Raw genomic sequence first — 57,671 nt, forward strand, 5'->3', positions numbered from 1 at the left:
AATAATAAACGCTCAACCCAACATCTCCTGCATTCAGACAACCCTTCAATCCAAGGCCACAATTATCAATCGACAATTGACAATAAGCCCTATTCCATCTGTACCCATTCATCCAAAATCTTTTCCTTTGGTTTTACTAATACTGTTTTTAGTCCCCTGAAACGTTCTTTTACACGCAGGGCCATGGCAATCGGTATCTCGTAGTCTTTTGGAAAAGATCCTGAAAACACCACATTCCAGTCAAAGTCATATTCTTCATGCGTGAGTAATTCCTTATCATCTGCTGTTGGTGGCTCACTCATAATGAAGGTCACGCTTTCCTTTTTCTCCTTCTGAGGCTTTTTGAGTTTACTATTAGCCCTGGCATCAGCCTCTTTAACCAGCATGGGTATACATAACTCAAAATCTGCTGCACTTATCGCCATGCAGCGGAGGGAGTCTAAAAAGCTGTATATCCTGCGTAACACTTCTTCATCGCCTATCCGTTCATGGGCAAAGGCAATACCTTTTTTCCTGCAAACATTGGCAAGGCTCCTTCGCTTATAACCAGGCAGCACATAACGGTACACCAGTGACCATAGGGTATTGCCTCTTCCAAAGCGATTGGAACTGGCCCTGGAGCCTGCAAAGGCATCATCCTTGTAGAAGCGTTTGGTATCCACACCTGGCTTTTCCCTTGCCAGGTAATCACCTTCTTCCTGGTAGAAGTTAATACCGTCAACGGTGCCTATTGCCTTAATGGAGCTTATTTGTCTTGGCATAAGATATCGGATTTAGAAAAGCAAAATACTAAAATAATTAGTATTGTAAAAGCCCTCCCGGTGCAATATTTATCCACAGTCATCCCTATGCGCTTCCAGGATTCAGCCATAGCTACAGCATAGCAACGGTATAGCAACTCCCTATCTACAGTATGGATACTCCGTGCGGGTACGGAGTATGGTGGGCTTAGGTAGGGCGTTGCCAGGGCTTTGATAGGGAGTAGCTATAAGGTACGTAGGAAGGAAACAGGTAGAACTAAGATTGACAGGATTGGGAGGATTAGTCGGGAGTCGGGAGTCTGCAGTCTGGAGTCGAGCCCGTTCAGGATGGAGAACCTTTATGTGGTTCAGGCATATTGTTCCTATTAAAAGGAAAAGGATATTTGCTAATAATATATAATAAGATTTTTGTTGAAACATGGAACAACGAGCAGAGCAGCAAGTGCCAGGACCATTACAATCTATAGCAGGAGGTACCGTTTTCCCGGTATTATTAAGCATCAGCTTTTCGCATTTGTTGAATGATACCATACAGTCACTGATACCTTCCATCTATCCACTGGTAAAAGCTTCGTTTCATTTGAGTTTTAGCCAGGTAGGCCTTATCACATTGACATTTCAATTAGCGGCATCCCTTCTTCAGCCTTTTGTAGGTTATTATACAGATAAAAAACCGCAGCCGTTTTCACTGGCTGCAGGAATGAGCTTTACATTGGCCGGGTTAATCCTTTTATCATTGGCACAAAGCTTTCCCTGGCTGCTGGTTTCCGTTGCCATGATTGGGATAGGTTCTTCGGTATTTCACCCCGAAGCTTCCAAAGTAGCGTATATGGCTTCAGGTGGCCGGCGGGGACTGGCACAATCCATCTTCCAGGTGGGTGGAAATGCCGGAAGTTCAATGGGACCGCTGCTGGCTGCACTTATTGTAGTACGTTATGGACAATCCAATATTGCCTGGTTTTCTATACTGGCGCTTTTGGCCATTATGATTCTGGTCAGGATCGGCAAGTGGTACCAACAGAATATGCACCGGATCAGGCCAAGGTCTCAGGCAGCCATGACGGCCTACCATCCTGGTATACCACGCAAAACTGTTGGAATTTCTATCATGATCCTTTTGATACTGATATTTTCCAAATATTTCTACCTGGCCTGTATGAGTTCCTATTTCACCTTTTTCCTGATAGATAAATTACATCTTTCCATCCAAAGCTCACAGGTACACCTTTTTTTCTTTTTATTTTCCACTGCTGCCGGCACCTTCCTTGGGGGTCCCCTGGGCGACCGCTTTGGACGTAAGTATGTAATCTGGTTCTCTATCCTGGGGGTAGCACCCTTCACCATACTGCTCCCCTATATGGACCTGTTTTGGACCACCTTATTTTCTATTTGCATTGGCTTCATTCTTTCATCTGCCTTTTCAGCCATCCTCGTATATGCCCAGGAATTATTGCCAGGCAAAATAGGCATGGTCTCAGGACTGTTTTTTGGATTTGCCTTTGGAATGGGTGGACTTGGATCTGCACTATTGGGCGCATTGGCAGACCATACCAGCATTCATTATATATTTCACGTCTGCGGATTTTTGCCTTTAATAGGTTTACTGACAGGTTTCCTTCCTGATCTTAAAAAGAAGAAGTTCCAGGTTGCTCCATAGCATACAATCTATTGCCCTTACTTTTACGGCTCTTTAATAAAACCCTTATGCGTAAAACCCTTATCGTACTCTTGTTCATATCAGCCCGGGCTATTGCACAGAATGACGAGCCGTCCCAATTTGTAAACCCTTTGATAGGCACACAGAAAATGGGACATACCTATCCCGGGGCCACTGTTCCTTTTGGCTCCGTACAATTAAGCCCCGACACAGACACCATTGCCATGTTCTCCAATGGGAAGTATAATCCTGACATGTACAAATACTGCGCTGGATATAATTATGATGACAAGACAATAGTAGGATTTTCGCATACGCATTTCAGTGGCACGGGACACTCCGATTTGGGTGATTTTCTCATTATGCCTACCACCGGAGCTTTACAATTGAATCCCGGCACAAAAGATCACCCTGAAAATGGGTTCCGTTCAGTTTTTTCGCACAGCACGGAGGTGGCAAAACCCGATTATTATAAAGTGCGCCTGGAGGATCATGGTATCCTGGCTGAACTTACTACTACTACAAGGGTTGGCTTTCATAAATACACTTTTCCTAAATCAGACAGTGCCCACATTATCCTGGACCTGATGCATGGCATCTATAATTATGATGACAAGAATACCTGGACCTTCCTCAGGATCGAGAACGATACACTGGTGACGGGGTACAGGCAAACTTCCGGCTGGGCGCGCACCCGTACGGTATATTTTGCATTAAGTTTTTCCAAACCATTTACCAGTTATGGAAATAAGAACTTCAGGAACCCGCAGTACAGCGGATTCTGGAGGCGCTTTAACCAGTCACGCAATTTCCCCGAAATTGCAGGCGAGCAAATAAGAGCCTATTTTGATTTTACAACAAGCGAGGGTGAGGCTATCATGCTCAAGTTTGCCCTGTCGCCTGTTAGTACAGCCAATGCTCTTGAAAATTTAAGAACCGAAACACCCGGATGGAATTTTGAAGAAGTGTATCATAAAGGAAATGACCAATGGAACAAAGAACTGAATAAAATAGCAATCACAACCAAAGACCCAAATGAGAAGATAAACTTTTATACTGCTTTGTACCATGCCTTTATCAGTCCAACAGTTTACATGGATGTTGACGGCAGCTATAAAGGTCTTGATCAGAACGTTCACCAGGCTGATGGCTTTACCAACTATACTACTTTTTCCCTGTGGGATACCTACAGGGCACTGCATCCTTTATTTACCATAGTGCAGCCAAAACGGAACAACGATATGGTGGGTTCGATGCTGGCCCATTATGATCAAAGTGCGGAAGGCATGTTGCCTGTCTGGAGTCATTATGCCAATGAGAACTGGTGCATGAGCGGGTATCACAGTGTGGCTGTTATTGCGGATGCTATTATTAAGGGTGATACGGGTATCAATGCAAGGAAAGCATTGGATGCTTGTGTGCAATCGGCACATAAAGGATTTTATGATGGCCTGGACTACTATATGAAACTGGGCTATGTACCAGAAGATAAAAAAGGCGGCACCTCTGTTTCCACTACACTTGAATATGCATTTGATGACTGGTGCATTGCCCAACTGGCGAAGAAGCTGAGCGATCAGAAAGTCTATGAGGAATTCAACAAAAGATCACAAAACTGGCGTAATGTTTATGACAGCTCCATTGGCTTTATGCGTCCCCGACTGAGTGATGGAAGTTTCCGTAAGAATTTTGATGTGCTCTCCACCAATAACCAGGGCTTTATTGAGGGTAATGCCTGGAACTTCAGCCTTTTTGTTCCACAAGATCCCGCAGGCATGATCAAAAGCATGGGTGGCAATCAAAAATTTGTATCCCACCTGGATTCCCTTTTCACCATGCACCTCCCCGATCATTTCTTTGAAGAAACAGAAGACATTACCCGCGAAGGGATCATTGGTGGTTACGTGCACGGTAATGAACCATCGCACCATGTTGCCTATCTCTACAATTATACCAACCAGCCATGGAAGACACAGGAAAGGATCCGGATGATATTAAAAAAACAATACGGAGCCACACCCGACGGATTGGGTGGCAATGATGATTGTGGCCAGATGAGTGCCTGGTATATATTTTCATCCATAGGATTCTACCCGGTTACGCCAGCCTCAGGTGAATACCAGTTGGGTAGTCCTTCAGTAGATAAAGCAGTTATTCAATTGGAAAATGGAAACAGCCTTACTATTGAAGCCCGGAATCAATCTGATAAAAATGTCTATGTACAAAAAGCAGTATTAAATGGGGTGGAATTGAAAAGATTGTATATCACCCAGGAAGATATTCTGAAAGGCGGAACACTGCAGTTTTTTATGGGCGCAAAACCAAATAAGAAAAGAGTATTTTAAATGATAAGGTATCGCCGGATTTTTGCATGAAGTTTGTTTTAGTTCTCTAAAATAAATGGTTATGATACGTAAGCTTAAATCCGGTGAGTATCGCCTCTATTCACGCAAGTTGGACCCAAAAACGCATAAACGCAGGAACCTGGGAACCTTTGATTCGCTGGAGGCTGCCAAAAAGCATGAAAGGGAAGTGCAATATTTTAAGAAGCATTAAATTATGTCTCACACCGGGCTTTTGATCTCTGTGCTGATGATGTGAAGTTCGGAGTTTCCCACATTTTGCAAAGAATGAGGGGCCAGGGCGGAGATCCATAAACCAGAAAATGGGGCTGGCGTTTTAGGCAGTGTTCTCGAATCAAGCACAACATTTCCCTGGGCATCATATCGAATAAAGTCAGACCAGCTTATAACATATAGCGCTGCAGGAAAACGATGTGTATGTACATGGGTAGTTTCGCCAGGTAATATGCAGGTATCTAAAATTCGAACATGCTCATTTTCAAATAACAATTTATGATGCAGTGGGTCTGCAGTTAATGCATCCAGTTCCTCCGGGAAGGGCCAGGGCGTTTTATTTTCTTCTTGCTTGATTGAAATATTAGTATCCATATATCTAACTTGTTGAATCGGTGTGTAGTTTTTCCTGTAATTCCTTATGCACTTTCCTTCCAGTTTTCACAATTATATCCACGACCTGTTCTATATCTTCTTTAGAGGTTCTGAAATTGACAATACAGGCACGCAGGCAGTACTTATTTTGAATGACCGCATTCGATAAAAACACTTCACCACCCTTTTGTAATGCATTCAACAAGGATTCATTCAAACGATTCAGATAGTCCTCCCTGTTTTCAACATCTTTACTATCAACAGGCACGTACCTGAAAGTGGCAATGCTTAAATTTTGTGTCACCGCTTCCAGTTCATTATGTGCTTCAGCCAGGTCATACATGAGCCTCGAAAGTGCAATATCTTCCCTGATCATTTGTTCATAACCTTTTCTTCCGACCTGTTGCAATGCCATCCACACTTTCAATGCCCGGAAGCCTCTTGAATTCTGAAAACCGTATTCATAAAAGTTATGCGTTCTTTCCTCTGTGGAAGAAAAGTTGTAATACACAGGATGTGAACTATAGGTTTCAACCAGGTGATTGGGATCTTTCACCAATGTGCAACCAGCTTCCAGTGGACTATACAACCATTTATGCGGATCCAGCGCAATGGAATCTGCACTGTCTGTTCCCCTGAACATTTCTTTCAGTTCAGGTAATACCGCTGCAGGGATACCGTAAGCGCCATCTATATGAAACCAGAGATCATAGGCTTTACTTATAGAAGCAATAGCCTGCAGATCATCAACAGCACCCGTGCTTACATCGCCGGCATTGCCTATGACCATGATGGGTTTATAGCCCTGCTGCAGATCGTGCTGTATCATAGATTCAAGCACATCTACCTTCATTTTGTTATCAGCTCCTATTTCCACCCAGTGGATCGATTTAGAACCCATTCCAAACAACACTGCAGCTTTTTCAATCCAAGTATGCGTGGCCCTAGAACAATAGACCACTAATTTATCTGCAGCTGAAATTCCTTCTTCTTTAATATTCTTTGGAGCCTTAACGGTTCGGGCCGCCACAAAGGCGGTGAAATTGGCCATATTACCACCACTCACCAAAATACCTCCATAACCGGATGGCACACCAATAAATTCTGAAAGCCATTGAATAGTCTGCAACTCGATTTGGGTCGCCATAGGACTTAAAACCTGTGCGCCCACATTGGGATTTACGGTTGCAGCCAGCAGGTCCGCCAGGGCTCCAATTGGTGCAGGCGAGGAAGTGATATATCCAAAGAATTTAGGATGCCCGTTCAACAGCGAATGATCCAGTAATAATGCTGAGGCCATTGCAATAATATCAGCCGTCGATGCACCCTCGGAAGGAAGCGATGCCTGTCCCAACAATGCCTGCAATTGTCTTGATGATTCACCAGTAGTTACCGGCTTCTGTTGTATAGTATCATAAAACGCTGCTATAGTATCTATCAACCGATGACCGGCTGTTTTGAATTCCTCTTTATTGATCTCAATGGGAGCAGTGCGTTTATTAGTCATGAACGAAAATTTAAAACTTAGAGCTCACGGAACCAAACATCTTATAAAGGATCAATAACACTTATACTTTTTTACACGTAGACTGGCATACATGAGATGATGCTCACGCAATACTAATAAGCACTAATTAAACCTTCCACTACCTTCAATTTTCCTGTAAGGCTTTGTAAAGAAATCGTTCACTGTGGTATTGAATTGATCCTTATAAAATATAGGTGTCGAATGTCCTGAGTTGGGTATGATCCATAAATAGGATTTCGGAATTGATTCTGCTATCAACATAGTGTGTTTGGGCAATAAAACATCATGGTCACCACCAATGACCAGTGTAGGGCATTGGATAGCATGCAATTGCTCTGTGCTGATATGTGGTTCATAGGATAATAAATGAGCCAGCTTTCTTGCATTTTTTATAGCCGGAGTCTGTTGCATTTTAGCCAAGGTATCATTATACTGGATGGCCCAGTTATACACAAATGGATCAACAGCACTGGTATCAGGCCAAAGGTTGGCACCTGTTACCGCTAACTTTTTCACCTTGTCAGGATGACGCATGGCCAATAACAGCCCATTGATACCACCATCACTCCAGCCAATAACATACGTGGAATCCAGGTGCAAGGAATCCAGTAGCGCATTCAGGTCGTCAGCCATCATTTCATAGCTCAAAGAATCACTGGCATCTACCGACTTTCCCTGGGCTCTGCTATCGGCAAGGATCACTTTATAGCGTTTGGAAAAATAAGGGATCTGGTAAAGAAAGTTATTAATGGACCCACCATTTCCATGAATGATGAGAAGCGGCACCCCCTTTCCATATACCTCATAATACATATTGAATCCACGGGTCTTCACAAACTTTCCGACCTTCTTATTCTTCCCATATATTGTAGTATCAAAAGGCGAAACTGCCGGTTGCTGTGCAGAAGCGTACAATCCCATTAAAGAGACAAGGAATAAAAAAAGAATGCGGTTGGCTTTATTCATTCTTTTAAGTTACTCCAATTGGAAAAAAGAAAAGCCGGAAAATTCCGGATCCTCACAACTGTTTAATCATCAGTACAGTTTTACCTTATACCGGAACCGGCCCTTGTAATATTCCTGCATTTTCACCACTTCCCTTGTTTGATCCGTTATCCAAAAAGTTGCATAGCTGCCGGGCGCATAATCTATACGCAACAACCAACAGGGCACCTGGGGACCACCGGGTAATACAATGTTTTCCTTACCCGTTACCGTAAGCTGATAGTAATCAGCCTTCCTTGTTCCCGGTTCATAAAATGCAATGGCAAATTGCTGTCCCTGCTTTTTAAAAGGCAGCAAAGGCAATATCTCAAGGTCCATAGGGAATTCAAAAGCCGGGTGATCAAGGAACACTTTAAAAGAACTATCCGCAGCCGTGCGTTGAACTTCTACAGGAACAGTGACTATATTATTGGTAAAAGCAAAAGATACTGAAGGCCGTCTCTGGTATTCGGCTTTATGGGTTAAAGGGTGTAAAGTGGTTCGTTCACCTGTGGCCACCACATGTGCTATCAAACTGTCCTTTCTGAACCAATCCCATTCAAATTGATAGATCGCCTGGCCTTGTGCCGCAGTAGAGAAATGAATGGACCTGTCCCATATATCCGCGCTTGATATACGCCTGCCCAGGCTGTCTTCAAAATACACAGCATAGGAAGTCTTCCCCTCCTTCATGATATTGGTATTCAAAGTATGGTTAGCCGTGTTAATTGTATCTACCTGTGCGTTCCCTGCTACATATACCAGTAATGCGAAAACAAATAAACAATATGACTTCATTATTTCTTTTTTCCGCAAAACTAAGTGTACACCCATACTGGCAGCTACCACTTATGTAATTACAATGCTGTTAAATAACAGTCCTGGCTAGCCGTTTTTAGTAAGAGGCGAATTGAAACAAGAGATTTAACCATTACACGCTACCTCCTAAACTCTAAACTATTTAAGATTTCTCCAGGTATCGTCATAAAAAAAGCCATCTCCTGGGGAGATGGCTTGATACTATATAACCAAATGATCAGAATGCCTTTTTTGACAACGTACTTTCAATATATTCTGCCAGCTCGGATTGACCATTGGCAGTTTTTTGTTTTTGAACGTTACGCAGCAACCCTTCCACAAAACCAGAAACCTGGTCACGGAAAGATTCCGGCACTTGCGCTACTAAGTTAAGGATATCATCAACACCTCTTTTAAAAGTAGCCGGAGACTTCACCTTGCCCAGGAAATCAGCAAGGGGCCTGATGGCTTCAAACTTGCCCTGGCCCAATGGCATATCTTCAAAATTCTTGAGTATCATTTCTGCGGAACTTTCATCACCATATTTGATCAATATTTTGGTGATAGCACTTCCCAGTTTGCCCTTAGCTGGTTGTGTCATCAGGCGCTTAGCTTCAGAGAAAGCTGTAACACTATCAATCTTCGCTAAAGCCTCAAGGCTATTGCCCGATACACTATAGGAGGAATCATTAAGGGATGCCTGGAAAAGACTTTTATAATTAGCAGATCTCAAATCTCCTAATTTGGAAATAGCAGCGGCTCTTACCGGGCGGCTTTTATCTTTTTGGGCAATCTCTGCCAATAACTTTTCAGCCATGGTACGCACCTGCTCCTTCTGCATATCCAGCTTGCTGATGGCATAGCTGCGCAATCCTGCAAAAGGATCCTTCATACCCATTTCCAATATCTGGGCGGCTGTTCTTTCAGCTGCATTTTTTGCAGCCATGTCAATAGCTTCTCTCCTGTCAATATAGTTGCCGGCATGAGCATACTGGAAAGCATATTCATCAAGCGATTTATTTTCTGTGCGTTGGGCAACCAGTATTTTGTCGGCATCAAAATTCACCCACTGTGGTTGAACAGCAGAAGCGAAAGCAAATGTATCTGCCTTATCCTTTATCCAAACCATATAACGTGTGGGCTTATTTCCATTCCATACATCTACACTTACCGGAAGTGTAAATAAATTATTGCTGTCCTGTGTTTGCTGCACCACCATGCGCACCTGCTTCGCTGTAGCATCGTAGTTAGTTGCCACATTAAGCTTCGGATGCCCACTGCCATAATACCACTGGTTAAAGAACCAGTTCAGGTCCTTACCAGTTACTTCTTCAAAAGCTAAACGCAGTTGTTGCGCTTCCCCGTTCTTGTATTTATTGGTGTTCAGGTAAAGATTTAATGATTTGAAGAAAGCGCTGTCGCCCACATAATTACGCAGCATTTGCAAAATGCCTCCTCCTTTATTATAACTAACACCATCAAATACATCTTCCTGGTTGTTGTAATGAAAACGCACTAAATTCTTCTTTTCATTATTGCCATTGTAGTATCCCTGCAACGATCCATAACGCTCTGCATATGCTGCGTCCTTGCCATATTTGAATTCATTCCACAACTGCGATCCCAGTGTAGCAAAAGATTCATTCAGGGTAATATTGCTCCAGCTTTCTGTGGTCACATAATCACCAAACCACTGGTGGAATAATTCATGGGCGATAACCTCTTCCCAACGGTTGCCATCAGTAAGCTCACGGGCGTCCTGCTGTGCCGATTCCTGGTGTAAAGTGGCCGTTGTATTTTCCATGGCACCACTCACATATTCGCGGCCAACGATCTGGGAATATTTCACCCATGGATAGTCCACACCTGTCAGGCGAGAGAACAAAGCGATCATCTCAGGCGTCAAACCAAATATCTTGCGGGCTACAGGAGCATATTCCTTTTCTACGTAGTAACTAACTTCCTTATCCTTGTATTTATCTTTTATCACCGCATAGTCGCCTACACCCATAAAGAACAGGTAGGGCGAATGAGGCTGGTCCATTTTCCAGTCATCTGTGCGGGTGCCATCGCTGTTGGTCTTCTGGCTAACGAGTTTACCATTGCTCAGTGTCACATATTTTGCCGGCACGGTCATGATGATCTCGTCTGTGGTCTTTTGATTGGGCTTATCTATAGTAGGTACCCATACAGATGTTGCTTCAGTTTCTCCCTGTGTCCAGATCTGTGTAGGTTTATCTTTTTCTTTACCCAATGGATTAATGAAGTAGAGTCCCTTGGCATCTGTGATGGCTGAACTTCCCTTGCCTGTAAATTCATTAGGCTTTGCAGTGTAATCAATATAGACAGTGTATGGCTCACCGCCTTTATACATCTTGTCAAGCTTTATATTCAGTACCCATCCGTTGTACGTGAATTTTAAAGGGCTGTTCTTTGTGCCTTTTACTATTGCAACAGACTTAATGTCCATTGCCTTGGCGTCCAGCGCCAGTGAATCGGTTGCATAGAAATGAGGCTTCAGTGTGATCCATACCTTGCCGTTCAATTGTGATTTGGAATAATCAAAATGAGCATCCAGTTTGGTATGAACCAGGTCATTGATCTTTTCAGGCGTTGCCCGGTATTCCTTCGAAACCTCTTTAGGCGCCTCCTGTGAAAAAGCCAATGAAAAACTTAAAAAACAAAAACTTAGCAGGGCATATCGTTTCATGATACAATTTTAGTGTCGCAAATCTAAGGTTTATGGTTGGCCATGCCTGCATTTTTGATAAGTGGCGCCTGCCGGATTTGAAAGGTTTTAACAAAAGCAATCCGGGTCAGGATATTACCTGGAATCTCCTGGACTACTATTCAATGACTATTTCTTTTCACCAAGGGAGAACCAATTGCCTGAATCGTCAAGAAACAGAGCCTCATAACCATAAAACTCTTTGGTGGGCGGCTTTTTAAAAACAACCCCTTTTGCCTGCAGTTCTTCATAGGTTGCCTTCAGGTCATCACATTCAAAAACACCGAAGCCAAAAGTCCCTTTCTTTACCAATTCACGCATTTGAGCTGCAGCATCCCCCTTGAACATCATACCTTCATCAATGGCCATAAGCGTTATCTCCAGGTCGGGCTGGCCTGGGGGACAAACAGTCAGCCAACGCATTCCCGGGCCCATGGAAGCATCCGTATGCACTTTGAATCCAAGCTTATTCACATAAAAATCATAAGCGCTATCCTGGTTCAGCACAAAAATGCTTACGTGATTCATTCTTGTGATCATATTAATTGGTTTAAAGTTGAAACTGCAAATTGGGATACTTACCAGGCTTTCACTTCTTCAAAATTGCTATTCTTCCAACCTTTCTGCTCTGCAAAACAACCTGGAATAAAATGTAGAGGGTCCTGCTTTATGGCTTTGCCCCTTTCCATCATTTGCCTGCGGTATAAGGAAGGGTTTTGACCAGTTCTTCTTTTGAACAGTGAAGTAAAGGAGCCGAGGCTTTCAAAGCCTACAGTAAAACAGGCATCGCGAACGGTTTCACCTGCACGCAACAAGTCCTTTGCTTTTTCAATACGCAGGCTGGTGCGGTATTGGTGAGGCGTCTGACCATAAATAGAATTGAAAAGCCTGATAAAATGAAATTTGGAGAACAAAGCTTCATCTGCAATATTATCCAGGTCAATTGCCTCAGCATAATGACTGTCAATAAAAATCTTTGCCTGAACGATCCTTTTGTATAGATACATCCCCGGGTACATTACCTGGTATTTATTTTAATTTTCAAATACACTTTATGAAGTTACAATTTTGAATAAAGGATTCTGACCTAACAATTCATAGTTAAATACATCATCCTGTGGTGCGGGAACAACCAGGGATAGCAAGCCTTTTACTCCTGCCAATTAATAATCCTTAATAATTCCTTCACTTTTTCCGGCTTCAGCTTTGCTGAAGAGGGCGCACTGAACTATGAAAAATACCACCACCTTATTACTGCTCCTGGCTGTTATGGCCTTTGCCTGCAGTTCACCTATCAAGGGCATTTTTGGAAAAAAGACACCCCACGAACAATACGCTGAAAAACTGGATGACAGGGACCTTGATAAAACAACTGAAGGCCGCCAATGGCTGGCAGCTTCTCAAAAAGCCCTTTCCAACCCACTCTCCATTGAACTTCCTTACAGGCAACAGGGCTATTTTCATGGTGATAAGCCCCGGGCATTGGGCCTGCAGTTTACGGCTCATGCCGGTGAGCGCATTAGCTTTACGCTTACACCTAAAGATCCCTCGCTTGTGGTTTATGCTGACCTTTTTAAAACCGGCACCCAAACAGGCGCCATACTTTCTGCCGATACTGCCAGCACCCAATTCAGTTTTGACATTGAAGAAAACGGAAATTATATAGTCAGGCTGCAACCCGAATTATTCCGCAGTGGCGAATACAATCTATCCATTTCCATCAATCCTTCCCTGGGATTTCCCGTCACGGATGTTAAAGCCCGCGTTGAAAGCATCTGGGGAGACAGGCGTGATGGCGGCAGGCGAAAACATGAGGGCATTGATATTTTCGCCAAAAAAGGCTCCCCGGCCATAGTTGCTGCTGATGGTGTTGTGACAGGCGTAAAAGAAGGAGGATTAGGCGGTAAGTCCGTATGGATGAAGGCCAACGACAAGAATTATTATCTCTATTATGCCCACCTTGACAAACAACTAGTGGAACAAGGCCAGGTGGTTAAAAAAGGGGATATACTGGGATTGGTAGGAAATACCGGCAATGCCAGGCATACGCCCTCGCATCTCCATTTCGGCATTTACACTTCCAATGGGCCCATTAATCCTTTGCCTTTTGTAAACAAAGAGATACAGTCTGCACCCGACCTGGCATACAGGTCTTTGTTGGGATATTTAAAGGTGATTAAGATGGACAAAGCCAGTGATGGTAGCATTTTAATAGCAAATACATTACTGGTGCCTCTAGGCCTACAGGCTAAGGGATATATTGCCGAACTTCCGGATGGCCAACAGGTGGTTGTGCCTTTGAATGTGGTGCAGCTTATTAAAGGTCCCGTAAGATCTTCTAATGCTATTGCCCGTTCCAAAGATGTTGGATCAAAAAGATCTTGACGATTGTCGCTACCATCTAAACCTACTTGCAATGAAATACCTGCCTGAATATCGATCTTTAAAAAGACTGCATATAATCATTGCTCTTAGACCTAAAGAACCAGCAATTAAAAACAAAAAACCAGAAACCATGTTTATTGCCCATATGCCTGTTATTTGTTTTTAACCGGCAGATCTTTGTACCCAATCAATTCTATGCCTTTCTTTTTGATATACGCTTTTACCTTTTTGCTCGTAAAAAGGTCTGTTACTCCCTGCCTGTCCATAGACACTTTTTCATAGCCAATATGATACACTGCCTTTAATTCCTCGTTATCAAATCCGGGATGATCTATGAACCAATAGGTTTTACCTGGCTGTAGTTTTTCTAATCCTTTCAGGAAGCTTGCTATCTTTTCTTCACTGGTGCCCGAAGGACCATCATACCCTGTATAGGCCACTGCATTTTCCTCAAGGTCTATATCAATCTTATATTCTTTGGCCAGCTTACGGGTCATGGCAGCTACCTCAGGGGATAGTTCTGTGCACCACATATGCGAAGACACATGGCTGATGCGCGGTATAAGTTTTAAAGCCAGTTCTATCTGGGCGCGAAACTCCTTTTCAATATCCCTGATGTCCCATTTGTTTTCTTTCAATGATTGGCCTGGGTAATTTTTATTAGGATTCACCATAGGAAAGAAATACCCATTACTGTCTTTAATGGAAGCCGCACCAGTCAATGGGCGCCACTTGATATTCTCCCATTCGCTGGTGATAGCCAGGTGCACACCCACATCCACACCGGGATTTTCTCTTAAAAGCTTCACCGCTTCTGGAAACCATGGTGATGGAACAATAACCTCAATAGATCTTTCTATGCCTTCCTTATACGATTTGATCAGTGCCTCATTCCCTGAATGCGTATAACCCATATCATCACCTCTAACCAACAGGCGAATTTTATTTGGTTGCGCACTAACCATAAAGGCTATTGATAAAAAAACAGTAGCAAATAGTAATCTTTTCATGAAACGGAATTAACTGGTATTAATACTTATCATTTGGTGCATGGCCATTGAAAAAAGCCTGTAATGCTGCCTTATAGCAAGATACGGGATCTATGTGTCAGTAAGGATGATCTTAATAAAGACTGCATTAAGTAATAATCAAATTAATTTTGATGAAACAAACCAACCATATGGCAGAAAACTGGACAAGCAAATGGGATGATAGATATCGGGACAAGGAATTTGCTTATGGTGAACAACCTAATGAGTACTTGAAAGAACAACTGGAAAGACTAGCACCGGGAAAAATTCTTTTCCCGGCTGAAGGCGAAGGACGAAATGCTGTTTTTGCCGCTCAACTCGGCTGGTCTGTCTCGGCATATGACATCAGCATTGAAGGTCAAAAGAAAGCACTGCAACTCGCCCAAAAAAAGAATGTATCAATTGACTATCAAATTGGAGAATTAGAATCCTTACACTATCATGAAGAACAATTTGACGCCATTGCATTGATCTATGCACATTTTCCGGCTGCTATCAAATCAGCCACTCACAGGTCGCTTGATACATATTTGCGCAAAGGCGGAACCATAATTTTTGAGGCGTTCAGTAAAAATCATATTGACTATATAGCGAAAAATGAAAATGTTGGAGGACCAAGAGACATAGCATCCTTATTTTCTGTTGAAGAAATCAAATCTGATTTTGTGAACTATGATTTTATAGAATTGAAAGAAACTGAAATTTCTCTCAATGAAGGAATGTACCATAACGGGCAAGCCTCTGTGATCAGGTTCCTGGGCCGGAAGCTATAAGGGGTAAACTTCAGGTTTACGCAATTCGAAATAAAAGTTTGACTGCTGTGAAAAAAAAATAATTCCACCTAAAGAACAAAAAACAATAAACCATAAACAAGAAACGGTCTAAAATAGTTTTTCAATCACCAGGTTCACCACTTCAAACAGAATCAGTATGATCACTATCCACTCCAGCATGCTGCTGTAGCGATGCTGCATCAATGTCCTGAATAATTCCAGGTTGTCTTTGATAATGCTTAAACCTTCATGAATGGTTCGCACCCGTACCTGCAGATCGAATGTCCGCTTCAACTCCCCATCTATCCTGTTCAGGCTTTCATTTTCCCATGTCTCCGGCGGCGAATCAAACACATAGATATTCTCGGCTATGCGGTTACGTAGCAGCAATGTTTTACCAATAAACACTTTCAGGTATTTACCTGATAATCCCAGTCGTCCTTTATTCACCAGCGTTTGTGTATGTGTATTGGTCTCAGCCAGCAATTTACTGGTTTGCTCTTCGTAATAATCCAGGGCCACAGATTGAGATACATTCATCATCACCAACCGCAGCACTTCAATATTGGCCGACGGGATCTCAATCTGGTTGAAGCCCACCTTCACTTCTCTTGCTTCTGTCTGCACCAGGAATTCATCGGTCAGGCTGTTCTCGAAAAGATTTTTGCAATAAGGATAGATGAGTTTCAGAAAGGACTCTATTTCCCTGACCCCATAATTTAAAAAACAAACAGCTCCATACTTAAACACATATACATACTGTTCTGTGCCCGTCCTGTAAAACAATTCTGATTGATCATGGTACACCAGTTCACCGGTGAACCCGGTACTGAACCGTTTTACATCAATTGAATCGGCAACCTGGTATGAAACCACTTTTTGCAACATGGCCGGAGTTTCCTCCATTAAAATTAACCAATCTTAACCAGCCGCATTCAACGGTCATGTATAATTGTAAGGTAGTGGTAGTGATTTGTACTAAGCAATAACTACAGTTTGTTCTGCATCCAAATATTGACGGGTTGTCCTCACCGTAGAATAAAAATAATCCAGGGCGGCTAAAAAGCTTTTTTGCACTTGTTCTGCTTTTACCTTTTCTCCCTGAATCTCCAGGTCCCTGGTTGCACAGGCATCCCCTATTACCGTACAATCAAACCCAAGGTCCTTTGCAGCCCTGGTAGTTGCATCTACGCACATATGCGTCATCATGCCACAAATTACCAGTCCTGTTACATCCAATGCTTTTAAATATTCCAATAATTCAGTTTCCCTGAAACTGTTTGGGTAATGCTTGATGATGACCTTTTCAGTTTCCAGTGGTTGCACAAGATCATGAATGGCGGCACCCATTGTGCCGGGCAGGAAAAAAGTAGCACCAGGTCTGGATGCCAAATGCTGTATATGTATCACAGGCCGATCCATTGCCCGGAAGCTTTCAATCAACAGCTTTGCATTTGCAGCAGCTGTTTCAGCACCGTTCAATGTCATTGTTCCCCCGTCGAAATAATCGTTTTGAATATCTATGATCAGTAAGGCTGTTTTCATTGTAGTAAGAATGTTCTGTTTAGTGAAGCTTTATAGTTCACCGCAAATTTAATAGTGAAAAAATATGTTGGAGATGACAATGAAAACAATTTGGACTCAAAAATTGCAGGCACTATTTTAAGGATTAGTATGCCCATTTTTATTGACACCAATTTTAAGCACCAGGTTCCATGAGACTTCCTTCACTGATAAAGGATCACCCCAGGCTGGCGAAAGCTTTGAGATAAAGTCTTCGGTTGGATCATAATGGTTGGTATTTATAAACCTTTGAACAGCCGACCAGGTACAGAGGTATTCCCTGAAATCATATAGGGTCATTTCTTTTTTAGATTGAAATGCCGGTGCCTGTATTTCCGGAAAGGGGAAAGGAATTGTTTTGTATCCAGCTTCAGCGTACCTGTTTTCAGCGATCCAGTAATCATCCAGCTCCACATCATGAAAATGATGAATGAACGGGTCGATCTCCGGAGATATAGATGGCGGCACATAGGCCCAGGCCGCGATGATACCACCTGGCTTTAATATTCTTTTCACTTCAGGGTAGAATTGATCAAAATCGAACCAGTGCAAGGCATTGGCAATAGTTACCAGGTCTGCAGAGGAATCCAACAGGGAAGTTTGCTCTGCTTTCTCCACCCTGTATTCCACATTGTCCTGTATAAAGGCATAATTGATTTGCTCACTGCTTGGATCTGTGCCAATTACTTTTTTAAAATGTGCAGCTAAGCCTATGGCTGCCTGCCCGTTTCCTGTTCCACAATCCCAGGCTAGTTCATGGCTTGTTGCCAGTGATGATAAGAAACTATAAAGCTCCTGAGGATACCCGGGACGGTATTTGGAATAAATATTCGCCTGCTTTGAAAAATGATCCTTGAATTGCATAAATTTTTCTTGCGTTTAAAAGGGGTTGACATCTATTGCACAAAGGAATGAAGCGGGGATCCGATGACGACTATTTAGTCAGCTCTTTCAATAGATCCTCAAGATCCAATGGTTTGGTGAACATGTCTAAAGAACCATCGGGTTTGACTGGCCATTGTTCCTTTGGCCTGTCCCAATACAATTCCACGCCGTTCTTATCCGGGTCATCAAGGTAGAGTGCTTCCGACACACCATGATCTGAAGCGCCGATCAGGGGATAGCGATGCTGGTGCAGCCGTTGTAATATCGCAGCCAGGTCTTTCCGTGAAGGATACAATATGGCAGTATGAAACAAACCAGGTGAATTTCCTGGTGCAGGAGGAGCATCCTTACTATACCAGGTATTCAGGCCAATATGGTGGTGATAACCTCCGGCGGAAATGAAAGCTGCATCTTTACCGTAGGTAGTGGTCAGCTCAAAGCCTAAAATCCCACAGTAAAAGTCCAGCGATCGTTGCAGGTTTGAAACTTTCAGGTGCACGTGCCCGATGCGGGTTTGCCCCGGAATGGTATAATCGGGATGTATGTCCATATGATAAAGGTAAGACCTGTAAAAAAATCACACTCTCAGTGCCCCGCGAAATCCCCTGGCTGCATAATAAGAAGATGCGCCATTATGGTAAATAAAGACATGATCATAACGGAAATCAGCAAAGATGGCACCACCGAGTTTCCTGATCGCCGAAGGTGTTTGTATCCAGCTGGAAGTTTTCATATCAAACTTTCCCAATTGCTGCAACTCCCGGTACTGTGCCTCGGTTAACAGTTCAATACCCATGGCAGCGGCCATCTCTACCGCGCTATTTTCAGGTTTAAATTCTTTTCTTGAATCCAGTGCTTCCCTGTCGTAACACAGACTTCGCCTGCCTTTGGGACTTTCTGCAGCACAATCATAAAAAAGGTATTCGCCGGTTCTTTTATCCTGTCCTACCACATCAGGCTCACCACCCGATGCTTCCATTTCCTGGAGCGACCATAGCTTTTCACTATTAGCATCCAGCCTGGCCTGCACATCCGCCCATTCAATACCCTTATGCCGGTTCATGTGTTTCTCAAAACGGCTTTTCAATACCTTTAAAAGCTCAGCGCCTTCTTTTTCAGATATGTTCTTTTTACTGGCCATGATTATGGTTTTTATCTGTATTGCTTATACTCTTGCTATCCTGCTTTACAACTACATCATTCTGCAAGGTTGTAAAAGTTGAAATTATGCAGTGAAATATGGCAATAGTGAAGCATCATAAAGTTAATGATCACTTTATTTCAAAAACCCTGCTTGCATAATACCATTATTTCACAATAGTCCTTTTTGCTATTTATTCCGTTCGTAAACTTTTAACCGGGTTGGCAATAGCAGCCTTGATAGATTGAAAACTCACAGTCATTAATGAAATGATTATGATGGCGATGAATGGTAAGGCCAGGTAGGTCCAATGAATGGAAGTACGGAAAGCATAACCCTGTAACCATTTCGACACACTGATCACTGCAATAGGAGTTGCTACCAGGAAGGCTATCAGCACCAGCAGTGCAAACTCCCGGTACAACAACCTGAGTATATCAGTTACAGAAGCTCCCAAAACTTTCCTAATCCCTATTTCCTTGGTTCGTTGCAGGGTAGTAAAAGAGGCCAATCCAAATAAGCCCATACATGCCACTAAAATGGCCAGCAAAGTAAATAGCAGGAAGGTCTGGCCAAAACGTTGATCTGCCTTATACTGCTGATCAAAATGATCATCGAGGAAGAAATAATCAAAGGTGTTGCCGGGGAAAAATTCCTGCCACAGGGATTTAATTGCTGCAATGGATTGTGAAGAACTCTGAACCGTAGTTTTTATGGAAGTATACCCCGAAACATCTGGTATAAGCCGGAGGATCAGCGGTTCATACGCTTCACGTAAAGATTGCTGGTGAAAGTCTTCAACTACTCCACTGATCGTATATTGTTCCCCCCAGAAATCTATTCTTTTACCTATAGCTTCCTCAGGTTGATGAAATCCTAATAATGCCACGGCACTCCTGTTGTAGATCACATTATGGGCATCATCCCCATAATCTTTTGAAAAAGCACGCCCGGCGATCAGCTTCAATCCATATATCTTTAAAAAATCATAATCCACCCCAATTACCCTGTATTGTTTTTGTGTTGACTCATCGGCTCCTACCAGTTTGATGCCTCCTGCATTCCAATCCACCGGCTCCCCGGGAATACTTGTAGAAACCGTTGCATTTGTAATTCCTGTTTGACTGACCAGTCGCTGTTTGAAAGCTGCCATTCGCTGCATATAGGTAGAATCCCGTCCCACCAATGGTTTATTGATCACAAGCGTTTGGTCAATATTGATGCCCAGGGATTGCTTGCGCATGAACTGGATCTGCTTATATACCACCAGGGTACCTATCAATAAAAAAAGTGAAGCGGCGAACTGAAATACTACCAGGGACTTTCGTAACACATTACCTGATGTGGTGCTCACCATTTTACCTTTTAATACCATGATAGATTTAAAACCAGATAGAACAAATGCCGGGTACAAACCTGAAAGGAAAACACCAATACAGTATAAACCTATTAATCCCAGCCAAAAATCCCCTTTAAGAAATAAGGAGAAAGAAAGATCCTGTCCCGATAGTGCATTAAACCCGGGAATGCTTACCACAACAATTATTATAGAAAGTATAACTGCAGCGGCATTCAGTAAAGCAGATTCAGACAGGAATTGAAAGATCAGTTGCTTCCTGCTGGAACCAATAGCCTTACGTATGCCCACTTCCTTGGCCCTGTTGATGGCCCTGGCAGTGGCCAGGTTGATGTAATTGACCCAGGCGATGATGACAATAAAAAAAGCGATCGCCAATAAAAGGTACACCGTTTTGCCATCCCCATTGGGCGCAGGTTCGCCCATATAATTGGAATAAAGGTGAATGTCTTTTAATGGTTGCAATGTATACGTAACAGTTGCATTATATTTTTTCAGGTCAGCACCTACCGCCTTTTCTACGATCTGCGGAAACTTTGATTGTACCACCGAGGGATCAGCACCATGACGAAGCAATAAATAGGTCAGGCATCCATCCCATAACCAGGCGGTCTCCGGGTTGTTTTCAGGCCCCATCATTTTAATATAGCTGGAATAGGAAAGCAGTATGTCAGGGCGTACCTGTGTATTCACAGGCGCATCTTTATACACTGAAGTAACGGTATAATTTTGCTCCTTGTTTACACGGAATGTTTTGCCAATGACATCCGTAGTGCCGAAAATATTTTTTGCTGTCGTTTCTGAAACTGCTGCAGTAAAAGGCTCCTGCAAAGCGGTTGCTGCCTGGCCTGATATAAGTGGAAACGTAAAAACTTTAAAAAAAGAAGCACTGGCGAAAAATGGCTTTTCAATTTTTAATGGCTGGTTACCCAATTCTGTCAGCAGCGGACCGCGGCCAACCAGTTTTACATAATCTTCAATTTCAGGTATGGCATCCTTAAATGAATTCCCCGCAGCATAAGCGCCCCCAGCCCATCGGGTACTTAAAATCCCTTTGTCATACCTGTCCTGCTGCACCCTGTAGATACGGTCCTTTTGCACCTGGAAGTTTTCATAACTTAATTCGAAGGAAACGTATTGCAAAATCAACAGGCAGGAAGCCATACCGATAGCCAGGCCAAGTATATTAATACCTGCATATCCCCTCTGGCGAATAGCATTTCGCCAGGCCATTTTAAAATAGTTCTGAAGCATAGTAAAGATGTTTCTTATAAGTAAGATTAATAGCCTTTGCCGGTATTACCACGAACAGTTTCGTAATTGGCAAATATTAATGATGACTGGTAAAGTAATTAGGCTTTAAGTAAGGGGAAATGCTTCCTTACCATCAGTAACTATCATCACTGAAAAGGAAAGGCCTTAAATAGAAAAGATGCTACAGGAAATCAATTATTCCGTAACGTTTTAATCGTTTACCACCTTCCTGCGATACTTTGCTACAATTGTCAGTTTGATCAGCAGTTTTTATAAATGATCATTTGGTCGTTTTGGCGCCCATTTGCTGCCCCAGCTTTTCATATTGTAAATCGTCCGGTTCCCACAGCTCTATTTTATTGTTTTCCACATCAAGGATATGTACAAACTTTCCATATTCGAATGTTTGTATGGTGTCTGTCAATACTACATTCTCCTTTTTTAATTGTGTCACCAGAGCTTCCAGGTTATCAACCCTGTAATTGATCATAAACTCTTTGGTGGAGGGGGCAAAATATTTGGTTGTTTCTGCAAATGGGCTCCATTGGGTAAATCCTTTCTTAGTGGTATCGGCCCCTTGTCGCCATTCAAACACTGCCCCATATGGGTTTGTATTGAGGCCAAGATGGATTTTGTACCATTCCCGAACCTTCTTTGGATCCTTGCACTTGAAAAATACACCACCAATACCTGTTACCCTCTTTAATTCCGCACTATCATTTTTGGTTGTTGTGATTGACTTGAATGCATATCCAAGACAAAAAGTTGAAACAAGTACCAGGATAGATAATAGCCTCTTTTTCATTGTCATCAGTGTTTAGTTACCAAAGGTCTGTTATGTAAAATAGGTTAAAGTATTATACGCTGCATGATCATCAGCCCGGAACTACCCAATAAATGTACAAAGATGCCAACAGGTTAAAATGATTTAAGGGTTCAAGAAAATGCTAAGCCATACTAACCCTTTAGTCCTGGGCACATTGGTGCAACACTTTGTCCCTGATATTCATGAACGGCCTTTCTACTAATTTATGTAACAGCCAGGCACCGGTCAAAACAATCAAAACACAAGATATAAACATCAAATTTCCTTCCCTGTCAACATCAAGCTTTATCAATTGCCCCTGTGTGATGTGAATAATAAATTTATGAATAAGGTAAACTCCATAGGATAAAGAAGCAATGGTAGTTGTCACTCCCGACCTGTAATTATATAATAAACTGCCTGGGCTGAGGGCACCTAATACCAAAACTCCATAACCTATACTTACAACTGGAAATCCAAATATGGAAGCCGCAAAACTTTGCTCTTCTAAGCATAAAAAATAAGCGCCTGCCAAAATCATGCAACCCAAAAGCAATAACATATTACCATACCTCAAAACCCGCTTGCCCAGTGCAGGCATAAATTGCAATAAAGCCGCTATTGCTACACCCACCAATAGTCCGTCAAGGCGGCAAAAGGTCGGGTAATAGATCCATTTATACCATAAAACTCCAAAATCCCCGCTTTCGGAATGGGGCTGCAATACTACCTGGTAACAATAAAGACGGACCAGGAACCCTGACAGGAATAAGGCTATGAGAAACCAGTACCCCTTCTTTATTGCATTGAAGTAAATAAGGCCTGACAATAGCAGGGGCAATACCATGTAGAATTGTTCTTCAATGCATAGTGACCAGGCATGTGAAAATGTTCCCTGTGTCCGCAGGTCAAGCCCCAGGTTTTGTGTAAAGCTCATGTATTTCCATAACGGCGCCAGGGCTTCACGTTCGTGTACATATGGAAATAAAAAATAGATGCTTACGACAACCAGGTAGGGAGGAATAATTCTAAAAAAACGCCTGATAAAGAATTGTTGTAATGAAATGCTTTTGTACAATGAAATTCGTGTAAAAAGTTGCGAAGCTATCAGGTAACCACTCAATACAAAAAACAGGTCAACACCCGTCCAGCCAAATTTGCCAAATGTAGTCGTCCATTCAGGATGGTAGAAAATACTGTAATGGTAAATAAATACAAAACAGATAGCCAAGGCCCGCAGATGGTCTAAACCATAAAGTTTGTTTTTAGATCCCGAAGGCAAAACAGCAGTTAATTGGTTTTTCAAATTGGTAATAGATTTTATTGCCAGGGGCTAACCAGCATCAACCAGCGAAACTATTTATTGTTGACACTTGTAAATATAACGACCCTAAACATATTGTTTAACGTTAGGCAATTATCAACTGAACCTGCTTATGCCATTCATAATAAAAGTCAGCAGTAACTTTTCACATTCCCTAACCCTGAGATAATAATTTTTCCAGGACTTTTACAAAAGAATACGAATACTAATTGATTATAAAGGTTTGAATGGTAATCAAATAAGTCCATTTAGCAGTAATTATCCGGCAGCACGCCTTTTAGAATAAGTATTTGAACCGGTATAAGTCAATCTTTTCTTTCTATCCACAAGGCCACTTATTGTAATCAGGTCTCATTTTTGTGGCTTTATCTGCAAAGAACTATTATGAGAAGAAACCAATCCGGTAGGCAACTGCTGTATGTAATTATTTTCACTTTGCTTGCCAATGTTACTGCTTTTCACCTACATGCTCAAAGCGTAAAAAAAACAACTTATGATGTGACTTTGCAGGGCAGTTCTAACATACACGACTGGACAATGAAATCAAGTGGCAGCGGACCGGAAGCAAACGTGACCCAAAATAGTACCACACGGTTAATAGAAAGCATTCAGCCCCTGACTTTCAACCTTACGGTAAAAAGCCTTAAAAGCAAGGAAAATTTACTAAATACAAGGGCATATAAAGCGCTTAATTCCGATAAATATCCAACCATCAGTTACCACCTAACCCATGCCAAAGCAACAGGGAATCAACTTACCCTCACAGGTCAACTGACCATTGCCGGTACTACAAAGGACATGACATTAACAGGAACCCAGCAGAAGAATGCCGATGGTACTGTTACGTTCAGCGGGGCAAAAAAATTTAAGATGTCCGAGTTTAAAATCCCACCCCCCAAATACATGATGGGTGTGATGAAAGTTTATGATGATGTAACGGTTAATTATTCTGTTCGCTTTTGACTTCTCTACACTTATAAACAATACGGATATGAAAAGATCTACACTCCTGATCGCGCTCCTGGTGGCGTTGATGCCTATTTTGGTAAAGGCTCAGAACGAGGACAGGGAATTTTACCTGCGCCCATCCTACTGGCGACCCTATGATCAACGGGGCATTAATATATTTGAGACAACCAAGGTGCCGGACTCTATTCCATTTGAAGGACAACGTGTAAGGCTGGGAGCCGGATTTACCCAGCAGTTTCAAAACCTTAAGCATGAAAACTCAGCATTGAATAATGGGGGAACAACCGTCCAAACGGCAGGTCCCACCAAATTGTATCCCTTGCAGTCTGGATTTATGACGGCAATGGCTAACCTGTTTCTGGATATTCAATTGTCTGATGGCATCCGCCTAAACGTGACCACCTATTTGTCAACCCGGCACCATAATGAAGCCTGGGTAAAAGGCGGATACATTCAGTTTGACAAGCTGCCATTCAAAGGGCAGTTCTGGACAAACCTTATGAAGATTGCTACGATCAAAGTTGGCCATATGGAGATCAATTACGGCGATCAGCATTTCCGCCGGAGCGATGGTGGACAGACCCTGTATAATCCATTCATGGACAATTATATTGCTGATGCTTTTGCCACAGAGATAGGTGGAGAAGTTTATTTACAGAAAAATGGCTTGTTCGGCATGGTAGGCTTAACCAATGGCATGATCAAAGGAAACATAGATACTGTTTACACAACTGAACAGGACCCGAACACCCGGAGAGATCCATCCGTTTATGTGAAAGCTGGGGTGGACAAACAACTGGCTGATAAATTACGGGTGCGTGTATCAGGTAGTTTTTACCACAACTCCAGCAATGCCGGCAGTGGCTTAACGCTTTATGGCGGGGATCGTTCAGGTTCCAATTATCAGAATGTAATGGAAAGATGGGTGACAGGCGCCGGTACGGCATCCGCGGCAGCCCAGGCTTCTACAGCCATTGCTTTCTCAGGGCGTTTAAATCCCGGTTTCTCGAAAAAAGTTGATGCTATGATGCTGAACGGATTCCTGAAAGCCGGGGGCCTGGAACTGTTTGGTACATATGAACATGCATCTGGCCGTACCAGGACTGAAACCAGTACCAGGAAAATGAATCAATGGGCAGGTGACCTGGTTTACCGCTTTGGAAAGGCCGAAAACTTTTATGTGGGCTTTCGCTATAACACCCTGAAAACAAGGTTGCAAAACTTCGCGAATGATATCACTGTTGACCGCATAGCAGGTGCAGCGGGTTGGTTTTTGACACGCAATGTTTTGCTGAAAGCTGAATATGTAGATCAGAAATACAAAGACTTCCCTGTAAACGATTACCGCAATGGTGGTAAGTTCAACGGTGTTGTTGTTGAAGCAGTTGTTGGCTTCTAGCCTGCAAGGAAAAGGCAATACAAAAAGAGCGGGTGTGACCTGCTCTTTTTGTATCATTCCATTGTAAACAATAGGATCAAGGTAGTACCAGCAAAATTCAAACGATCATTGGTCATTTAATCCCTTACCATTAAGAATGGCTTCAATAGATTTTTCAACCCTTGCTTCGCGGGTCTTCGTTTGCTTGGGTGCTGAAAAATGAAGAAGGTATGCCCTTTGCCTTCCCGGGGTCAAGGCTTTGAAAGCAGCTTTCAATTTAGGAAGTTCATCCAGCTTATTTTGAAACTCAACAGGGATGGCGTATTGTTCGGTTTTTTTCAAAGGCACTTTCAGGCCAGCTTTTTCAACCTCAATGGCTTCATAGATATAGGCTTTCAGGATGGATTCATTCTTCTTTATTTCCTGTACATTGGTGAACCGCACCTGCCGTGCTGCCTGTACATTTTTGGACTGCTGTACCAGGATACCATGGGTATCTTTTAATAATGCACCCTTGAAAAATAAGACGGCACAATATTCCTTAAAATCATGAATCAAAACAATGTTCGTGTTTTGAAAAGTGTAACAGGGCACACCCCATTTTAATTCTTCTGCCAGGCCACATTTCAAAATGATCTTTCTTAATTGTTCCAGTTCCTGCTGCCATTTATTAGCCCTGGCAAAATAAAAATCGACCTTAGGATTCATTGTATTCATCTATTGACATTATTTGATAAACTTTCCCTGGTAAATAGAACTGTATATAATACATAAGATTCTCATTTCAGGTATCCTGTTCCTTATCAAGTTCAGGTGTAGCCACAACCCTTGAAACGAAATGGATAGTTCCTTTTGTTTTATAAACTTTTGTCGCCAAAACGATTCCAACTACTATTCCAATAAGCAAAACTACAATCGCAAAAAGAAATCTTACTGTTGTTGGATGTGAAAAATATATCAATGCGGAAATTAATACTGCAGCAAGAAAGGGAGAAGCAAAAATTTGCAACCACCCTATAAATTCAAATACATAGTCAAACAAAGAATATTTATGAGCTTCACCTTGATACCTAATTACTTTACGATGCATTTGATAAATTTTCATTTATAATTCTCTAGAGGCCTTATACAAACCAGCGCCAAATAGACTTCAAATCTAACCATGAAAATTTCCATCTCTTGGTGTATCTGCCCGTACGTTTTTTCGGAAGGCAACACCCTCCCTTACTCTATCCCGCCCTTTCAGGGCTGGTACATCATGCCTAAATTAAAAACTGTTTTTATTATTTCATAACCCGTTAGTACCTACATAACAAGATGCTATTCCAAAGGCACTCCTGCTTTAAAAAACCTGATCAAAAGGAAAAATTTGTTCCCAGCTATCAATGCCCTACCTGAGAGGTACTAAAAGCCAACCAAAGGAGACGATATACTGAGGATGTCCCGAAGACATCTATGGAATATCCTTGCTTTTGGTTGGCATTTACATTACCCTGAGAAGAGCACCTGGATGTTGGTGATTGAAAGGAATGTTGATAGGAATAGAATGTATGATTAGCTTTCCGGGATACCGGTAAAAAGGGCTGGGCAACTTTAGTAGCCAGATCTTAAGGCGACTACAGAAAATATTAAATCTTAGATAGTAAATCGGTCACAGGTAGATCCCGAATTTTATGGAGGCTTCAGGATTCAACAAGGAAGGCTTAAATATTTTATTGTCTACAGCTACATTTTTGTCGCCACCTATCTTGATGTGTAAACCTGCCCAGGGACTGACATAAAGCTTTTTAGAAAGTTTATAATTATAGCCTATACTCCCGTTGAGCAACCAGTCCTTGTAATGGGCAGTATTGATCTTTTGGTCAGTTTGAATGCTATTTCTCCAATACACCAATCCTGCTCCGGCCCACCAACCCTTCCATTCCGTTTTTGGAAAATAATCGAGGAGTAAAGCAAAGGCTTTTACTTTATTATTGGTGAACCCATCCTTGATGATGAAATCCGGCTTATTGACCTTAGCCGTTACCAGCCGCGCCCGAACATGGTCTTTTCCCGCCCATATGCCTGCGAAATAACCGCCTGTGATGTAAGGCAACACATCCTGCTCTATGCCAACATTGATCTTGTGAGAAGGATCCTGCTGACCAAATAGGTTCAGGGATAAAAAGCTAAATATCAGGAAGAGTAAATGCTTGTACATACCTTGTTTAAAGCAAATATTGCCCTTCAATTGTACTCATTGGCTGACATGCATCACTTGCGTTCATGATGTTTTACAGAACTGGGCTAACTAGTTGGTTTTAAGGATTCACCAGGATAATAAACCAACAGGTATTTAAATTATCCCGATACCCTTTTCAAAATACTATTTCAAAAATATATTTGTAATTGAAAATCCGGGGCCATGCATAAAAATATTTTACTGTTCCTTCTTTGCAGTGTTTTTCTTTTTGCCTGTTCTAAAGATTCTTCCAACAATGAACAAACCAATGGAAATAATTTAAACACCTGGACATTCAAAGAGGGAACTACCGTTTATAATGGATCACTACTCCTGGGCGGAGCTTTGTTAAATACCCACCTTCAGTCCAATAAAAGCTATACATTCAGCATGATTGGCCCTGAAAAAACTTCTGGTTTTTTGTTCAACCTCACTCTTTCCCTGCTTGATCTGAACTTTACCCAGAAACAATATAAGTCAGGCATAGATGGTAATGATTACCTGAATGCATTCTACTATATGGAGTCGCCTGCCAGTGTTGACAATATTTATAAATCTTCCAACCTTGATCCTGGCCCTGTCATGAACTATACCGTCACAGCCTATGATGCCAGTAAGGATATAGTTACCATTGAATTCAGCGGGCAGGCACAACGTGCTGATGGATCCCTGGTTGCTATTACCAATGGAAAAGTAACGGCCCAGGTTCAACGCTGATCAACAGGTGTATAAAAACGATCAAAAATTGTACGAACCTGGAAACAGATCGTTCAGGTTATTAATATTTCCCTGTAAAAACAATTAATACGGACCTTTAATGCATTAAAAAACCAACACTAACGTGACAGGTGTGGAGGTATAGGTCTTACTCATCAACCGGGAAATAATATTATGGGACCGGAACTTACATTAAAGGTTCAGCATATCCTGCTTATCATAGGTATGGGATTGTTATTTGGTCTGTTGTATAACTTCCTGTACTATCCTCACACATTCACTGAATACTTCGAGGCGGGCAGCATAAGCCTTTTAATTGGATTGATGGTGGGCATTCTTGAGGAGTTTGTTTTTAAAAAATTATTCCAGTCCATCCGTTTTCTTTTTGTTTTGCTCATCCGCACGCTTATCTATTCACTGCTGACAAGTGTGATACTGAGTTTTGTGCTATCCTTTGAAACTGCCTCTGTTGAAAACATCAGCTACATGGGTGCAGTAAAGGAATACCTGGCCGGACCCTTATTTGAAAGAGATTTTCTTTTCAGCTTTTCCTTTATCCTATTGATGCTGTTTATTACGGAGATCATTTTATTGATCGGGAGAGCCAATTTTCTTCGGCTCATACTGGGACTATACCACCAGCCCCGGGAAATATCCCGGATATTCATGTTCCTGGATCTGAAAGGTTCTACCACTATCGCAGAAAAGTTGTCCAACAAAACATTCAGCGCTTTTATCAGGGATTATTTTTTTGATATCTCGGATGCCATCATGATGTTCAAGGGAGAAATATACCAATATGCAGGTGACGGGGTAATTGTGGTATGGCCGCTGGGAAGTAATAATGACAACTGCATTCGAAGCTTTTATAAAATGGTGGAGATCATAGAAAGGAAAAGAAAAACATACCTGGTGAAGTATGGAGTGGTACCTCAATTTAAAGCGGGAATTCATACCGGCAAGGTAATAGTGACCTCTGTGGGCAAATTAAAAAAAGAGATTGTTTATCATGGTGATGTATTGAACACTACCTCCAGGATTGAGGGTAAATGCAATGAATTGAACCAGGACCTGCTGGTATCGGGGGATATGCTAAGTTGCATTAAGCATGTAGATAACCTGGTAGTGGAAGAAAAAGGAGAAATAGAATTAAAAGGGAAAAGGAATAAACTGCTATTATACGGGATCAAGCTGGTTAGTCAGCATAGGCAAGCCCCAATAGCGTCAGAAATGTTATAACTAATACATTGAGCACCTGGTCTTCTTGGTATATCAACATAACCTGAACATTTACAAAAAACTTTAGCTTTAGAAGCAGGAAGGATTAACCATTTCCTAAACCCTATTGGTGAGGTCATATTTTCATTGTGTAATTAATGGATTCTCTTATGAAGCGACGTGATTTTTTACATGTTACTGTTGGTGCTGCTATACTTTCCCCACTGGTGGGCTCAGCCACTGGTCATGCTGCTGCTCCTATCGATCCGCCTCCCCCACTTATTCCTACACCGGTAGGTGAAGCGGGTAAATGGTTTATGAATGAACCTACCAGGATCGGTTGGTTTACCTTACGGTATAGCGATGCATTGAAACCTGCAGCCAGGTTTGTGGAGGAAGTTGCGGATGCCAAAATGAACCTGCTTTGCCTGACAGTTGGCGGTAGTTTTGCTTTTTATCCATCAGCCATTCCTTTTCATGAATGGGCTCCCGGCATTTCCCCATCAAACGATTTTCTAGGAAAGATTGCCAGCGCATCAAAATCAAGAAACATACGACTGGTCGCCCGCTTTGATTTTAGCAAGCAATCAGCCGAATCGGTAAAGGCCAATCCGGGCTGGTTTTTTACACTGGCAGATGGTACGCATCCTGTAGATGCATCGGGGAGAACACCACCCTGCATCAATGGTGATTTTTTTCGCAAGCAGGCAGTGTTGATCATGAAGGAAGTAGTGAGCCGTTACAACCCTGCCCTGGTGTACCTGAATAATTTCGGCAATAACCTTGGAGGTCAAAATTTACCGGATCCATGCCAGTGTGCCAACTGCAGGAAAAAATTTCTTCAGAAAACGGGCAAGCATCTTCCCCAAATCATGACTGATGAAGTGCGGATATTTCTCAGGCATTGTACCTATGAAACCGGCAGCATTTTCTTTGATGAATTAATGAAATTATCTCCTCAAACAATCTTTATCAATGCCGATACGACTCCCACACATGGATGGCATAGCGAAACCAGGATGGTAATAGCTCCCTCACGCCTGTGGCTGTATATCACCAGTGAAGCAGTGAACCGGCAGCGAACTTCCTATCCTGCTTCAGTTACCTGTAACAATGTTACCAGCTATTCCTCCAATTCATCGCGACTGGTGTTAATGCCGGCGCATGAAACGCGCATGCGGTTGTTCCAGGCAATGGCGCATGGTTCTCCTCCCACCTATGTAGCAACCGGGACCTTGCAACAGGATGATCAGCGTGACCTTGAAGCGGCCAGGCAGGTGTTTCAATGGCATGCAAGAAACGAAGATATCTTTGGCAACACCATTAACCCGGCAAAGGTGTTGATCCTTGCAAAACCAGAGTCCGCCACCAGGGGCCGCGATATTGTAATGCAACAATCACTACGCGGTATCTACCGCATACTTACTGAAAACCACATACCTGTAGTAGTTTCAGAAACTATTGAAACAATTACCCAACAGCCAGGACGGTTTGACCTGGTGATCGTAACCCCTGGCGCACCTGTACAAGGGCTCGAAAAATTTGTAAGTATGGGAGGCAGGGTATTATATATTGGAGAAGAACCAGCATTTGCTATTCCTGCTTCTGTTCGGGTACACGACCTTACTAATGTGTCGTATGTAGAAGTCAAAGACCAGCATTTATTTCCTTCGTTGAAAGGTCTGACCTATTTGATGGCAACATCCATGTGCCCCTACATGGTGATTGATATATTTAGTAAAGCAGAAGTAAAAACGATGCGTTTTATTGAATACCCTGAAGAAAATGGAACAAGCCTGAGCTTTGTACCACCTATGATTGAAAATCCGGCAGAGGTTTCTCAAACCGATTTGAAGCACACGGAAATCCCGGCAGTGCTTCTCCGCGATCATGGTACTGGTCGCATCGCCTACCTGCCCTGGGACCTGGGCGCATTGTATGACCGCATGTCGATACCTTCTCATGCGAATCTATTGACAGACCTGGTTGACCATTTATTACCTGCAGGCAGGCAATTGCAAAGCGACGCGCACAGTTCTGTGGAAATGGTCCTTGCCTACCAGCAAAGTACAGGAAGACATTTATTGCACCTGATCAACCTTTCCGGCCAGACACAGAATAATTATATGGATGCTATTGCAATGGGGCCTATCCATATTTCAATCATTGGAAAATTCAAATCTGCGAAAGCAAGGGAAGGTAATACAGGATTACCTGTATCCTACAATAATGGCCGTTCAGCATTTACACTACCCCTTCTTAAAGAATATGAGGTTGTCGTCCTGGAATAATTGCTTTGGAAGGTTTTTCAATAGAGGTTATAGGTTATTGGCAATTAAACCACATTCGCCTTGGCTATCTGGTTGATCATGCCCTTGAATATAAAACCATGGAATGGCCATACAGCATACCAATACAACCTTCCCCACAGACCCAGAGGCCTGAAGGTCGCTATCTGTTCCAGTGTATTATCACAGATCCGGAATTCCAGCCAGGCTTCCCCGGGCAACTTCATCTCTGCATACAGCAACAAACGCTTTTGCTCCTTGCTGGCCAGCAGCACCCGCCAGAAATCCAATGAATCACCTGCCCGGATCAAAGTGGGGCTTCTTCGTCCCCTTCTCAATCCCACTCCGCCAACCATTTTATCCAGCAAGCCGCGTATGCCCCACAACCAATTACCATAATACCAGCCTGTACTCCCTCCTATAGCCCAAATCTTATTAATAGCACTGTCAGGATTTGTGAGGGACACTTTGCGGACATCTTTAAAACAACCATTCACCGGCACTTCGATGTATTGCGCCAGGCCTTTGTTGAGAACATTGCTGCTAAGTGCATCCTTCCAGCTTGATACCACTTCATTCTGTTCTATCTTGTCAAAAGCCATTGCAATGGCTTTTTTATAAGGGATCAACGCTATACCCAGCAATTCCGACAGATTATTGGGCCTGCACACCACTTCCACCTTCATGCTATCAACAAGATTCTTGGCTAACACAAAGGAAGTGGATGTAACAAAATACAACCAATAGGACGATAGCCTTGGCGTCATTACCGGTACTACATACACCCGTCGCTTCAGTCTCCTTACTTCTGCAAACTGTAACAACATTTGCTTATAGGACAGGATGTCCGGCCCACCTATGTCATAACTCTGTTTATATGTTTCTTTTCTACCCAATACGCCTGCCAGGAACTCTATCACATTACGGATGGCGATGGGCTGGCATTTGGTATTCAGCCAACGGGGGGCGATCATGACGGGGAGCTTTTCCACCAGGTCCCTGATGATTTCGAAAGAAGCGCTGCCTGAACCCACAATGATCCCTGCCCGCAAAGTGGTAAGGGGAATGCTTCCGGATGACAGGATGTTTTCCACATTCTGCCTGGAGCGCAGGTGTTTGGACAATTGCTTTTCGTTGACAATGCCGCTCAGGTAAATGATCTGCCTGGCATTGGTGCCACCTATGCCCTGGATAAAGTTTTCCGCCGCCTGTGCTTCCATAGCTGTAAAATCGCCGGTGGTTGTTGACATGGAATGTATCAGGTAATACGCCACCTCTATATCCTTGGGAATATTTTCCAGCGTTTCAGGCTTTAGGAAATCCACTTCAATGACCGAAAGTTTGGAAGAAGGATAAGAATCCATGTTAAAACGGCTCTTATCCCTTAAGCAACAGATTACCTCATGCCCCTGCTCGAGCAATACCGGCAGTAAACGTTGCGCTATATAACCAGTGGCCCCTGTTAAAAGAATCCTCATGATCCTAACTGTTTTTCTTAGCTAATAAAGCCGGGCGAAAGCTTGAATACCCCGCCAGTTATAAGTTAAACAATTAATCCATAGCATTGGTTGATTCCTTTAAACCTCCACTACGAATCCCGCGATATACAGCAAAACCAGGCAATCAAAAAGGACGTGAAAAGGATAAGAAATTAAACAGTCCTATTTATCTTTAAATCACCGGTACGCATTTCCAGGTTGAACTAACCAAAATGACTAGACGAAGCCTCCCATTGTGACCTACAGAAGCAAGTGGGTGAGCGATGGTTAACGCAACTACTAATCAAAAAGATCTGTAATAACATGTCAATTGCCACTGAAGCCAGATCCATAAAATGGATAAAGCCAATGAAACTGTTATTTAGCATCAGCTTGCTGCTATTATTTCAAAAGATGATGGCACAGGACTGCAGTTGTGCCGCTCAATTGAACTTTGTGACTAATTATTTTGAACAAAACAATCCTGCATTCCAGAAGATCAAAAATGACCCTGCCAGCTATACCCGTTATAAAGCCGATCTAAAACAGCTACGAAACCTTGCCAATAAAGAAAAGGATACAGATCTCTGCATCCGCATATTGGATAAATATGTGACTTTATTAAAAGACCACCACAGCGGCATTGGATTTAACCTGAACCGAAAGGACCTTGGAGATTCTAGCAGGGTAGCAGCGTTTAAAAGTTCTTCAGCTTACCGTAAGTTCAAAAAAATCCAGGTGGATACTACAGCTTTATATAAAAGGCTCGGCAAAAAAGACATTACTGCTATTGAAGGCATATACAGTGATGGACGATCCATTGTTTTTGGCATAATGCAAAAAGAAAAAAATCCCAATCAATACATCGGGGTGGTATTGAAAACCAATAAGCTCCTGGATGCTGGTCATATATTGCTGGAGTTGACGAGACAACGGGATAGTAGTTTTGATGTGTACTATAACATTGGCCTGCTCGGTTTTAATTTTCAACGGATTATTAAAAACATGAGGATTGAGCATGGACAAATACCTTTCCTTGGCTTTTCAAAAGGATCTGTTCCTGCATCCCTGGGTAAAAATTATGAGTTCAAAGAATTAAATGACAGTACCAATTACCTCCGGTTATTATCATTTGATGCGCGCCTCACCCGGGAACTTGATTCATTCTATCGTTCCATCGACCAGGTCATCAGGAGCAAGCCTTATTTGATCATAGACATCAGGAATAATGGTGGTGGCAGCGAATCATCTTATTTCAACCTATTGCCCTATGCCTACACCAGGCCTTTGCATATTGATACGGCCTCCGTGTGGGTAACTCCCGAAAATATCAAACGTTATGAAGAAGCGACCACAGGAGATTATAAGGATTTGGTTGCACGTATGAAAAAAGCAGTTCCCTACAGATTTATTCCCCAGGCTGAAACTGCACAATACACCTGGGCAATGGACAGCGTGACGGTGTATCCTAATAAAATTGCCTTACTATTCAACAGAGGTACAGCGAGTGCAGGAGAAGGCATGATCCAGTATTTCATTCAAAGTGATAAAGTAATGACTATTGGTGAAAACTCAGGTGGTTATATCGGGTATGGTAATGTTATGAATGCGCCTGTTCCCTGCGGAAAATTTACAGTACAATCTACAACAACGCGCTACCTGCAAAAGTCAAAGTATGAATTTGTGGGCATCGCACCTATGTATAGGGTGAAGCAATCAGATGATTGGATTTCGTTTGCGCAAGAAGTATTAAGTCGCGAGTCAGGAGTCAGGAGTAAATAAGTTTGTAATTTGTAGTTTGTAGTTTGACAAGCCATCGATCCCAACTTTACTTGTCATAAAATTATACGGGTAAAATAGGTTTGACCTTTAATTATCATTACTTCTGGCGGGTCGCATTTGCTATTGTTAATTCCCTCTTATTCTATACTCCATTCTGATTATATTTAAGGAACATGAAGCCGGAACTAACAAGCACAAAACCACATTACGCCATCCTGGATGGCCTTCGGGGCGTGGCCGCCCTCATGGTAGTGGCCTTTCATATTTTTGAAGCCAATGCCACGAGCCACCTTGACCAGGTCATCAACCATGGTTACCTGGCGGTAGATTTTTTCTTTTTGCTTTCAGGCTTTGTCATTGGTTATGCCTACGATGACCGCTGGTATAAAATGTCTACCAAAGAATTTTTACTGCGCCGGCTGGTGCGGCTGCAGCCTATGGTCATCATGGGAATGATCGTTGGAGCCATAGGTTTTTATTTCCAGGATTCCATTTTGTGGCCAAATATTCATGATGTACCAGCATGGAAAACTTTACTGGTAATGTGCATTGGTTTCACTATGATACCATTGCCCTTATCTATGGATATCAGGGGATGGACCGAGATGTACCCATTGAACGGCCCTGCATGGTCCCTGTTCTATGAATATATGGTCAATATACTTTACGGTATAGGGTTGAGAAAGCTATCCAATAAAGCATTGGGTGTGTTGGTGGTCCTGGCGGCAGCTGCCCTTGTACATTTTGCTGTAACAATTCCCGGCGGGGATGTGATCGGTGGCTGGTCGCTGGAGCCTGTCCAGATGCGCACAGGTATTACCAGGGTGCTGTTTCCATTTTTTGCAGGACTGTTATTATCCCGCACCGTTCAACTTTCAAAGATCAAAAATGCATTTCTCTTGTGCAGCTTGTTGGTCATCACTGTACTATCCATACCAAGGATCGGGGGGAGTGAACATTTATGGATGAACGGACTGTATGATTCTTTAAGCATCGTTTTGATTTTTCCATTGATCGTGTATTTGGGTGCCAGCGGTGAAGTAAAAGGAAAGTACGGTTCCCTGATCTGCAAGTTCTTTGGGGATATTTCTTATCCATTATACATTACGCATTATCCCCTCATTTACATCTACACTGCCTGGGTAGCCAGCCATAAAGTTCCTTTAAGTGAGGCCTGGCCAACAGGCATAATCGTTTTTCTTTCTTCCATAACATTGAGCTATGCCTGCCTGAAGCTATACGATGAACCAGTAAGAAAATGGCTGACAAGGAAACTACTGGTAAAAAGCACTAAACTGGCAGCTGTACAACTAAATCCCCAAATATGATTTACAGGTCATAAAATTCTATTTGACCTCTTGCCCTAATGATAGCTTGACTATCTTGTGGTAGCATTATTTAATTAACCATACAACTGATTTTACAATGAATAACCCGATCTATCCCTGCCTTTGGTTTGATGGTAAGGCAAAAGAAGCCGCTGAATTCTATTGTTCCGTTTTCAAAGATTCAAAAATTATTACTGACACACCCATGGTTGTACAATTTGAATTGAAGGGATCAAGGTTTATGGGATTGAACGGCGGTCCTCATTTTAAATTTAATGAAGCAGTATCACTTGTTGTTAACTGTGAAAACCAGGAAGAGATAGATTACTATTGGGAAAAACTAACGGGAGATGGCGGACAGGAAAGCATGTGTGGCTGGCTAAAAGATAAGTATGGCCTTTCCTGGCAGATCGTTCCTTCTAACCTGGGTAAACTAATGACAGACCCTGCCAGGGCGCAACGCGTGATGCCGGTACTCATGCAAATGAAAAAACTGGATATCCGCAAACTGGAAGAAGCGTGATGCTATTAAACCCGGGCCTTCACCAGCTTCCTGGAATGGGCTTTGAACAAACCCTGGTTTAACAAAAGGACAAGGGGGATAAGCAGGTAACAAATACCGGCCAGCCATTCCAGCCTGACCCAGGCCAGTATCAGTGCAAGTAAACCGATACCTGCATTCATCAACGCTCCTCTTGTTTCCTTGCGGGTGAACTCCAGTTCAAACCTGTTGAAGTCAAATTGGGCTGACAGCCTCAATACATGGTAATGCATCAATGCGATGATCAGCCAGATAAGGAAATAGCCTATACTGAAAAGGATGATCAGCTGGGGGAAATCCTCCCGTGATAATACAGCCAGTCCTTTTTCCGAAGCTGAAGGAAACAGGTCAAGCCCGCTCCATGAAGCGATGAGCAGCGAGAATAAAAATTTAAGGGGATAGACATAGAACAGGATGATGGCCAGGTAAAACAGGTTGAGCAGCACCGTAATAAAATCATGTAAGCCATACCTACGGAAGAATTGATATTGCTGGTACCAGAAAAGGAAGATCATGGCCACAGTAGCAAAAAAAGGAATAGCGCCTTTGGCGATAGTCTTCAATTCATCAAATGTCTGCGGTACTTCCAGCGATGCTACAAGCAGGGAAACAGAAAAAGCAAATACAGCATCACTTAACCCTTCCACTCTTTGAATCTCTTTCCCGCGGCACCGGAAGTTGCCATCAACCAAGGATGGGAATAGTTTTTTGCGGATCATGCGACCTTTTTGTTCAAGGTAGCCCCTATGACCAATATGAGAAATGACCGCCATCAGTAAATGTCATGAAGATGATATCTCTGGACGCAGTTTAAAAAAATAGCGCATCTGCTTATGTAATTCTTTTGTCCTGTTCATCCTATAGCTAAAACCCTTAGGCTATGAGACTGCAATACGTTATTCTTTCCGGATTGATCCTGCTATGCTTTTTATATGGTATTCAACCGGTGTTATTAAAAGGTCGGGTTACAGACCATGGAGGCAAGGCAATATTAAGCGCAACAATAATTGTAAAAGGTAGTAAGACAGGAACAACAGCTGATAGTGCCGGAAGATTTTCATTAGGTGTTACAAAGATTCCGGTTACGCTGCAAGTGACAGCCGCAGGCTATGAAAGCAAAGAGCTTACAGTTACTGAAAAAATGGCTGGAGACGAATTGAATATCAGCTTGAAACCTAACCCCGAAGCACTGGAAGAGGTAGTGATCACAGGTTATGATGTATCAATGACGAAAAAGGAAGTTGCTTTTTCTGCACCAATAGCTGCACCTGGACTGCGAGGCCGGGTAGCTGGCATTTCTGTTTCAAGAGGAAGAAGGGAAAGAATCGTAGCCGATAAAGAAATGGCCTCGGGTAAAGTCATAAAACTTCCCGATAGCGGCGACATCGAACCGCATTCCAATTTATTGACTGCGGGTGAGTTGAGCGATTTTAAAAAATGGAAGCTCTGGGGTGACTATTCTGAAAAAGAATTCAAGGAGTATGGTAAGCATTGGAAGCTATTTCCCAGGCAACGCTATTGCGTTCAGGTACAGAATGGGTCAAGACAGGCCATAGCCGGGGAAAAGGTGTACCTGGTGAATACAGATACAAAAGATACCGTATGGCAAAGCTTTACCGATAATACCGGGAAGGCAGAATTATGGGCCGCTATACAGGAAGGGGAAGATCAACAGGGCAGGTACAGCATTTACTGTAACAACCAGTTAGTCCCTTTGGCCCAGGTGTTTGATAAAGGTATCAACCGTATCACCATCAACCAACCTTGTCATGCCTCCAATAATGTTGATATAGCCTTTGTAGTGGACGCCACTGGTAGCATGGGTGACGAGATCCGTTACCTGCAGGTCGAGTTGGCAGATATCATCAGCCACGTGTCGGAGAAGTATAAAGAAGTAAACCTGAGGCTGGGCTCAGTATTCTACCGCGATCACGGCGATGAATACCTTACCCGCCCATTCGATTTTCAAACAGACCCGGCTGCCTTGCTTAAGTTTATCAAGAATCAGTCAGCCATGGGTGGAGGTGATACGCCGGAAGCCGTGGATGCAGCATTGACATCAGCTTTGAACGACCTACATTGGAAAGAAGATGCCAGGTCAAAAATCCTGTTCCTGGTGTTGGACGCGCCTCCGCATGATGATGCCCGTGACCAGGTTGACAAGCAAATACTTCTGGCAGCACAACAGGGCATTCGCATTGTTCCCATTGTCTGCAGCGGTATAGACAAATCAACAGAGTACCTGATGCGCAGCATGGCACTGGCCACCAATGGCAGCTATGTGTTTTTAACTGACGATAGTGGCATTGGCAATAAACATATCAAGCCAACAACAGATGAATTTAAAGTAGAACTACTGAATGCCCTCGTGCAAAGGCTGATTGGTGAAATGATATACATGCCTGCATGCAATGGCAAGGACCGTAAAGAGCCTGTTAATGACCTCGTGAAAAATACAGGTAAGGTAATAGTGTTTCCCAATCCTTCCACAGGAAGGATCAGCATTGAAGCCCCCGAACCAATTAAGGAAATATATTTAACTGATTTTGCAGGCAAGATGCTGAAGCGCATGGAGGTTTCCAACAAACAAAGCAAATGGCAACTGGATCTCGGGAACCACCCTGCCGGAACCTACCTGGTGAAATATTATATGGAGGATAAAGGATGGGGTACGGAGAAGGTGGTTTTAGTAAGAAACTAAAGAGTTTATGGTTTATGGTTTTTTGTTTCTGGTTTGTTAGGTTATACCTAACTGTTATGTGCAATCATTTTGTAGGTCAATTCACCTAAGAAACTACAAACGACGAACTACAAACGACGAACCAGTCGCGGCTACTGACTTACTATATTTGCCTGATGGACTATTTCAAAAGGCTGCTCCATTTACTGAGGGTGGAGAAGGAAGAGGATAAGGTCTCTTACCAGCAATTGATAGAAAATCAACCGGTGACGGACCGCAGGGAGAATGGAATGACCTGGTATCCTGTGGCCATAAAAGATACTGAGTTAGGTCATGGAGATTACCTGAGCGTAGAAGTGGAGCGGACTACACATACTGATATTATTCACCAGTTTCGCTTCGGTATGTCGGTAGCCCTGTTTTCTAATCATGATCCGCGCCAGGACCGAATTGAAGGGACTGTCACCTATATCAGCGGCAACCGGATGAAGTTCAGCCTGCGGACAGATGAATTGCCCGAATGGTCTCGCAATGGTAAGCTGGGAGTGGATGTGGTTTTTGATGCCAACAGTTATGCCGAAATGGAGAATGCGCTAAAACAGGCCCCATTAATTGCAGAAAAGCATGAAGAAGGTTTGTTGGTCAGAATACTTACAGGAGACAAAAAGCCGGGTTTTCATCCAAAGATTGAAGCGCATGTACTGCTACCCTATTTACAACATTTAAACAGTACCCAGCAAAGAGCGGTAGAAAAGATCATTTCTGCGAATGAACTGGCCATTGTACACGGACCTCCCGGCACCGGCAAGACCACAACGCTGGTGCAGGCCATTAGATGCCTGGTGCAGCAGGAACATGAGCAGGTGCTGGTGGTGGCGCCCAGCAATGCAGCTGTGGACCTGCTCACAGAAAAGCTTTCAGATGAAGGCCTGAACGTGGTGCGTGTGGGCAACCCGGCCAGGGTATCAGAACGGCTCATGTCCATGACATTGGACAATAAAATAGCTTCCCACCCTTCTGCCAAAGAGATCAGGCGGTTGAAAAAACAGGCATCGGAGTACAGGGATCTGGCGCAGAAGTATAAGCGCAATTTTGGAAAGGAAGAACGTGAACAGCGCAAAGCATTATTTGCCGAAGCAAGGAACATCAATAAAGAAGTGGAACGCACGGAACAATACATCATTGATGATACGCTGGCTAAGGCGCAGGTGATCACCGCAACGCTGGTGGGGGCCAATCATTATACTGTCCGTAACAGGAAATACAAAACCGTGGTGATAGATGAGGCAGGACAGGCACTGGAACCCGCCTGCTGGATACCGATCCTGAAAGCAAAAAAGCTGGTGATGGCAGGGGATCATTTTCAATTGCCTCCTACTATCAAGTCTGATGAGGCAGCAAAGGAAGGCCTGGCTAATACCCTATTGGAAAAAGAAGTTGCCCTGCATCCGGAAGCCGTTGTATTACTGGAAGAGCAATATAGAATGCATGAGACCATCATGGGATTTTCTTCCCGGGAGTTTTACGAGGGGAGGTTGCAGGCGCATCCTTCTGTTGCCCGGCGGCTCCTTCTTGAAAATGATCAGCCACTATTATTTATTGATACTGCCGGATGTGGCTATGAAGAAAAATGGGAAGGCACCAGCATCAGCAATCCCGAGGAAGCAGGTTTTCTATTAAAACAACTGCTGCAATTGATGAAAAACCTTCAACAGCAAACGCATTTGGCTAACCATCCTTCCATAGGAGTGATATCACCTTATAAGCACCAGGTTGAATTGCTGCGCCATGCGATATTAGAAAATTCTGAATGGGATGGCTACCGCGACTACATAACCGTAAACACCATTGACAGCTTCCAGGGCCAGGAAAGGGATGCCATTTTCATCAGTATGACAAGGAGCAATGCAGACAATAATATTGGCTTTCTTTCAGAGATCAGGAGGATGAATGTGGCTATGACAAGAGCACGTAAAAAACTGGTCGTGGTAGGTGACAGTGCTACCCTGGCACAGGCAAAATTTTATGCAGACTTTATTGCCTATGCCCAACAAAATAATGCCTATACCAGCGCTTGGGAGCTAATGGATTGGTAGGGCTTATCATTTTAATGAAAGAGATAAGCTTGTGAATACATAAGCTTTGACTCCCGGCATTGATCATTCGATCTCTATTTGATCTTCTTAATAGGGTTGGTCCTGTTTCCCTGTATCAGTTTTGCTCCGGTAACCTTACCTGAAGCATCTTTTTCAAATATGAGTTGTGCATCTGCAACAGCAATATAGAAGGTATCCTCTGCTTCAGGCTGTAACTCGGTTTTGGGCTGCCCGGTGGGTTCAGCCTGGAGTATGCCGTTCACCAAACTTATCTTCAATATAAAATTGGGCCCTATCTCATATTCGCCTTCATAGGCCTTAAGCTTTTCTGCAGGCACCTGCACAAATTTGTGTTCTTTGGGCCATGCCACCGGCTGATTAAAAACGATGGCAGAAAGATTATTGGCGATATCACCGGTATGCTGGGAGCTGTTGTTGCTTAAAACGATAACCACTACATCATCGTCTGGAAAACGCCTGATCATAGAAGTATATCCAAAAATGCCTCCTCCATGTTGTGCCACCAGTTTTCCATAAGCACTATCCATACCCCAGCCCAGGGCATATTTTGACTGGAATGGCGTGTACACCTTTTGCCATGAGGCAGAAGATAACAACACATGTTTCTGCAATGCCTGGTGCCATGCGTACAGATCCTTCACACTACCATACAAAGAGCCAGCAGAATAGGCAACAGTCGAATCAACTATGCCTGCCGCTTCAAACTTATCATCCCTAATGAAATTATATCCAATGGTTCGTTCAGGAGAAGTATTGTGTGCGTAGTCAAAACCTGCCGTTTTTAATCCAAGTGGTTCCAGTATCACTTGTCGCATAAGCTTTTCATAAGGGACCCCACTGGCTTTTTCAATAATATAACCAAGGAGGGAATAACCCGAATTGCTGTAGCTGAATCGGGAACCGGGAGCAAATTCCAAGGGCTTGTTATTAAATAATGCAAATATCTTTTCCCTGCTTGCTGACTTGACAGCCTCTGTTTTCATGAAATCACCATTATTGGTATAATTAAAGATCCCCGAGGTATGAGTCAGCAGGTTATAGATGGTCACACTATCTGCAAAGGGCAATTCAGGAAAATATTTACTCAGCTTGTCATTGATGTTCAGTTTCCCTTTCTCCTGCAAATACATGACAAGAGCGGAAGTAAATTGTTTGGTTATAGATCCATACTGATACAGGCTGTTGGCATCAACCTTTGTTTTTTGCTCCACATTTTTATAGCCATACCCCTTCTCCAGTAATATTTTGCCTTTTTGAGCTACCAGTACAGAACCATTAAATCCTTTTTGACTGGCGTAAACATTTACCAGTGAATCCAGTGAAGGAGTAATGGACTGGGCAATGCAGGAAATAGTATAGGATACCAGGAGGGTGAAAATAAAGAGATGGCGGCGCATAGTTATATTTTAATAATGTATAAGACGTTAGGAAATGAATGAGGTTACAGGCGTTCTATTAAATATAATAAATACTATCCCGGTAGTGTAATCAGGCCATCATTTTTTGACCCGGTAATGTTGCTGCAACATTTGAATTGATGTTATCTGGAAATAATATAGTTATGGTTGATCCTTCGTCAATGCTGGAATTAGCTATGATCACACCTTTATGATTTTCTACGATCTTTTTACAGATGGCAAGCCCCATACCCGTTCCGGAATATTCAGGCCCCTGGTGCAGCTTTTTAAATACCCTGAATATGTTTTCTTTATGCTCTGCGTCAAAACCAATTCCATTATCTCTAAAACTTATTTCCCAGCAAGAGTCATAAATTTGCTTGGTACAAGTGACTTTTTCAGCGCTGATACTGATAATGGGTTGTACATCCTTTCGGGAAAAGACCAGTGAATTGCTTAGTAGGTTATGAAACAACTGCTCCATTTGATCAGGAATGGCAAAGAGCCTGGGAAGTTTTGAATATTCAATCAGTGCACCGTGCTTTTGTATATCTTCTTCTAAGGTTTTAAGCGTTTTTTCCAATACAGCATTCAAATCTGTCTCCCTGAATTTATCTGCAATATTCAAGGTTGTATAGGCATATACATCATGCAACAGCCTTTGCATGCGGGTAATGGATTCATTGATCTTTTTAAAATAGACTTTGGCAGTTGGTGAAAATTCTGATCCTTCAATTTCCTCTATCCTGTCATAAAATATACGGATCTTGCGCAGTGGTTCTTTCAGGTCATGGTTGACAATGAAATTAAACGATGAAAGTTCCTCATTTCTTTTTTCCAGTTCTTCATTCTGGTAATAGAGCACCCTGTTCTTGTGTTCCACTTCTTCAGTTCTTTCCTTTACTTTTTCTTCCAGTATGCCTGCTATATTTTCAGAACGATGCCTGTGATCACGTTCATTGAGCATGGTAATAAATGAAGCGATCAATACCACAAAAGAAAATACGGAAAGGAATAAGTTGATCTGTGATGCCTGCCATTCCTGCTTTTCCCAATTCCTGAAGCGGTCATTCAGCAACCTGTCTTCAAAGTTCTGCATATGCAACACCTGTGAGGTTACTATATCTGAAAGATATTTTCCCCTGATCAGCAATTGATTAAGTTCCTGGCTGGATATAGAATTATAGCTTTTAAATGCCAGGTTCAATTCACTGATCCTTCGTTCTACAAGCAGGCGAATGCTTTTGTAATAATCTTCTTCTTCCTTATGAGCAGGAATCATTGCTTGCAATGCTTCCAGCTCCCTGGGAATAGCAGTTACAGATGCAAGGTATTGCCTGGCGAACATGCTATCGGAAGTGAGAAAATAACCCCTTGCGTTGGATTCCGCATCCCTGATCCCGTTGAGAAGCAGTTGCAATTTGATCTTTACTTCGTAGGTATGTGTCACCCAGTTGGAAGAATTTTTCTGCACCTGGAACTGGTTGGAAGATAGCAGGCTTAATGCCAGCAAAAGACTGGCAGTAACAAAAAAGCTTAAAACCGGCCAATTATATTTATGCTTTTTTCTTGCCAGCATCTGGTGGTTGTTATAGCAGTGCCGGGAAAGGTTGTGTTGCGATGATCAATATTGGTTGCGACCCCTTACGTAACGTTCAATGCCCTTGACTGCAATTAATAAAGCAATTCTTATTTGGATTCAAAGGGAAAGGAATGAAAAATATAAGCAGTTAGTTAGTTTATTCAAATATAAAAGCGCCGTACAGCTTAACATATGATGGTTATCAGTTGTAGCAATAAAAAAACCTGTTGTAGAACATATAATAGGGGACTCTGATTAAAATCATAAGAGTGCCGAGATGGAATATGTAGTTTTGTTGATATGAGAACGTGGAAAAACATTATTAAAAAACCCACCTAAGCAGGCTCCCTCTTCCACCTTATTTCTATTATTCTTTCATTTAATTATTGATATGAGAACCATTATTGAACCGTTCCGGATCAAATCCGTTGAACCTATATATTTCACTACACCAGGAGAAAGAAAAAACATATTAGAAAAAGCTTTTTATAACCCCTTCCTGATCAGGTCAAAGGATGTGTTGATAGACCTGCTGACCGACAGCGGCACCAGCGCCATGAGCAGTAATCAATGGGCCGGCATCATGCAGGGAGATGAATCGTATGCAGGAAGTCCCAGCTTTTTCCGCTTTGAAAAAACCATCAGTGAGCTTACCGGGATGCCTGTGGTAATTCCAACGCACCAGGGAAGGGCAGCTGAAAAGATCCTTTTCAGTGTAATGGGCGGAACCGGAAAGTATATTGTAAGCAATACTTTATTTGATACGACAAGAGCGAATATTGAATGTTCCGGGGCCACGGGCATCGATCTGTTGTGCGAAGAAGGAAAATATCCATCCATACCTGCACCCTTCAAAGGCAATATGGATGTGGAAGCTTTTGAAATGTTGATTGAGGAGAAGGGCGCCGTTGATATTGCCTTATGCATCCTTACTGTAACGAATAATTCCGGGGGAGGGCAACCTGTCAGTATGCAGAATATCAGGAAAGTAAAAGCTGTTTGCGAAAAGCATGGCATACCGATGTTCATTGACGCCTGCCGCTTTGCTGAAAATTCCTATTTTATAAAGATCAGGGAAGAAGGCTATGCGGACAGGAGCATTGAAAGCATTGCAGCTGAAATGTTTTCATATGCTGATGGTTGCACTATGAGTGCTAAAAAAGATGCTTTTGCTAATATCGGGGGCTTCATTGCCATGCATGACGAAACGTTGGCATTAGAATGCAGGAACCTTCTGATCATTACCGAAGGTTTCCCAACTTATGGCGGACTGGCCGGTCGCGACCTGGAAGCTATAGCTATAGGACTGGAGGAAGTGATGGATGAAAATTACCTGGCCTACCGGATACGCAGCATCGAATACCTGACGAACAAGTTGATTGATGCAGGTGTGCCGGTTATGCAGCCCGCAGGTGGCCATGCCGTTTACCTGGATGCAAAGGCTTTCCTGCCACATATACCCATAGACCAATACCCCGGGCAGGTGCTTGCATGTGCACTGTATGTAGAAGGAGGCATTCGCAGTGTTGAAATAGGATCACTGATGTTTGGTAAATATGATCAAGGTGGAAACCTGATTCCAGCTCCTATGGAGTTGGTAAGGTTGGCCATTCCCAGGAGAGTGTACACTCAAAGTCATATCGATTACGTGGCGGAGGTAATACTGGAAGTGTTTGAGAAAAGAACGGAGCTGCAAGGTTTACGCATCACAGAAGAAGCACCCGTATTAAGGCATTTTACAGCAAAGTTTGAATGGGCAGCACCCAGCAGTTGCTTTGCCTGAGAACTACAAGAGACAAGTCAAGTCACATCCATAAAAAAGGCGCAACCGGGGGTTGCGCCTTTTATTATTCATTTTATTATGATCAATGACGACCATCTTTTTTATCCATATCGTGACCAATTACAGCGCCTGCACCGGCACCAACTACACCACCTATAACTGCACCGGCACCACGGTTCTTTTTATTGATGACGGCACCTGCGCCTGCACCAACCACACCGCCAATGACGGCACCTTTAGCTGTTTTACTCCATCCTTTTTTAGCTGGGGCGGCTGTTCCGGTTGATCCAGAAGAACCTGATCCAGAGGAAGCAGTTCCTGATGATGATGTGCCTGAACCAGAGTTTCCGGAACTCCTGGTTGTAGATCTATGTGTTGACTCTTTAGCAGATGATACTGCAGCCGTGTTTACCTTTTCGTTTGGCTGGTCTTTGTTTACGCCTAATTCATGCTCTGCTTTCCAGGCCTGGTAGGCTGCTAAACCGGTAGTATCATTAACGAACTTCAGGGAATCAGAGAGGCTGTAAGTAGTGGCTGGTGTTTTAGGGCCGTTATTACAAGCTATCAAAAATGTGAAGGCACTCAAAACAATTAAACTGCGTTTCATGGGTTTTCCTTTAGGGTTATTATTAATATTTAACTAAGATACATGAATTCAAAAGACCATGCCAAAGTATTATTCCTTCTTCATGAGTAGTATATATACTAAAAGTTTCATAGATAGGTTGTACTCTATTCCCTTTATTATCAATTACATTGCCTTATTTTAATAACAAAATAAAAAAACAATGACAGAAGCTGAGCACATTATAGCACAAACCAATAAATGGATTGTGGATGTGGTGGTGGGTTGCAATTTTTGCCCTTTTGCCGCGCCGGTTGTTAAAGCCGGGACCATACATTTTGAAGTGCTGGCAAACGCAGATCCCCAATCAGTGCTTGTGGCATTGGCGAAAGCCTTCGATTTACTGGATGCTAATGAGCAAATAGAAACCATGTTCCTTATTTTCCCGGGTAGCTTTGCTCTATTTGATGATTACCTTGGATTGGTGGAACTGGCAGAATCATTTCTCGAAGACCAGGATAAAGAAGGTGTATATCAAATTGCAAGCTTTCATCCTGATTACCTGTTTGGAGGTTCCTCCAAAGATGACCCTTCTAATTATACCAACCGGTCACCCTACCCAATGCTGCATTTGTTACGTGAAGAGAGTGTGAGCCGTGCCATTGATTCTTTCCCCGGCACAGAGAAAATCCCCCAACGCAATATTCAATTTGCCAGGCAAAAAGGGATTATCTACATGCGTAGCCTATGGGAATCAACTTTCAAGGCATAGAATAAAAAAGCCCGGAGTAAAACCCCGGGCAAATATTTACAATAAGTATGATCATTTTACCAACCAGGCAAGCTTAACCGCTTCCGGTTCTTTCATTCTTTCGGCAATACGCTTGTAACGGTCTGCAAGTGTGGAAAGATAATCCTGGGCACGGGCAGCATAATCACTAAGCCCAGTGAGTGATTCCACCTTCCACAGATCGGTGAGGTGCTTTATGATTGAAGCATAGTCGAATGTAGTATAGATGCCTAATTTCTGGGTAATGGCAGAGAATCTTGTGAACAGGTTATCTGTAGTTGCATTATCCATCAAAATGGCTGGCATAACGATCTGCTTTTTCATCATTTTTTCAAAGGCCAGTAGTGCGCCATCAGGATCAATTTCAAAAATGTGTGACATGAAAGATTTATAAGCCTTTTCATGTCTGCCTTCATCGCCTGCGATCGTTTTGCAGATCCTTGAAAGCACTATATCTCCATTTCTATCTGCCAGCTTCCCGGTATTAACATGGGAGATGCGTGTAGCTCTTTCCTGGAAAGAAGTGTAGATCATGGCCTGGTAAGGGTCACCTTCGGTTTGTGGGTCAAATCCATTTCCTATAAGATTATGAATAGTGATCTCCACTTGTTTCATATCTGCACGACCAGAAAGATAGAGGTATTTATTCAGCAGATCACCATGGCGGTTCTCTTCAGCCGTCCAGGACCTAGACCAGCGAACCCAACCCTTATCACTGGCAATATTGCCTTCTTCATTAACACCTTTTACAAGGTTAAAAAATGTCTGATAGGTAGGAAGCGCTTCTTCGGTGATCATATTACCGACCAGTGAGGTAATGACCTCGGGAGGTAACCCGGAGGCACGCTGCTGCAAAGCTGCCACTTGCTCCAATGCACCATCAGTGCTCATATCCGGTAAAAAATCCGAGGGTTGCCAGCAGGTTTGGGGATCAACTAATATGGTGTCAACAGCGTGGGCAGCAATATCCTGCATGCCGCCGATCACTTCCATATTTTTTTCCAACTCATTCTTTGTGGATGTATAATGTAACATAGATCGTTTTAAGGTTGTTTCTTCAAAAACAATTGAAAGCGTGTGAGAACAAGAATAATGCCCGCCACTATCACTTTCAACTGGCTTCCTTCTTCTTCCAACTTATCCTTAGTGAACAACCTCTGAGAAGGTTTCGCTGCGAGATAAAAGATTAAGGCTAGCTTGCAAAGGTATTTTAGTTCAAGCTAATGTTTTGCCATTTTTAGCATTTTTATGCCAAAAAATTCCTTTAATTAGCCAGGTAAAATCATATAATTCCCTACATTTCCACGATGCATAAGCCTTTTCATTACTTTGTTTTGAATAAGCCAAAAGGAATGGAATCACAATTTGTAAGTCCATTTCCGGGCGACCTGTTGGGCGATCTTTCCTATTCATTCCCTGAAGGCACACATGCTATCGGCAGGCTGGATAAAAATTCTGAAGGTTTATTACTGCTGACCACCAATAAAAAAGTTACAGCCCTGTTATTTCAAAGTAATATACCGCACAAGCGTACCTACCTGGTGCAGGTGAAACATCGCATGAGCAACGAAAACCTGGAGCGCTTAAGTTCTGGTATAGATATCAGGATAAGAGCAGGTGCTATTTACCGGACTCCGCCCTGTGAGGTAGAACTGGTGAAATATGAGGAACTCAAATTCATTGCAGATGGTACACATAAGGCAAGCCTTACAACCACATGGCTTTTGATCACATTAACAGAAGGCAAGTTTCACCAGGTGCGTAAAATGGTATTGGCCGCCGGTCATCGTTGCCTGAGACTGATCAGGGTATCTATTGAAAATATGGAATTGGGAAATCTTCAGCCAGGGGAAATACGGGTGGTAGAACAAGATCAATTCTTCAATCAGTTAAAACTTGACACATCTTCACTGAAAGCTACAGCACATATCCAAGGTTAAATGTAAGCGGGATGGTTAGCCCTGGATTTTCCGTAAACAGGTTTCCATTGGAGTAATGGTTAATGTTCATTTCAAGATTCATTCTTTTATGTCTGCCCGCAAAGAAACCCATGCCCATAAAATCCTGGAAAGTAAAATGCTTACCTGTGAGTTCCTGGTCAATAGTGGTCCTGGAAATATAGCTGGGTCCTGCTACGGAATAATCTATATAAACATCTGCAGGCTTACTGTGTAACAGGTTGAACCTAAATACAGGAAAGGCCGAGAGTGTAAATATTTTCTGGGCTTCCTTACTGCTTTCCCAATATCCGGCACCACCTCCAAAAGCCAGGCTAAAAAACTTCCTAGTATGAAACACTTCTCTTTGCAAACGAAGCGCCCAACCTTTTTGTATATATACATCCCCGGCCCAAAAAAGCGGGAGTTTTTTTGAAACCATGTCATTTACTCCATAACCAACCAGGTTATTACAATAACCTGCTTGTAAAATTGCTTTAGGAAAATAATAGGGAGAACTGGCAATGCGCTCTGCTTTTTCATTAGAAAGAGGACGCATAATGAATCTGAATCCTGTGCCAAAATAACTCGTTGCAGGTTGATTCACTTCTTCTGCTTCTGGGGAAAATACTCCCTTAATAAATATTTCTGTTGTGGGAGAAAGTTGATAATTAAAACCACCCCCAAGTACTACAGAAGTAAAAGCAACGTCATTCAGTGCTTTAACTCCCGCTACTCCAAATCCTTTCCTCGTTACCAGCGCCACTCCTACTTCTCCATCAGCCGTCCACCTGCGGGAAATAGGCATGAAGGATTTTGCACTTAAAGTACCCACACTCATAAAAACAGAGTGTTTTTGCTGATCACCATTTACATTAATATATTGGGTCCATAAAACCGGGCGCAGGTAGCTTATTTCAGCAGCAAGGTAAGGATTGAAATAATGACCAAACAATCCCACCTGTACGGCCGGATGGCCAATAGATATAGATGCTGCGGTAAATCCTTTATTGAGATTTTCATCTGAAAATGCATACTGAACCGAGCCACTACTAACAGTGAAATAGGAATTTTTCAACATTGCAGGGTATTGTATGCCTTGAGACTGGGCAAAAACCATTACCTGCAATAATAATGTCACGCTCAGGGCAACGGATGTAACGATTTTACAACCCATTAAAAATCTGGTTTATAGAATTGAGCTTGAAGTTTTAATGAAGGCTTCCAGCGGTAAATAATTAGCATGGCAGGTATGGGACCAAAACCTTACACAAAATATACCTTGATCCGGCATCAAAAATAATAGAATCGGTTAAGATTATTGAATTGTTTAATCGACTGGTATTTTTTCTCCTTGCATTTAAACATGATGAGCAGAAAGTAGTTACCTGTAATTGGTGTAATAATTGAAACTATCCTGCTGATGAAAAAAATCAGCATCATCATCCTGGTTATTGGATTGATCGTATTATCAGCCTACGTGTACCTACGCCGTTCGGTTAGTACGCCTGGTTTTAAACCAGCTGCAGCTGCATCACCGCTCAATAAGCCCAAAAAAGCAGAAAGTATTGCTGACCTGAGGCCGATGTTCATTAGCAAACTGCAGCAATTAGTGAAATCAGGTTCAGGGGGGCTTTATAACTTGTCTATCAACGAAGTAGAACCAGATGTTCTTAATGCAACAGTAACTATTAACCATGCAGAATTGATACCTGATACGGCTGTCCTATTACAACTAAAGCAATCAGGGCAACTTCCTCCGCAAGTATTTCGGATCATGCTTGGAAAGTTGAAAATCGAAGGCCTGGGCTTGAAGGATTTCCTTGATACTAAAAACCTTGATCTGAAATCTATAAAGATCAGTGCACCTTCTATAGACATATATCCCGGGTCAACCTCTGAACCAGGGCAAAAACCACCCACTTTATACCAGGGTTTGAAAGAAAAACTGGAACACCTTGGCATAGACCGCATCCTGGTAGATGGAGGCAAATTAGTCATCCATAAACCTAATGGAAGCAAAGCATCCAGCCTTGAAGGTATCCAGGTGCGACTTGCTGATATTTTAATGGATTCAACAACACAATACGATAAGAAACGCTTCATGTTTGCAAAGACCGCTGAACTTTCCATGAAAAATTACAGGACCTCCACCAGGGATGGAATGTATGACATGGCCATAGATGAAATATCTGTAAATCCTACTCAGTCTTCCTTTGCTGCCAGCCATTTAAATCTTAAACCCCGATTGGGTAAAAAAGAATTCGCTAAAAAGCAGTGTGTGATGAAAGAGCGATACGAATTAACAATACCTGCCCTGCGTATGCAGGGAATTGATTGGTGGAACCTGGTCAACAGGGAAAAAATATTTGCAGAACAAGCCGAGATCAGTGATGCCCGGTTCGCTATTTATTTTGACAGGTCACTACCACCCGGAAAACCTAAGTTGAATTCCTTCCCATCGCAGTTGATCATGAAATTGCCAATGCTTGTTCATATTTCAGCCTTGAAATGTAAAAACCTGGATCTTCAATATGAGGAATACAATCCATTCTCAGAAAAAACTGGGATTGTACATATTAGCCACTTAAATGGAGAAGTATTGAATCTTACCAACCTACCCTCGGCTATACAAAAAAATAAAACCACTACCGTAAAGGCTAATGGAATCATATTAGGAAAGGTACCAGCCTCCCTTACGCTTCATTTTGATATGGCACGATATAAAACAGGGGCATTCACTGCAGATATAAATGTGAAAGGGTTTGATGGCAGTATGATCACCCCTGTTTCAGAACCTTTAGGTATGTTCCTATTGAAGAGTGGTACGGTGCAATCAATTAAGGCACAGGAACAGGGAGATCAGTCTAGTGCTACCGGGAAAACATTGATATTGTATAAAGACCTTAAGATCATTCCCCTGGAAAAGGACAAGGGAGGAGATGGCGGCTTAAACAAAAAACATATCACAGGATTTCTGGCCAATGCCTTCGTTATAAAAAATGACAACCCATCCGCTAATGAAGCGGCGCGTAACCCTGTTACTTCCTTTACCCGTGACCCTCATGCCAGCTTTTTTAATCTTATCTGGAAGACTTTGCTTACTGGCATATTAAAAACCACCGGGGCACCCGAAAAACTGGCAAAGCCCAAATATTACAAAACAGAATAAGCCAATTCATTAATCCTCCATCATGGTCCGGTAATTTTATCACTCACTATAAATAAACAGGCAGAAAAAACAATGGAGAAAAAAGAGAAAGGGATCATCCTGGCAGCTACAATTGCTACCACCCTTGCGGCTGTATTACATTATACTGAGGCCAATCCATTGATAGCCTTTATCACAACAGCAGCGGCATTATCATTACTGGCCATGATTGTAGGTGATGCCACAGAGCAATTAGGAAAGCGCCTGGGACCAGGCGCCACCGGCATCCTGCAATCAGCGCTGGGCAATCTCCCGGAATTGTTTGTTTGCATTTTCGCATTAAGGGCAGGCCTGTCTAAAGTAGTGCAGGCGGCATTGATCGGTTCTATATTGGGAAATTCCTTATTGGTTTTTGGGCTGGCTTTGTTTTTTGGAGGACTGAAGAACGGAACACAACATTTTAAATCCGGGCCGCCCAAAATGATCGCTACTTTAATGATCCTGGCATTTGGAGCATTAGCAATTCCAACCCTAACGCACATGATGCATACAAAAGCGGAAACCCATTTGAATGCACTGGATATATTCGTAGCCATCATATTATTGATACTCTTTGGCGCCAGCACTTATTTCTTTTTAAAACAGGATAAGGCAGTAGTCACACCGCATAAAGAAAATGGAACACCTCCCTGGCCACTCAGCCTGACCATAACTTTATTGAGCCTTGCTGGTGCCGGTGCAGCCTTTGTATCCGACTGGTTTGTAGTAGCCTTACAACCTGCCATGAGCACATTAGGCATCAATGAAACATTTGCAGGATTGGTGATCGTGGCTATTGCGGGCAATGCAGTTGAAAATCTTGTGGGCATTCAACTGGCCATCCGCAACCAGGCTGATTACGCTGTTAGTGTGATACTTACCAGTTCCCTGCAGATCGCTCTTGGATTGTTCCCACTTCTGGTTTTACTCTCATTCTTTTTAGGGGGAGCTATTCTTTCCTTTGTACTGTCGCCCATGTTGCTGGCAGTTCTGGCATTGGCAGTTATTGTAACAGCTTTCATCGTCTTTGACGGGGAATCTATCTGGATGGAAGGGTTGGCACTGATCGGCCTCTATTGCCTGATAGCGGCTGCTTTCTGGTGGGGATAGTTTGCCAATCATTTACTATATAATTAATTGAAATAAGTGCCAGTCATTATTGCTATTCTGTTGAATCAACCTTAGAAATATTACTTTTAAATAAATGATTGCAATGCCCAGATCTGTAATAGCCGGAATAGGAATGTATGTACCCGCACAAGTAGTTACCAATCAAGACCTCACCAAATATATGGATACCAGTGATGCCTGGATACAGGAGCGTACAGGAATTAAGGAAAGGAGGTTTGCCCACCGTACAGAAGAAACGACTACCACTATGGGTGTGGAAGCTGCAAAGATGGCCATGGAAAGAGCGGGGGTGAAACCGGAGGAAATTGACTTTGTTGTATTCGCTACCCTTTCCCCTGACTATTATTTTCCCGGCTGCGGCGTATTGTTGCAAAGGGCTATGAAAATGAAAGAAGTGGGTGCCCTGGATGTGCGTAACCAATGTAGTGGTTTTATTTATGCCCTTAGTGTAGCAGATCAGTTCATCAGGTCGGGCATGTACAAAAACATCCTTGTTGTGGGAAGTGAGAAACATTCCTTTGGTCTTGACCTTACCACAAGGGGCAGAAATGTCTCTGTAATTTTCGGTGACGGGGCAGGGGCTGTTGTTTTGCAGCCAACAGAAGAAGATCGGGGAATACTTAGCACCCATTTACACAGCGATGGATCAGAGGCTGAAGTGCTGGCTATGTACAATCCCGGCACACATGCTAATCACTGGAAGGAAGACCTGGCAGATTTTGATGATGCTCAAGTAGCAGAAATGTTTATGAGTCATGCCATGATTGATAAAGCACAGCTCTTCCCTAACATGGATGGACAAACGGTTTTTAAAAAAGCTGTTGTTAAATTTCCTGAAGTGATCATGGAAGCCCTTGATCAAAATGGCTACAAGCCATCAAACCTTAGCTTATTGGTGCCCCACCAGGCCAACCTGCGCATCAGCCAGTATGTGCAGCATAAATTAGGATTAACAGATGAACAGGTGTATAATAATATACAGCGATACGGAAATACTACAGCCGCCTCTATACCCATCGCTTTATGCGAAGCATGGCAGGAAGGCAGGATAAAAAAAGGCGACCTGGTTTGCCTTGCCGCCTTTGGAAGTGGATTTACCTGGGCAAGTGCCTTATTGAAATGGTAGGATTTTTACAATCACCTATATACAAAAGAAAAGCTCATGATCAAACATGAGCTTTTCTTTTACCATCAAATTGATACTGCTTGTTGCTATTTTGTTTTTTCTTTCAGCACGTTACCATTCGCATCTACTAAAACTTTCATTTTAGCATCACCCTTCGCAAGGTTCAATTCATATGCAACCTGGTCTTTCCATGATTCTCTTTGTGCAGATTCGATCGTATAGTCTTTATACTTGTCTTTTAACATGGTGTTCACAACATAAGGTAAGGTTGTGTAATCTGTGACTGCATAGGTTGTTCCTACCCAGGCGCCATTTGCAGTGTACCATGCATTGTATTTACGTCCACCCATATCAAAACTTACCGTATAATCGCTATTGGTTAATGGCGACCATCCATTTAATTCCCAATCAATGGGTGCGTTAGCCGCATCAAACTGGGTATAGGTAACATTTGTAGCATCTGGGTATTTAGCTATAAAACCTGTTCTGATATTTGCAGGAAGACCATAAGCGGCATTTGAAGTTGTGCTGTTATAAGTAGTGCCGCAAGAGAAAAAGAATACAGTTGCCAATACAAGGCTCAGGACTTGTAATTTCATACTATAGTATTTTATGTTAAACAATAGAATATCGCCTATTCCCGGGGATATAACCAAACACTTTGCCAGAAGTGAAATACACATGAGTTTGAGTTAGAAATAAAAATCTTTCTTTCACAATAGGAAAGCGGGGTCTGCCTTGAAAACTGAACAGTTTTTTGTTACTCCTCTTTAAAACATTTATTGAAAGAATTGTAGCTTTATTATTAATTATCACTCCCCTATTTAACACAGAAAGAGCTCTATTTAAATTTTATCCTGCGCTTTGATAGACATATATAATGTTCAGTTATCCGCACCTGTTTTTTCTTAAATCTTCCTTTTAAAAACCTTACGATACTAGTATACTTATGTAAGCAAGAATAATTGCGGATGAAGTAATTATCCATGATGGCGCTGTTTATACTATCCCAATTGCACCAATATTTCTGTGTTAGAAACTGCCGGCTCTATTGTCACTCCATTCATTCATCACTAAAACCAGAGTTACATGACAAAGTATTGCTTCCCTCGAATGGGCGCATTGCCCATGGCATTGAGCTGTATTCTGCTGCTTATCTTATTCAGCTGCAAAAAAGATCTGCCTTACCAGCCCACTGATGACAACCAATTATCAGTAAGTAAAGAAAAAACAAACAACAAAACAGAATCAGAATCTGCAGCAGTAGCCATTGATTGGTACAAACTGCAATTGCGTATGATCCTTTCTGCGAACCCCGCCACCAATGGTGCCATCAATGCTGAGAATTTTGCCTATATAGGCATAGGGCTCTATGAATCTGTACGACACGGTATTAAAAATTCTGTGAGTCTTTCTTCACGCCTATACCAGATGCCTGCAATGCCGGCAAAAGAAAATAATATGGGTTACTCCTGGTCCGTTGCAGCCAATGCCGCCATGGCCAGCCTGGTGCGTTCATTATACCCAG

At 42.6% G+C, this 57,671-nt stretch carries 50 protein-coding genes (1 of these 50 running past the window's edge); 22 read left to right on the forward strand and 28 right to left on the reverse strand.

Going from position 1 to position 57,671, the window contains the following annotated elements:
* Positions 1–89: 89 nt before the first annotated feature.
* Positions 90–761: a hypothetical protein gene (locus BP74_RS18420; protein ID WP_496376410.1), complete on the reverse strand. Its 672-nt coding sequence runs from the start codon at positions 759–761 to the stop codon at positions 90–92.
* A 418-nt stretch (positions 762–1,179) separates the two neighbouring features.
* Between BP74_RS18420 and BP74_RS18425 the strand changes: the two genes are divergently transcribed.
* From BP74_RS18425 to BP74_RS18435, 3 genes are all read left to right on the forward strand, one after another.
* Positions 1,180–2,418 (forward strand): MFS transporter, encoded by a 1,239-nt coding sequence (locus tag BP74_RS18425; protein WP_496376412.1) that lies wholly within the window; start codon positions 1,180–1,182, stop codon positions 2,416–2,418.
* A 47-nt stretch (positions 2,419–2,465) separates the two neighbouring features.
* Positions 2,466–4,763: a GH92 family glycosyl hydrolase gene (locus BP74_RS18430; protein ID WP_496376414.1), complete on the forward strand. Its 2,298-nt coding sequence runs from the start codon at positions 2,466–2,468 to the stop codon at positions 4,761–4,763.
* 61 nt (positions 4,764–4,824) lie between these two features.
* Complete coding sequence (locus tag BP74_RS18435) at positions 4,825–4,974, forward strand: hypothetical protein (protein WP_496376416.1); 150 nt, start codon at positions 4,825–4,827, stop codon at positions 4,972–4,974.
* A gap of 8 nt (positions 4,975–4,982) precedes the next feature.
* On the opposite strand, the gene BP74_RS18440 is transcribed toward BP74_RS18435, so the two are convergent.
* The 7 genes from BP74_RS18440 to BP74_RS18470 form a co-directional block, all read right to left on the reverse strand.
* Complete coding sequence (locus tag BP74_RS18440) at positions 4,983–5,369, reverse strand: hypothetical protein (protein ID WP_496376418.1); 387 nt, start codon at positions 5,367–5,369, stop codon at positions 4,983–4,985.
* 4 nt (positions 5,370–5,373) lie between these two features.
* Positions 5,374–6,876 (reverse strand): pyridoxal phosphate-dependent decarboxylase family protein, encoded by a 1,503-nt coding sequence (locus BP74_RS18445; protein WP_496376420.1) that lies wholly within the window; start codon positions 6,874–6,876, stop codon positions 5,374–5,376.
* 123 nt (positions 6,877–6,999) lie between these two features.
* Positions 7,000–7,863: an alpha/beta fold hydrolase gene (locus BP74_RS18450; RefSeq protein WP_496376422.1), complete on the reverse strand. Its 864-nt coding sequence runs from the start codon at positions 7,861–7,863 to the stop codon at positions 7,000–7,002.
* 69 nt (positions 7,864–7,932) lie between these two features.
* Positions 7,933–8,679, reverse strand: coding sequence for a hypothetical protein (locus tag BP74_RS18455; RefSeq protein ID WP_496376424.1), 747 nt, complete (start codon positions 8,677–8,679; stop codon positions 7,933–7,935).
* 238 nt (positions 8,680–8,917) lie between these two features.
* Positions 8,918–11,389 carry a M1 family aminopeptidase gene (locus BP74_RS18460; protein WP_496376426.1) on the reverse strand — a complete coding sequence of 824 codons (2,472 nt, stop codon included), beginning with the start codon at positions 11,387–11,389 and terminating at the stop codon, positions 8,918–8,920.
* 147 nt (positions 11,390–11,536) lie between these two features.
* Positions 11,537–11,947, reverse strand: coding sequence for a VOC family protein (locus BP74_RS18465; RefSeq protein ID WP_496376428.1), 411 nt, complete (start codon positions 11,945–11,947; stop codon positions 11,537–11,539).
* A 38-nt stretch (positions 11,948–11,985) separates the two neighbouring features.
* The gene (locus tag BP74_RS18470) at positions 11,986–12,426 is read right to left on the reverse strand and encodes a helix-turn-helix domain-containing protein (RefSeq protein ID WP_496376430.1); all 441 of its coding nucleotides are present in this window, start codon (positions 12,424–12,426) and stop codon (positions 11,986–11,988) included.
* Positions 12,427–12,637: 211 nt separating this feature from the next.
* Here BP74_RS18470 and BP74_RS18475 point away from each other — a divergent pair, with 211 nt between their 5' ends.
* Positions 12,638–13,792: a M23 family metallopeptidase gene (locus tag BP74_RS18475; RefSeq protein WP_496376432.1), complete on the forward strand. Its 1,155-nt coding sequence runs from the start codon at positions 12,638–12,640 to the stop codon at positions 13,790–13,792.
* 152 nt (positions 13,793–13,944) lie between these two features.
* Here BP74_RS18475 and BP74_RS18480 read toward each other — a convergent pair whose 3' ends face one another.
* Positions 13,945–14,802, reverse strand: coding sequence for a polysaccharide deacetylase family protein (locus tag BP74_RS18480; RefSeq protein ID WP_496376434.1), 858 nt, complete (start codon positions 14,800–14,802; stop codon positions 13,945–13,947).
* Positions 14,803–14,954: 152 nt separating this feature from the next.
* Here BP74_RS18480 and BP74_RS18485 point away from each other — a divergent pair, with 152 nt between their 5' ends.
* Positions 14,955–15,596: a class I SAM-dependent methyltransferase gene (locus BP74_RS18485; protein WP_496376436.1), complete on the forward strand. Its 642-nt coding sequence runs from the start codon at positions 14,955–14,957 to the stop codon at positions 15,594–15,596.
* A gap of 108 nt (positions 15,597–15,704) precedes the next feature.
* Here the strand turns inward: BP74_RS18485 and BP74_RS18490 are convergent, their stop codons facing one another.
* The 8 genes from BP74_RS18490 to BP74_RS18525 all read right to left on the reverse strand — a co-directional run bounded on the left by BP74_RS18490 (position 15,705) and on the right by BP74_RS18525 (position 23,907).
* Positions 15,705–16,502 carry an RMD1 family protein gene (locus tag BP74_RS18490; RefSeq protein WP_496376438.1) on the reverse strand — a complete coding sequence of 266 codons (798 nt, stop codon included), beginning with the start codon at positions 16,500–16,502 and terminating at the stop codon, positions 15,705–15,707.
* Positions 16,503–16,574: 72 nt separating this feature from the next.
* Positions 16,575–17,141 (reverse strand): cysteine hydrolase family protein, encoded by a 567-nt coding sequence (locus BP74_RS18495; protein WP_496376440.1) that lies wholly within the window; start codon positions 17,139–17,141, stop codon positions 16,575–16,577.
* A gap of 117 nt (positions 17,142–17,258) precedes the next feature.
* A complete protein-coding gene (locus BP74_RS18500) occupies positions 17,259–18,023 on the reverse strand; it encodes a class I SAM-dependent methyltransferase (RefSeq protein WP_496376442.1) in 765 nt (254 codons plus the stop codon).
* A 70-nt stretch (positions 18,024–18,093) separates the two neighbouring features.
* Positions 18,094–18,594: a VOC family protein gene (locus tag BP74_RS18505; RefSeq protein ID WP_496376444.1), complete on the reverse strand. Its 501-nt coding sequence runs from the start codon at positions 18,592–18,594 to the stop codon at positions 18,094–18,096.
* 27 nt (positions 18,595–18,621) lie between these two features.
* Positions 18,622–19,185 (reverse strand): DUF4256 domain-containing protein, encoded by a 564-nt coding sequence (locus BP74_RS18510; RefSeq protein WP_496376446.1) that lies wholly within the window; start codon positions 19,183–19,185, stop codon positions 18,622–18,624.
* Between the two features lie 193 nt (positions 19,186–19,378).
* The gene (locus BP74_RS18515) at positions 19,379–21,796 is read right to left on the reverse strand and encodes an ABC transporter permease (RefSeq protein WP_496376448.1); all 2,418 of its coding nucleotides are present in this window, start codon (positions 21,794–21,796) and stop codon (positions 19,379–19,381) included.
* 280 nt (positions 21,797–22,076) lie between these two features.
* Positions 22,077–22,601 (reverse strand): VOC family protein, encoded by a 525-nt coding sequence (locus BP74_RS18520; RefSeq protein WP_496376450.1) that lies wholly within the window; start codon positions 22,599–22,601, stop codon positions 22,077–22,079.
* 160 nt (positions 22,602–22,761) lie between these two features.
* Positions 22,762–23,907 carry an acyltransferase family protein gene (locus BP74_RS18525; protein ID WP_496376452.1) on the reverse strand — a complete coding sequence of 382 codons (1,146 nt, stop codon included), beginning with the start codon at positions 23,905–23,907 and terminating at the stop codon, positions 22,762–22,764.
* Positions 23,908–24,309: 402 nt separating this feature from the next.
* On the opposite strand from BP74_RS18525, the gene BP74_RS18530 reads away from it, so the two are divergent.
* The gene (locus tag BP74_RS18530) at positions 24,310–24,888 is read left to right on the forward strand and encodes a YceI family protein (RefSeq protein WP_496376454.1); all 579 of its coding nucleotides are present in this window, start codon (positions 24,310–24,312) and stop codon (positions 24,886–24,888) included.
* A 28-nt stretch (positions 24,889–24,916) separates the two neighbouring features.
* Positions 24,917–26,293 carry a hypothetical protein gene (locus BP74_RS18535; RefSeq protein WP_496376456.1) on the forward strand — a complete coding sequence of 459 codons (1,377 nt, stop codon included), beginning with the start codon at positions 24,917–24,919 and terminating at the stop codon, positions 26,291–26,293.
* Positions 26,294–26,398: 105 nt separating this feature from the next.
* On the opposite strand, the gene BP74_RS18540 is transcribed toward BP74_RS18535, so the two are convergent.
* The 3 genes from BP74_RS18540 to BP74_RS18550 all read right to left on the reverse strand — a co-directional run bounded on the left by BP74_RS18540 (position 26,399) and on the right by BP74_RS18550 (position 28,472).
* The gene (locus BP74_RS18540) at positions 26,399–26,989 is read right to left on the reverse strand and encodes a YdeI/OmpD-associated family protein (protein ID WP_496376458.1); all 591 of its coding nucleotides are present in this window, start codon (positions 26,987–26,989) and stop codon (positions 26,399–26,401) included.
* A 67-nt stretch (positions 26,990–27,056) separates the two neighbouring features.
* Positions 27,057–27,362, reverse strand: a complete 306-nt coding sequence (locus BP74_RS18545; RefSeq protein ID WP_496376459.1) for a hypothetical protein — start codon at positions 27,360–27,362, stop codon at positions 27,057–27,059.
* A gap of 561 nt (positions 27,363–27,923) precedes the next feature.
* Positions 27,924–28,472 carry a hypothetical protein gene (locus tag BP74_RS18550; protein WP_496376461.1) on the reverse strand — a complete coding sequence of 183 codons (549 nt, stop codon included), beginning with the start codon at positions 28,470–28,472 and terminating at the stop codon, positions 27,924–27,926.
* A 204-nt stretch (positions 28,473–28,676) separates the two neighbouring features.
* Here BP74_RS18550 and BP74_RS18555 point away from each other — a divergent pair, with 204 nt between their 5' ends.
* The 3 genes from BP74_RS18555 (at position 28,677) to BP74_RS18565 (ending at position 32,719) form a co-directional block, all read left to right on the forward strand.
* Positions 28,677–29,210 carry a hypothetical protein gene (locus tag BP74_RS18555; RefSeq protein ID WP_496376463.1) on the forward strand — a complete coding sequence of 178 codons (534 nt, stop codon included), beginning with the start codon at positions 28,677–28,679 and terminating at the stop codon, positions 29,208–29,210.
* A 174-nt stretch (positions 29,211–29,384) separates the two neighbouring features.
* Positions 29,385–30,449, forward strand: a complete 1,065-nt coding sequence (locus tag BP74_RS18560; protein ID WP_496376465.1) for an adenylate/guanylate cyclase domain-containing protein — start codon at positions 29,385–29,387, stop codon at positions 30,447–30,449.
* 149 nt (positions 30,450–30,598) lie between these two features.
* Entirely contained in the window at positions 30,599–32,719 is a 2,121-nt protein-coding gene (locus BP74_RS18565; RefSeq protein ID WP_496376467.1) for an alpha-amylase family protein, read from the forward strand.
* Between the two features lie 44 nt (positions 32,720–32,763).
* On the opposite strand, the gene BP74_RS18570 is transcribed toward BP74_RS18565, so the two are convergent.
* Positions 32,764–34,194: an SDR family oxidoreductase gene (locus BP74_RS18570; RefSeq protein WP_496376469.1), complete on the reverse strand. Its 1,431-nt coding sequence runs from the start codon at positions 34,192–34,194 to the stop codon at positions 32,764–32,766.
* A gap of 369 nt (positions 34,195–34,563) precedes the next feature.
* Here BP74_RS18570 and BP74_RS18575 point away from each other — a divergent pair, with 369 nt between their 5' ends.
* The 3 genes from BP74_RS18575 (at position 34,564) to BP74_RS18585 (ending at position 37,827) form a co-directional block, all read left to right on the forward strand.
* Complete coding sequence (locus BP74_RS18575; protein ID WP_496376471.1) at positions 34,564–35,976, forward strand: S41 family peptidase; 1,413 nt, start codon at positions 34,564–34,566, stop codon at positions 35,974–35,976.
* A 173-nt stretch (positions 35,977–36,149) separates the two neighbouring features.
* On the forward strand, positions 36,150–37,304 hold the full coding sequence (locus tag BP74_RS18580) for an acyltransferase family protein (protein ID WP_496376473.1): 1,155 nt from the start codon (positions 36,150–36,152) through the stop codon (positions 37,302–37,304).
* 97 nt (positions 37,305–37,401) lie between these two features.
* The gene (locus BP74_RS18585; protein ID WP_496376475.1) at positions 37,402–37,827 is read left to right on the forward strand and encodes a VOC family protein; all 426 of its coding nucleotides are present in this window, start codon (positions 37,402–37,404) and stop codon (positions 37,825–37,827) included.
* Between the two features lie 5 nt (positions 37,828–37,832).
* Here the strand turns inward: BP74_RS18585 and BP74_RS18590 are convergent, their stop codons facing one another.
* Complete coding sequence (locus tag BP74_RS18590; protein WP_496376477.1) at positions 37,833–38,564, reverse strand: TMEM175 family protein; 732 nt, start codon at positions 38,562–38,564, stop codon at positions 37,833–37,835.
* Positions 38,565–38,725: 161 nt separating this feature from the next.
* On the opposite strand from BP74_RS18590, the gene BP74_RS18595 reads away from it, so the two are divergent.
* On the forward strand, positions 38,726–40,546 hold the full coding sequence (locus tag BP74_RS18595; protein ID WP_496376479.1) for a carboxypeptidase-like regulatory domain-containing protein: 1,821 nt from the start codon (positions 38,726–38,728) through the stop codon (positions 40,544–40,546).
* A gap of 155 nt (positions 40,547–40,701) precedes the next feature.
* The gene (locus BP74_RS18600) at positions 40,702–42,621 is read left to right on the forward strand and encodes an AAA domain-containing protein (protein ID WP_496376481.1); all 1,920 of its coding nucleotides are present in this window, start codon (positions 40,702–40,704) and stop codon (positions 42,619–42,621) included.
* A 74-nt stretch (positions 42,622–42,695) separates the two neighbouring features.
* Here BP74_RS18600 and BP74_RS18605 read toward each other — a convergent pair whose 3' ends face one another.
* Positions 42,696–44,039, reverse strand: coding sequence for a serine hydrolase (locus BP74_RS18605; RefSeq protein WP_496376483.1), 1,344 nt, complete (start codon positions 44,037–44,039; stop codon positions 42,696–42,698).
* Between the two features lie 91 nt (positions 44,040–44,130).
* Positions 44,131–45,618 (reverse strand): sensor histidine kinase, encoded by a 1,488-nt coding sequence (locus BP74_RS18610; protein WP_496376485.1) that lies wholly within the window; start codon positions 45,616–45,618, stop codon positions 44,131–44,133.
* Positions 45,619–46,012: 394 nt separating this feature from the next.
* Between BP74_RS18610 and BP74_RS18615 the strand changes: the two genes are divergently transcribed.
* Positions 46,013–47,404: a tryptophanase gene (locus BP74_RS18615; protein WP_496376487.1), complete on the forward strand. Its 1,392-nt coding sequence runs from the start codon at positions 46,013–46,015 to the stop codon at positions 47,402–47,404.
* Positions 47,405–47,486: 82 nt separating this feature from the next.
* On the opposite strand, the gene BP74_RS18620 is transcribed toward BP74_RS18615, so the two are convergent.
* Positions 47,487–48,011 (reverse strand): glycine zipper domain-containing protein, encoded by a 525-nt coding sequence (locus tag BP74_RS18620; RefSeq protein ID WP_496376489.1) that lies wholly within the window; start codon positions 48,009–48,011, stop codon positions 47,487–47,489.
* A gap of 181 nt (positions 48,012–48,192) precedes the next feature.
* On the opposite strand from BP74_RS18620, the gene BP74_RS18625 reads away from it, so the two are divergent.
* Complete coding sequence (locus BP74_RS18625; RefSeq protein ID WP_496376491.1) at positions 48,193–48,741, forward strand: DUF1415 domain-containing protein; 549 nt, start codon at positions 48,193–48,195, stop codon at positions 48,739–48,741.
* 51 nt (positions 48,742–48,792) lie between these two features.
* On the opposite strand, the gene BP74_RS18630 is transcribed toward BP74_RS18625, so the two are convergent.
* Positions 48,793–49,794, reverse strand: a complete 1,002-nt coding sequence (locus BP74_RS18630; RefSeq protein WP_496376493.1) for an acyl-ACP desaturase — start codon at positions 49,792–49,794, stop codon at positions 48,793–48,795.
* Between the two features lie 272 nt (positions 49,795–50,066).
* On the opposite strand from BP74_RS18630, the gene BP74_RS18635 reads away from it, so the two are divergent.
* Positions 50,067–50,699 carry a pseudouridine synthase gene (locus BP74_RS18635; protein ID WP_496376495.1) on the forward strand — a complete coding sequence of 211 codons (633 nt, stop codon included), beginning with the start codon at positions 50,067–50,069 and terminating at the stop codon, positions 50,697–50,699.
* Here BP74_RS18635 and BP74_RS18640 read toward each other — a convergent pair.
* A complete protein-coding gene (locus BP74_RS18640) occupies positions 50,677–51,873 on the reverse strand; it encodes an acyloxyacyl hydrolase (protein ID WP_496376497.1) in 1,197 nt (398 codons plus the stop codon). The two genes, BP74_RS18635 and BP74_RS18640, sit on opposite strands and share 23 nt — an antisense overlap.
* A gap of 246 nt (positions 51,874–52,119) precedes the next feature.
* Between BP74_RS18640 and BP74_RS18645 the strand changes: the two genes are divergently transcribed.
* The 3 genes from BP74_RS18645 (at position 52,120) to BP74_RS18655 (ending at position 56,143) form a co-directional block, all read left to right on the forward strand.
* Complete coding sequence (locus BP74_RS18645; RefSeq protein ID WP_496376499.1) at positions 52,120–53,868, forward strand: hypothetical protein; 1,749 nt, start codon at positions 52,120–52,122, stop codon at positions 53,866–53,868.
* A gap of 72 nt (positions 53,869–53,940) precedes the next feature.
* Positions 53,941–54,996, forward strand: a complete 1,056-nt coding sequence (locus BP74_RS18650; protein WP_496376501.1) for a calcium:cation antiporter — start codon at positions 53,941–53,943, stop codon at positions 54,994–54,996.
* A 103-nt stretch (positions 54,997–55,099) separates the two neighbouring features.
* Positions 55,100–56,143 (forward strand): 3-oxoacyl-ACP synthase III family protein, encoded by a 1,044-nt coding sequence (locus BP74_RS18655; protein ID WP_496376503.1) that lies wholly within the window; start codon positions 55,100–55,102, stop codon positions 56,141–56,143.
* An 86-nt stretch (positions 56,144–56,229) separates the two neighbouring features.
* Here the strand turns inward: BP74_RS18655 and BP74_RS18660 are convergent, their stop codons facing one another.
* On the reverse strand, positions 56,230–56,742 hold the full coding sequence (locus tag BP74_RS18660) for a hypothetical protein (RefSeq protein ID WP_496376505.1): 513 nt from the start codon (positions 56,740–56,742) through the stop codon (positions 56,230–56,232).
* A gap of 490 nt (positions 56,743–57,232) precedes the next feature.
* On the opposite strand from BP74_RS18660, the gene BP74_RS18665 reads away from it, so the two are divergent.
* On the forward strand, positions 57,233–57,671 hold the start of the coding sequence (locus tag BP74_RS18665; protein WP_496376507.1) for a vanadium-dependent haloperoxidase. It continues 938 nt past the right edge of the window; only the first 439 of its 1,377 coding nucleotides appear in the window; it begins with the start codon at positions 57,233–57,235; the stop codon falls past the right edge of the window.

The sequence above is a fragment of the Flavisolibacter ginsengiterrae DSM 18136 genome (assembly GCF_059568575.1).

Coding starts and splice junctions, on each gene's coding strand:
- BP74_RS18635 (WP_496376495.1), top strand. CDS start 50,067: ATGCATAAGCCTTTTCATTACTTTGTTTTGAATAAGCCAAAAGGAATG.
- BP74_RS18420 (WP_496376410.1), bottom strand. CDS start 761: ATGCCAAGACAAATAAGCTCCATTAAGGCAATAGGCACCGTTGACGGT.
- BP74_RS18485 (WP_496376436.1), top strand. CDS start 14,955: ATGAAACAAACCAACCATATGGCAGAAAACTGGACAAGCAAATGGGAT.
- BP74_RS18630 (WP_496376493.1), bottom strand. CDS start 49,794: ATGTTACATTATACATCCACAAAGAATGAGTTGGAAAAAAATATGGAA.
- BP74_RS18510 (WP_496376446.1), bottom strand. CDS start 19,185: ATGGCCAGTAAAAAGAACATATCTGAAAAAGAAGGCGCTGAGCTTTTA.
- BP74_RS18460 (WP_496376426.1), bottom strand. CDS start 11,389: ATGAAACGATATGCCCTGCTAAGTTTTTGTTTTTTAAGTTTTTCATTG.
- BP74_RS18580 (WP_496376473.1), top strand. CDS start 36,150: ATGAAGCCGGAACTAACAAGCACAAAACCACATTACGCCATCCTGGAT.
- BP74_RS18480 (WP_496376434.1), bottom strand. CDS start 14,802: ATGAAAAGATTACTATTTGCTACTGTTTTTTTATCAATAGCCTTTATG.
- BP74_RS18600 (WP_496376481.1), top strand. CDS start 40,702: ATGGACTATTTCAAAAGGCTGCTCCATTTACTGAGGGTGGAGAAGGAA.
- BP74_RS18655 (WP_496376503.1), top strand. CDS start 55,100: ATGCCCAGATCTGTAATAGCCGGAATAGGAATGTATGTACCCGCACAA.
- BP74_RS18475 (WP_496376432.1), top strand. CDS start 12,638: ATGAAAAATACCACCACCTTATTACTGCTCCTGGCTGTTATGGCCTTT.
- BP74_RS18620 (WP_496376489.1), bottom strand. CDS start 48,011: ATGAAACGCAGTTTAATTGTTTTGAGTGCCTTCACATTTTTGATAGCT.
- BP74_RS18425 (WP_496376412.1), top strand. CDS start 1,180: ATGGAACAACGAGCAGAGCAGCAAGTGCCAGGACCATTACAATCTATA.
- BP74_RS18465 (WP_496376428.1), bottom strand. CDS start 11,947: ATGATCACAAGAATGAATCACGTAAGCATTTTTGTGCTGAACCAGGAT.
- BP74_RS18550 (WP_496376461.1), bottom strand. CDS start 28,472: ATGTACAAGCATTTACTCTTCCTGATATTTAGCTTTTTATCCCTGAAC.
- BP74_RS18605 (WP_496376483.1), bottom strand. CDS start 44,039: ATGCGCCGCCATCTCTTTATTTTCACCCTCCTGGTATCCTATACTATT.
- BP74_RS18470 (WP_496376430.1), bottom strand. CDS start 12,426: ATGTACCCGGGGATGTATCTATACAAAAGGATCGTTCAGGCAAAGATT.
- BP74_RS18430 (WP_496376414.1), top strand. CDS start 2,466: ATGCGTAAAACCCTTATCGTACTCTTGTTCATATCAGCCCGGGCTATT.
- BP74_RS18535 (WP_496376456.1), top strand. CDS start 24,917: ATGAAAAGATCTACACTCCTGATCGCGCTCCTGGTGGCGTTGATGCCT.
- BP74_RS18555 (WP_496376463.1), top strand. CDS start 28,677: ATGCATAAAAATATTTTACTGTTCCTTCTTTGCAGTGTTTTTCTTTTT.
- BP74_RS18520 (WP_496376450.1), bottom strand. CDS start 22,601: ATGAAAAAGAGGCTATTATCTATCCTGGTACTTGTTTCAACTTTTTGT.
- BP74_RS18610 (WP_496376485.1), bottom strand. CDS start 45,618: ATGCTGGCAAGAAAAAAGCATAAATATAATTGGCCGGTTTTAAGCTTT.
- BP74_RS18500 (WP_496376442.1), bottom strand. CDS start 18,023: ATGCAATTCAAGGATCATTTTTCAAAGCAGGCGAATATTTATTCCAAA.
- BP74_RS18515 (WP_496376448.1), bottom strand. CDS start 21,796: ATGCTTCAGAACTATTTTAAAATGGCCTGGCGAAATGCTATTCGCCAG.
- BP74_RS18560 (WP_496376465.1), top strand. CDS start 29,385: ATGGGACCGGAACTTACATTAAAGGTTCAGCATATCCTGCTTATCATA.
- BP74_RS18540 (WP_496376458.1), bottom strand. CDS start 26,989: ATGAATACAATGAATCCTAAGGTCGATTTTTATTTTGCCAGGGCTAAT.
- BP74_RS18545 (WP_496376459.1), bottom strand. CDS start 27,362: ATGCATCGTAAAGTAATTAGGTATCAAGGTGAAGCTCATAAATATTCT.
- BP74_RS18435 (WP_496376416.1), top strand. CDS start 4,825: ATGATACGTAAGCTTAAATCCGGTGAGTATCGCCTCTATTCACGCAAG.
- BP74_RS18660 (WP_496376505.1), bottom strand. CDS start 56,742: ATGAAATTACAAGTCCTGAGCCTTGTATTGGCAACTGTATTCTTTTTC.
- BP74_RS18585 (WP_496376475.1), top strand. CDS start 37,402: ATGAATAACCCGATCTATCCCTGCCTTTGGTTTGATGGTAAGGCAAAA.
- BP74_RS18445 (WP_496376420.1), bottom strand. CDS start 6,876: ATGACTAATAAACGCACTGCTCCCATTGAGATCAATAAAGAGGAATTC.
- BP74_RS18505 (WP_496376444.1), bottom strand. CDS start 18,594: ATGGACATACATCCCGATTATACCATTCCGGGGCAAACCCGCATCGGG.
- BP74_RS18530 (WP_496376454.1), top strand. CDS start 24,310: ATGAGAAGAAACCAATCCGGTAGGCAACTGCTGTATGTAATTATTTTC.
- BP74_RS18455 (WP_496376424.1), bottom strand. CDS start 8,679: ATGAAGTCATATTGTTTATTTGTTTTCGCATTACTGGTATATGTAGCA.
- BP74_RS18625 (WP_496376491.1), top strand. CDS start 48,193: ATGACAGAAGCTGAGCACATTATAGCACAAACCAATAAATGGATTGTG.
- BP74_RS18565 (WP_496376467.1), top strand. CDS start 30,599: ATGAAGCGACGTGATTTTTTACATGTTACTGTTGGTGCTGCTATACTT.
- BP74_RS18645 (WP_496376499.1), top strand. CDS start 52,120: ATGAAAAAAATCAGCATCATCATCCTGGTTATTGGATTGATCGTATTA.
- BP74_RS18570 (WP_496376469.1), bottom strand. CDS start 34,194: ATGAGGATTCTTTTAACAGGGGCCACTGGTTATATAGCGCAACGTTTA.
- BP74_RS18590 (WP_496376477.1), bottom strand. CDS start 38,564: ATGATCCGCAAAAAACTATTCCCATCCTTGGTTGATGGCAACTTCCGG.
- BP74_RS18490 (WP_496376438.1), bottom strand. CDS start 16,502: ATGGAGGAAACTCCGGCCATGTTGCAAAAAGTGGTTTCATACCAGGTT.
- BP74_RS18650 (WP_496376501.1), top strand. CDS start 53,941: ATGGAGAAAAAAGAGAAAGGGATCATCCTGGCAGCTACAATTGCTACC.
- BP74_RS18640 (WP_496376497.1), bottom strand. CDS start 51,873: ATGGGTTGTAAAATCGTTACATCCGTTGCCCTGAGCGTGACATTATTA.
- BP74_RS18615 (WP_496376487.1), top strand. CDS start 46,013: ATGAGAACCATTATTGAACCGTTCCGGATCAAATCCGTTGAACCTATA.
- BP74_RS18575 (WP_496376471.1), top strand. CDS start 34,564: ATGAAACTGTTATTTAGCATCAGCTTGCTGCTATTATTTCAAAAGATG.
- BP74_RS18495 (WP_496376440.1), bottom strand. CDS start 17,141: ATGAAAACAGCCTTACTGATCATAGATATTCAAAACGATTATTTCGAC.
- BP74_RS18450 (WP_496376422.1), bottom strand. CDS start 7,863: ATGAATAAAGCCAACCGCATTCTTTTTTTATTCCTTGTCTCTTTAATG.
- BP74_RS18595 (WP_496376479.1), top strand. CDS start 38,726: ATGAGACTGCAATACGTTATTCTTTCCGGATTGATCCTGCTATGCTTT.
- BP74_RS18440 (WP_496376418.1), bottom strand. CDS start 5,369: ATGGATACTAATATTTCAATCAAGCAAGAAGAAAATAAAACGCCCTGG.